This window comes from Paenibacillus sambharensis (genome assembly GCF_003233845.1).
GTDB classification, from domain to species: domain Bacteria; phylum Bacillota; class Bacilli; order Paenibacillales; family Paenibacillaceae; genus Paenibacillus_I; species Paenibacillus_I sambharensis.
The window spans coordinates 57,672-115,342 of sequence record NZ_QKRB01000046.1 but is presented as its reverse complement, the minus strand read 5'-3'; the positions used below and the strand labels follow the sequence as shown (position 1 = coordinate 115,342).

The window sequence follows — 57,671 nt, the reverse complement described above, 5'->3', positions numbered from 1 at the left end:
TCCGGGGACTGAAGCAGAATCCGGGCAAGGGCGAGCCTTGTCTTCTGGCCGCCGCTCAAGGTGGAAATCCGGGTGTCCGGAGGGAAGGAGCCGAAGCCCATTCCATGCAGGACGCTGCGGATCCTGGTGTCAATTTCGAAGCCGCCGCGCTCCCGGAACCATTCGGAGCGTGAGGCGTATCGCGCCAGCACATCCTCGTAGCGCTTCTCATCCTGCTGCACAGCAGGGTCGGCTATCTGCTGCTCTAGCTCACGAAGCTCCTGCTCGGTGCTGAGCAGGTCGCTAAATACCGCTCGCATCTCCGCTTCAATGGTAAGGTCGGAATGAAGCCCGCTGTTCTGGGCCAAGTAGCCGACCTTCGTCTCCTTGAGCTTGTGGATCGTTCCGGAATCGGCTGTCATTTCACCGGCGATGATCTGCAGCAGTGTGGACTTGCCGGCGCCGTTAACACCGACAAGCCCAACCCGTTCGCGCGGCTGTATTTGAAAGGTAATATTAGAGAGCACGGGCTTTACGCCATAGCTCTTGGATAAACCTGAAACCTGCAGAAGCATGAGACCTGACCTCCAAGACTTTCAATCCGTAATTAAATGCACATGCTGTACATGCACAAAAGGTTATACGGATTAAGTTTACCATGTCCCGGAGTGCTCGTGCGACTCTTCTTTTCAGACGCGGGAGTCAGGCTTATTCCTTATCATGGAGCGTTAGCAGATAATGAATCAGCGCGTCCTGCTCCTCTTTGGTAAAGCCGTTCTTCGAATCGACGTAATGGTCATGCCCGACACCTTCAATATTCAGCTTCCGAAGATCCTTGTGGTTATGGTTGGCTTCTACAACCTGTTTGCGCAGATCACGATCGATCATGGCACGCAAACTGTTGACAGGATCGGGTACGATGCCTTGGTACAGTGTACCGGGTATGCCGAGCTGAGTGCCGCCCTTCGGGCCGACGGCAACGCCTCCGTCATGCAGGTAAGGGGCTGACCAATACAGCCCGTTTAGGCTGGGGACCTTATACCCGCCTTTTCCGTCATGGGCAACCGACATCTTAACCTCGTCCTCGCTGAGATAATCAATGCCTATTTTGAAGGTTTTGGGATGTTCGGGAAGCGGTACAGGTGTATCAAATGTATACATTAGCGGGGGGGCGAAGAACTTCTTAGAGCCGCTCAGCGCCTTCGCCCGGGACGGATTGGTGCCGATAATGTGGCTGGCAATAATCCGGTTATTCGTCAGGAATTCACCTGCATGGCAGGAAATGCACCCCGCCCTCTTGAACACATCTTGTCCCTTCCTCGCCAGCTGCCGGTCCAGCTTCCCAAGCCGTGAAGGCGGCGGGACGAGTGCATTCTGATAAGCGGCCATCGCAAGAGTATGGCGGCTGACTGTATGGCCTGGAACACTAGCGATATTGCCCACCAGAGAAACCAGTGAAGAACGGGGGAATGCCGGTGTGGGCACCAAATGATTGACCCCTGTAGCGCCGGGAGTAGGATCGATTTTCTCAAAGAACTTGGACGGCTTGCTGCCCTGGTCCGTGCTGTACCGGTATTTCGGATTGGCGGCATTTTGCAGGATCATGCCGACATACTGCTCTTTATCTATCCCAAATACCGGTTCACTAATTTCAGACTGGTTTAGCGGATCCATGTTTTGGCCATTCGGTATGCCTGACAGGATTGCGAGCCCCTTGAATGGACCGCCGGCGGCTAGGCCGCTCCAGCTGTAAGGATGGTCACCCAGTGTGAAGGAATCGGGAATCTGGACAGGGTTTGACTTGCGGTCGATCATCGTGTCGACATAACCCGGCGGCCATTTTACCAGCTCAGCATCAACCATGGCTTCCAGCTTCTGCGGGTCCGGAAGCTGCTTGCGCTGGCCTTGGCTGTTGATGTAGGTGTGCTTGTAATCATCCAGCCCTTCCGCCAGCTTGCCGATCTGTTCATCGGTGATGCCCGTATGGGTGAAGAAGGCAGCGCTATTGGTTCCGAGCGCCAGGAGTAAGCCAACATTAATATCCGGGTTGGTAACTCCTTCAATGACTTTACCGGTCTCTAGGTCAGAGATGGCATGGCACATAATACAGCCGACACCGACCTTGGTCTTGCCTTCCGAATTGGATAACCGGATGCCGAGAGGCATGTACGCTCCCTTGGCTACATCAAGCCCCGTATCGATCAGCTCGCCTTTATGGATGACACGGTCGCCGAGCTTGACGGTTTTGGCTGCTTCGACCTGAAGATTGGTCGTTCCTTGACCGCGCAGCTTGGCTACCGCCTTGGCGATATTTGGTATGGTGAACGCACCGTCTGTTATACCCAATATATCGGAGAAGAACACCTCATTGCCGAAGGTCTGCTCGTAGAAGGCTTGTCTGCCGAAAGCAATCATGTCGTTATCCACCTGAATGCCGTAAGGATCAGTCTGAAGCTGGCGGATGCCCGAAGCCTCCCTGGCCGGATTCAATACTTTCTCACCGGGCGTAATGTAGGTGTATGAAGGATTAAGCTGGCGCAGAGCCGCGTATAAGCCTGTGCCGGCAAGTAATATAATTGTACTCCACAGCAATGCCTTCCTGAGTCGCATCTGTCGTCCCTCCTAATCTGCAGCATCCGTTACTGGCGTTAACCGTTAGTATCCTGAATTAACAGCTCCTGTATGCGCAGGGTCTGCTGATAAAAGCTGGATGCGGGGGATACGCTATTGCCTATATCCGGCAGTAAATGGGCGGGTTTGCGCACTTAACAGGCATAGCTGCGGATGCAGGCTATGAAAGCCAGGTGCATTGGCGAAACGGGCATACAGTGGTAAACTAGAAGCAGATGAATGGAAATGATTGAAAGGCGGTATTCTCTTGGCCACAGGGAATGAGGAGAAGACCAAGCAGCAGCTCCGCCAGCTCATGGCGGCTAAGCGGGATTCACTGGCGCCGGAAGAGAGGCACCGCAGATCGGAGGAAGCCTGCACCCGGGCAGCGGACTGGCTGTCAGCCGCTGGGGCAGGGAGTGTCATGCTGTACGTAGGATTTCGGTCTGAGCTGGATACAAGGCCTCTTATTGCTACCTGCTGGTCTCTCGGAATTGAGGTGATTGTGCCCCGCAGCAACCCGGCAGACCGTTCCATGGAGCTGTTCCGGCTGCGAAGCTGGGAGGAGCTTGCTGCGGGAGCATACGGCATACTGGAACCGAGTCCGGAACTTGCGGCGCCTTGGCCGGACAGCAGGCTGCCGGACATTGTTGTAACACCGGGCCTCGCTTTCGACCGGTCTGGAGGGAGGCTTGGCTATGGGGGCGGCTATTATGACCGTCTTCGGGCCAGGTTTGATGAAGCGGAACAATCCGGGCGGGCGACGCAGTGGGTAGGACTGTGCTACGAATTCCAGCTGGTCAGCGAGGTTCCGATGGAAGATCATGATGCCAGGCTGCACGGACTGATAACAGAGACTGGCTACTATGCAGCAGAATAAGGAGGGACCTTCGGTGGGGACTGAGCTGACGCATTTTAACGAGCAGGGCAGAGCAAGAATGGTGGATGTATCGGATAAAGAGACGACGGCCCGTACGGCAGCAGCAGCCACGGCAATTAAGATGGCGCCGGATACGCTGGCCCGGATCAAGGCGGGAGGCATCCAGAAGGGAGATGTCCTGGCAGTGGCTCAGGTGGCGGGCATTATGGCCGCCAAGAACACATCGGACTGGATACCGATGTGCCACCCGCTTCCGCTTACCGGCATTGATATTTCCTTCAAGGACAATGGGGCGGACGAGCTTATTATTGAAGCGATTGTGAGAACAACAGGCAAGACAGGGGTTGAGATGGAGGCGCTCACGGCGGTGTCGGCTGCTGCTTTAACCGTCTACGATATGTGCAAGGCGCTCCAGAAAGACATGGTAATTGGCCCAACCCGCCTAATCAGCAAGACCGGCGGCAAGAGCGGGGATTACCGGATAGACGAGTAACCTGATTAGAAGCAGAACGAAGGTCACGGTGGGAGGGATGACGATGCGTTGGAAAGTGGCAATACTGACGGCAAGTGATAAGGGCTCGCGGGGCGAACGGGAGGACACGAGCGCACAGGTCATCAGGGAGCTTGTGGAAGAGGAGATCGGCGGGGAAATAGTCGATTACCGGATCGTGCCGGATGAGCAGGATGAAATCATGGCAGCACTAATCGAGATGACGGATTATTATAAGGCAGACCTGGTGCTGACGACTGGGGGCACAGGCCTTGCGGCCAGGGATTTGACGCCGGAGGCGACCATACGTGTGATCGACCGCCAGGTGCCTGGCATTGCAGAAGCGATGCGCATGGCTTCCCTGCAGAAGACACGCCAAGCCATGCTGTCACGAGGCATTGCCGGGCTTCGGGGTCAATCGCTTATTATCAACCTGCCGGGAAGCCCGAAGGGCGTGCAGGAGAACCTGATGGCGATTATCGACCAGCTGCCGCACGCGCTTGCCATCCTTTCCGGCCGTGTCGGGGAGCATGCGGATGAACGGTAACAAGCGTACAACCGTGCTTCGTGAAGTGCCGTCGGCTGAAGCAGTCGGCATGGCACTGGCGCATGATCTGACCCAGATTATCCCTGGCCAGTTCAAGGGCCGGCTGTTCAAGAGGGGGTACGTGATCACCGAAGCGGACATTCCGAAACTGCTTGATATCGGTAAGGAGCATATCTACGTTATGGAGCTTGGCGAGGACGAGCTGCATGAGGATGAAGCGGCGGAACGGATGGCCCTGGCGCTGGCAGGCGACGGCGTTGCGTGCAGCGGGACGCATGAAGGCAAGGTGACGCTTCGTTCCTCGCTTGACGAGCCCGGCATCGCTGACATTCCCGAGGAGCTGGTGCATCAAATCAACTCACTTGGGGAGATCGCGCTTGCCACTGTCAGGACCCATGCGGTTGTGGGTGCAGGCCAGCCGCTGGCGGCTACGCGTGCCATTCCGCTGGTGGTTAAGCGTGAGAAGGTGGAGGCCGTTGAAGCCCTTGCCAGGCAGTGGCGGGAACAGCACGGCGCTGCCGGTCCAATCCGGATGAGGCCGCTTCGCAAGCTTCGCGCAGGTCTGCTGACCACTGGAGGCGAGGTCTTCAGCGGACGGATTACGGACAAATTCGGCCCGGCTGTGAAGGCGAAGCTGGAGATGCTGGGCTCTGAAGTGGCTGAGCAGCGCTTCGCGCCGGATGATCGACAAGTAATTGTCAACGAAATCCACTATTTGCTAGGCCAAGGGTATGATATGATATTAATTACAGGCGGCATGTCTGTCGATCCGGATGACCGTACACCGGGTGCTATCCAAGCAGCCGGAGCAGAGATCGTCAGCTACGGAACCCCGATGCTACCGGGCTCCATGCTGCTGATGGGCTATCTGCAGGGAGTGCCGATTCTCGGGCTTCCAGGCTGTGTCATGCATGATCCCTATACCTCATTCGACGTGCTTCTGCTGCGCATACTCGCGGGAGACACGATCACGAAGAGGGATATCGTAAGCATGGGCTACGGCGGCCTTCACGGCTGTTGACCCTGCCCATTGTCAAGCCTGACCGGGCATGCGCTGCCATATACAGCGGCGTGAGTTATTTAGATGAAGGAGGTTGGAGAGCATGCCTAGTATCGGACCCACTGGTTTTATCCTGTTGATTCTTGTAGCCCTGCTGTTGTTCGGGCCAAGCAAGCTGCCGGAGCTTGGAAGAGCATTCGGAAGAACGCTTAGGGAATTCAAGAATGGTGCGAAGGACATCATGGAAGATGATGACCGCAGCGACAAGAAGCGCGTGGATGTCAGCCGATCCGAGTCGGATGATCAAACAAACAATAAGCGGCTTCCGGAGTAACCGGGATACGCTTTTTTTTTGAAGGTGCAAGCGGATGGAAGGAAGTGACACGATTGGCAGGTCCGAATCGGGACAAGCTTGGCGGGCTGCTGAGCGATGAACACAAGCTGATGTCGCTGATGGAACACATCGGGGAGCTGCGCAAGCGGCTGCTGGCCGTAGGAGCGGTCCTGGTGCTGGGTCTCATCGGCGGACTGGTGGCAGCTCAGCCTATTTACGAATACTTAACAACAACCGACCAGGCCAAGGATCTGGCGCTGCATGCCTTTTCCTTCTGGGACGGCATTGGATTATATATGAAGTTCGCGCTGGTCACCTCGCTTGTTCTGGTCATCCCGTTCGGCTTCTATCAGCTGTGGGCTTTCATTAAGCCGGCTCTGGAGCCGAGAGAACAGCGGGCTACGCTGCGTTATGTGCCGTTCGCACTGCTTATGTTTCTGGCAGGCCTGGCATTCTCATATTTTGTCGTATTTCCGCTGGCATTCGGCTTCACAAGGCAGATCAATGAACAGCTGGGGCTGGAGGAGACTTACGGCGTTATCCAGTATTTCACCTTTATGTTCAACATCGTCATTCCGATTGCGCTGCTCTTCGAGCTGCCGATTGTCATCATGTTTCTGACAAGGCTCGGCATCCTGAATCCGGTCCGGCTGCGCAAGATGCGCCGTCTGGCCTACTTCCTGCTGGTCTTCATAGGGGTGCTTGTGACACCGCCGGATGTAGTATCCGACCTGCTCGTTATTTTCCCGCTGATCCTGCTGTATGAGTTCAGTGTGTATCTGTCCGTCTCGGTTTATCGCCGGATGGAACGGGATAGAGCGTCCGCTATGAGCGAGCCCGAAGAGGAATAGTGATCAGAGGCAAGTGTTTGAGCTGCGAATCAAATGCAGTGGTGATGAGGCCAGACCGGCAGCCGGTCTGGCTTTTTTGCGCCTGTTACAGCAAGCTGAGCCGAGTGCAAGAAAATTTATCCTTATTTTCGGCCGAAGGACTTGAAATCTGATTACAAGTTGAGTATTATAAAAATGGTTATTAGCACTAGACGACGTCGAGTGCTAACAGACATAGGAACCATTTTAAAAGGAGGCTATTTTTCATGATCAGACCTTTGGGTGAACGCGTATTGATTGAACCGATCGCGAAAGAGGAGACGACTGCCAGCGGAATCGTTCTGCCGGATACGGCGAAGGAAAAGCCGCAGGAAGGTAAAGTTGTCGCTGTAGGAAGCGGGTCGCTGAAAGACGGCGCACGTGTACCGCTTGAAGTAAAAGAAGGCGATCGCGTCCTGTTCTCCAAATACGCAGGCACGGAGATCAAATACGAAGGTAAAGAATATTTGATTATGAAGGAAAGCGACATTCACGCCATCTTCGGATAAGACGCATGCACCTGCTGGTCATGCGACACACATACACACAAGAATGAGGTCCTCTTAAGGGCAGGAATTGAAAGTCCGGGGACGCACATTGTACATGAGCCGGCTGTTATGCCGGCATGAACTGAAATCCAAGGAGGTTATTTACGAATGGCTAAGGAAATTAAATTCAGTGAAGACGCTCGCCGTGCAATGCTCCGTGGTGTTGACGCGCTTGCTAATGCGGTTAAGGTAACACTCGGACCGAAAGGCCGTAACGTAGTACTCGAGAAGAAATTCGGCAGCCCGCTGATCACGAACGATGGTGTATCCATCGCGAAGGAAATCGAGCTGGAAGATGCATTCGAGAACATGGGTGCACAGCTGGTTAAAGAAGTTGCAACGAAGACCAACGACGTAGCAGGTGACGGTACAACGACTGCGACGGTTCTTGCGCAAGCAATGATCCGTGAAGGTCTGAAGAACGTAACGGCTGGCGCGAACCCAATGGTTATCCGCAAGGGTATCGAGAAGGCTGTTAAAGCCGCTGTAGAAGAGCTGAAGCAAATCGCGAAGCCGATCGAAGGCAAGCAGTCCATCGCACAAGTTGCAGCTATCTCCTCCGCTGACGACGAAGTTGGCGAGCTGATTGCTGAAGCCATGGAGAAAGTCGGCAACGACGGCGTTATCACAGTAGAAGAATCCAAAGGCTTCGCTACGGAGCTTGAAGTGGTTGAAGGCATGCAGTTCGACCGCGGATATATCTCTCCATACATGATCACGGATACGGACAAGATGGAAGCTGTTCTTGACAATCCTTACATCCTGATCACCGACAAGAAAATCACGAACATTCAAGAGATCCTGCCGGTTCTCGAGAAGGTTGTTCAATCCGGCAAGCAGCTGGTTATCGTTGCTGAAGACATCGAAGGCGAAGCGCTGGCTACGCTGGTTGTCAACAAGCTGCGCGGCACATTCACATGCGTAGGCGTTAAAGCTCCTGGCTTCGGCGACCGCCGCAAAGCGATGCTGCAGGATATCGCTGCCCTGACTGGCGGCCAGGTGATCACCGAAGAGCTCGGCCTTGAGCTGAAGTCGACTACGGTTGAGCAGCTTGGTTCCGCTCGTCAAGTACGCGTAACGAAAGAGAACACGATCGTGGTTGACGGCAACGGCAACAAGGACGATATCGATTCCCGCGTTAACCAAATCAAGGCTCAGCTCGAAGAAACAACTTCCGAGTTCGACCGTGAGAAGCTGCAGGAGCGTCTGGCTAAGCTGGCTGGCGGCGTAGCGGTAATCAAGGTTGGCGCAGCTACCGAAACTGAGCTGAAAGAGCGCAAGCTCCGCATCGAGGACGCTCTGAACTCCACGCGTGCTGCTGTTGAAGAAGGTATCGTTTCCGGTGGCGGTACAGCGCTGGTTAACGTATACAACGCGGTGTCTGCTGTTCAAGCTGACGGCGACGAGCAAACAGGCGTTAACATCGTGCTCCGCGCTCTCGAAGAGCCAATCCGCACGATTGCTGCGAACGCAGGCCAAGAAGGCTCTGTTATCGTAGAGCGTCTGAAGAACGAGAAGGTTGGCGTAGGCTACAACGCGGCAACCGGCGCATGGGTGAACATGTTCGAAGCAGGTATCGTTGACCCTGCGAAGGTTACCCGTTCCGCACTGCAGAACGCGGCTTCCGTAGCGGCTATGTTCCTGACCACTGAAGCAGTTGTTGCCGACAAGCCTGAAGAGAACAAAGGCGGCGGCGGCATGCCAGACATGGGCGGCATGGGCGGTATGGGCGGCATGATGTAAGAAGGACAACATGTCCTTCGGCCATCTAGGTCCGACAGCCAAATTGCATTTGCATATATTAAAGAAGAAGCTTCCTGCGAGCGAATGCTCGGGGAGGCTTCTTTGCGTTTGCCCGGATGTGAGGTGGACGTATACTCCCAGCAACTAAAAGTTTAGACAAACAAACTAATGGTTGATATCACTCCAGGTGTTTGTTGGTTAAACTTAAAGTCGGGTATTATCTATCTACTGCTTCCTTGCTCCCAAATTAAACACGATTGTATACGCTTTCTCTTGTAAAAAGCGGTCCCGTATACTTGCGGAGACTAGGACTAGGACGGACACCATCATGAATAAACAATGCTTCAACCCTTATTTGCCCAGTTTCGAATATATACCCGACGGGGAGCCTTATGTGTTCGGGGACCGGCTGTACGTTTTCGGCTCCCATGACCGGTTTAACGGAAAGCTGTTCTGCCTGAATGACTATGTCTGCTGGTCAGCGCCGGTCAGCGATCTCAGCGATTGGCGGTACGAAGGCGTCATCTACAGGAAAACGCAGGATCCAATGAACAAGCTGGGGCTCTACCAGCTGTTTGCTCCCGATGTCGCGCAGGGGAGAGATGGCAGATACTACTTGTATTATACGGTTTCATTCAGCAGTGTCATGGGGGTAGCCGTATGCGACACGCCCGCAGGCAGCTATGAGTTTTACGGTTATGTCAGTCTGCCGGATGGCACCAAGCTGTGGGACAAGAAAGGAGACCCGATGCTGTTCGATCCTGGCGTCCTGGTGGATGATGTCGGCAGCGTATATTTGTATTCCGGGTTCGCTCCCAAGAGGGGAGTGCCGGCTTTTCTGACCAGAGGCAGGAAACGATCATTCAATGGCGGGTATGTCATACCGCTGGAGCCGGACATGAAGACGGTCGCCGGTGAACCCAAGCTTCTATTTCCCAAGGCGGGTGAAGCGGAAGGCACCGGGTTTGAAGGGCATGAATTTTTCGAGGCCAGCTCGATACGGAAAATCAGGGACACCTACTACTTTATTTACTCCTCCATCAATGGACATGAGCTGTGCTATGCGACGAGCACAAGCCCCACCGGGGATTTTAAGTACGGAGGAACCATTATCAGTAACGGGGATCTGTACCTGAGCGGCCGAAGCTCAGATCAAGAGGCTTATAACTACATCGGGAACAATCATGGCAGCATTGTCCAGGTGGGAGAGCAGTGGTATGTCTTTTATCACAGGCAGACCAATCGGCACCATTATTCCAGGCAGGGTTGTGCGGAGCCGATCGAGATTCGAGAGGATGGGACGATTGCTCAAGTCGAGATGACCAGCTGCGGGTTAAATAATGGCCCTCTAGCAGGCAGGGGGGAGTATGAGTCCCGCATTGCATGCCATCTTACGTCGGCTAAGGGCGCAGGCAGATACGGCGTTTATTTTGGCAATATTACGTTTCGGGAACATCCGTATTTTACCCAGAGCGGGAAGGACAGGGAGGATAATCCGACGCAGCTGATTGCGAATATGCGAAACGGGGCGGCAGCGGGCTACAAGTATTTCTTAATGGGGGATACGGGGAAAATATCGGTCTGCGTCCGCGGCAGCGCATCCGGGTACATGCTGGTATCGAATGCCCTGCATTCGCACCCTTTCTCAAGGATCCCCATTCATCCCAGCAAGGAATTTGTTTATTACAGCTCGGAGAAGACAAGCATGCCAGAGGGAAAGCAGGCACTTTATTTTACATTCGAAGGCAGTGGGGCATTGGACTTTCGTTCATTTGTTCTGGCATAAATAAAGGGGCGAATCGCAAGTCGCGACTCCCCCTTTGCATGAAACCATTATTCGCCAAACTCAGTTTGGATTGTGGTCAAGGCTTCTCCGATCACCTGATGCATATCGTAATACTTATACGAGGCTAACCTGCCGCCAAATATGACATTCGATTCCTGATCGGCCAGCTCCTTGTACTGCCTGAAGGTATGGGTGTTCTTGTCATCGTTGATCGGATAGTAAGGCTCAAGCCCCGGCTTCCATTCCATTGGATATTCTTCAGTTACAACTGTCTTGGGCTGGGTGCCGTAATCGAAGTGCTTATGTTCAATGATGCGTGTATAGGGCGTGTCCGCGTCTGTAAAGTTGACGACAGCATTGCCTTGGTAATTGTCCATATCCAGAACCCTGGTCTCAAACCTCAAGCTACGGTATTCGAGGACGCCGTACCTGAAGCCGTAGTATTGGTCGATCATTCCTGTGAAGACGGTCTTCGTGGCTAAACCAGTGAGCTGCTCGCGCTCTTCAAAGAAGTCAACGTTCAACCGGACATCAATGCCATCCAGCATGTTCTTAATAATCTCGTGGTAGCCGCCGATGGGAATGCCCTGATAGCGGTCGTTGAAGTAGTTGTTGTCGTAGGTGAACCGGACTGGCAGACGGTTAATGATAAAGCTCGGCAGATCCTTGGCGGACCTTCCCCACTGCTTCTCCGTGTAGCCCTTGATCAGCTTCTCGTAGATATCGGTACCGACCAGGGAGATCGCCTGCTCCTCAAGATTCCGGGGTTTAACGATTCCGGCGGCCTTCTTCTGGTCTTCGATAATCTGCTTTGCTTCTTCGGGCTTAACAGCGCCCCAGAGCTTGTGGAATGTGTTCATATTGAAGGGCAGGTTATAAATTTCGCCTTTATAATTCGCAAGCGGAGAGTTGGTATAACGGTTAAAATCAGCGAAACGATTGACGTACTCCCATATTTTCCTGCTGTTGGTATGGAAAATATGGGCGCCGTATTTGTGGACATGGATCCCTTCCACCTCTTCGGTATATACGTTTCCGCCGATATGGTCTCTCTTGTCAATAACCAGGCAGCGTTTGCCTCTTTGAGTCGCTTCGTAAGCAAAGACGGCTCCGAACAGTCCGGCGCCTACGACCAGGTAATCATACATAGGGGTCTCCTTTATGAATATCCAATAAATATGTCAATTCGTTAATATGGATATATGCTATACTTAACGTTACTATTATGCCCGCAACTATCGAAAGGAAGCAACTATGAATATAGAGGCATTAGAGTATTTCATCAAGGTCTACGAGAAGAAGAGCGTCAGCGCTGCGGCCAAGGACTTATTTATTACACCGCAGGGCATAAGCAAGACGATCAAGCAGCTGGAGATGGAGCTTGAAGCTGAGCTGTTCACCAGGGGGCCGCGGGGGATGGAAGCGACGGAAGCCGGCGAGCTGCTGCATGCCCGTGCGAAGCATATCCGCTATCTGCTTGAGGATATCAAGAAGGAAATCAGCATTCTTAGCGGGAAGAAGGGCGGCCTGCACATCGTCGTTACATATTCCGCGTCCTGGGAGCTGCCGGCCGATTACCTGTACGGCTTCTCAGCAATATATCCCGACATCAAGATCAAGCTGAGGGAATCCTCGGATGAATATCCGGTGGATGAGATGCTGCAGGACGAAGTGGATATTGGCATTGTGCTCGGCCCGGACGAATTCGATAATTGCGATGTGGACTTGATCACGACAGGCGAGATGGTGGCAGTTGTATCGCGAGAACATCCGCTGGCGGCGAGGGATGTGATATCGATCACAGATCTGGAGAACGAGCCGCTGATCGTAAAGGCGACTGACAAGCGAAGAGAGCATGCCTTTGTGGAGAAATGCCTGGAGCAAGGCTTTACGCCGAATGTGATGCATCAATACGGCAGTGTCTTGACGGCTCACAGGCTGTGCGAGATGAGCGGATTCGTTGCAGTGTCTATTGATTTTATCGAACAGGCTGTGCAAAATGACAAGCTGAAGGTCATAAGATTCAGGGAGAATATTCCACAAAATATCTATTTGATGACCAGGAAAAACGGATTTCAGACAACAGCAATTTCCTTATTCAGGAATTATATAAAAGATAAGAGCAAATCGTGATGGTGTGAACTATAATCGCATCATTACGATTTTTTTTATTCACTAAACTAAAAGTTACACCCCCCTAACTTTTCGTTTATTCTTCTTTCGACACAGATACGGTAAGCTTGTTTTTGCAATCGAAAAAGCGCGCACAATTTTTCATTGTCATGCATGAAAGCGATTTTAAAACATTTTAATGGGGGCAAAAAGATATGGCAGGTAAGAGCAGGAAGAAGTTTCGTATCATCATGAGTTCACTGCTGTCCTTGTTGTTGATTGTTGGCGTGGGGGCAAACATTGCGTTGGCTTACTACTCTGACGTCATCACGTCTTACTTCAGCAAGATCGATATCACAACACCGGAGGCGCAGGAGGCTCGTGCCCATTCCGAGAAGATTACCCAGCTTATTACGGACGAAGGGATTGTCGTTCTCCAGAATAATGACAGCATGCTGCCTATGACTGAGAACAAGAAAGTGAACGTGTTCGGCTGGAGCTTTACGGCTCCTGTATACCTCGGCTCCGGATCAGGCGCAGCAGACGCATCGACGGCTGTAACGCCGAAAGCCGGCCTCGAAGCAGCCGGATTTGAAATTAACGAGCAGCTGTATAACGACTATGTTGCTACCGGGATCAAGAGACCGGTATCCGGTATTGAAGGCTATGACTGGACGATTCCAGAGCCTGTGGCCTCGGAGTTCTACACTGAGGAAAGAATGAAGCAGGCGGCGGAGTTCTCCGACACTGCGGTTATCTTCATCGCTCGCGCAGGCGGCGAAGGAAGAGACCTTCCATCCGTTCTGGATGGCCCGGACACCTACGACCCGAACGGCAGCACAATGGGGCCAAGCGGGGAGCGTTTCGGTAATCCGGATGATCTGGACCCGAACAAGCATTACCTGGAGCTGAGCACTCGTGAACTGGGCATGATTGATGCCGTTACGAAGCACTTCAACAAGATTCTTCTCGTTGTAAACAGCTCGAACACCTTCGAACTGGACTGGGTTAGAGACTACAGCCAGATCAAGAGTATTGTAACGGTTGCCGGTCCTGGTCAAACAGGCTTCGCTTCGCTCGGTAAAGTGCTGGCCGGTGAGCTTAACCCGTCCGGTAAGACAGTGGACCTGTTCGCAGCCGATGTGCTTGACGCACCAGCGATGCAGAACTTTGGCGACTACAACTACGTAATCGACAACGGCAACGGTTCCTATTCGTTAGCCGCTGATAAGAATAATGTCCCATTGACGTACGTTAACTATTCCGAGGGTATTTATATCGGCTATCGCTATTATGAAACGGCTGCGGCAGTGGGTGCGATCAATTATGACGAGAAGGTCATGTTCCCATTCGGCCATGGACTTAGCTATACGACGTTTAACCAGGAAGTCGTGCCGGGCAGTCTGACCTGGAACGATACGGATATCTCGGCCCAGGTAAATGTCACAAACACAGGCTCGGTTGCAGGTAAAGAGGTTGTTCAGCTCTATTACTCCGCGCCATACACCGGGAAAATCGAGAAGTCTTCCATTGAACTGGCAGCTTTCGCAAAGACGGGACTGCTTGAGCCAGGCAAATCAGAGACCGTAACACTTACCTTCAAAGTGGAAGACATGGCTTCTTACGATTACAAGGGAGCTTACAGCAGCACAGGATCGTATGTGCTCGAGGCAGGCGAATATCAGCTGCTTCTTATGAAGAACTCGCACGACAAGATCGCTGACGTAGCTTCACAGACACTCGCTGAGGTTGTCTACAATACGGACGGCCGTTCCAGCGATCAGCAGACTGCTGTCAACCAGTTCGACGATTTGGTAACCGGTATGGGAAGTATCGAAAGCTACCTTTCCAGAGAAGACGGCTTTGCCAATATGGACGTGCTTAAGACCAGCGACACGTACACCGTGGCGACTGAAGAGGGCGAGTCCCAGCAGGTCAGAGGAACAATTGTTGACGCTGCGTTCGTCGACTATATCAACAGCAAGCGCTATGACATCCCTGCGGACAAGCAGGAGAATGCGCCGACAACAGGTGCTGATAATGGCAAGAAGCTAAGTGACTATGTTGGTGTTGACTACAATGACGAGAGCTGGAACGACCTGCTTGACCAGATGTCCGTCAGTGACCTGGTATCGCTCGGAACACTGGGCGGCTACCGGACGCTTGAAGTCACATCTGTCGGCAAACCGGCAACAGTCGATTATGACGGTCCAGCAGGCATCAGCGCACTTCTGTCCAAGGATCCGATGTCTGGAGTTGCCTTCCCTTCAGAGACTATGCTTGCTCAAACCTGGAACATCGAGCTTGCCAAGGCGATGGGCGAGGCGGTAGGAGCGGAAGCAGTAGCGTATAACGTTACGGGCTGGTATGCACCGGGAGTTAACATCCATCGTACCGCTTTCAGCGGAAGAAACTTCGAATATTATTCCGAAGATGGTCTGCTGTCCGGTAAATTCGCTGCCGAGGTTACCAAAGGCTATCAAAGCCACGGCGGGATCGCTTATATGAAGCACTTTGCACTTAACGATCAGGAGAATAACCGCGTTAAAGGCGTTCTGACCTGGAGCAACGAGCAGGCAATGCGTGAGATTTACCTGAGAGGCTTCGAGTATGCTGTCAAAGAAGGCGACGCACACGGTGCGATGTCCGGCTTTAATAGCATTGGCAACACCTGGGCGGGTGCAAGCTCCGCTCTGCTGAAGGAAGTACTCCGCAACGAGTGGGGCTTTAAGGGAATCGTCAATACGGACTTCTTCATTCAGCCTAGCTATCCGTATATGATCGCTGATCTGGCCTTCCGCAGCGGCAACGATATTCTCTTGACTGGGGTGGCGCCGTTCGGTGTGCCGACGATCAATGAGAAGAGCAACGATGCGCTGTGGGCGCTTAGAGAAAACGCGCATAACGTGCTTTATACTGTTGCGAACAGCAATGGCATCGAGAACAGAAGCAGTACAGATATGCCTCAGTGGATGGTCATCACCATTATTGTTGACATTGTTGTAGCACTCGGAATTATCGCGGGCTTCTACTTTGTCTTCCGCAAGCGCAAGCCTGCTGCTCCTGCTGCTGCGTAATGACGGAATCTTAATTTCAAAATAACTCTTTGGCGGTACTTCGTAGGAGGGTACCGCCAAAGTTAAAAAGAGGACCATACGATGAAATATAAAGAACTAATCGACAAGATGACGTTGGAGGAAAAGGCATCGTTAATGTCAGGCAAGGATTTCTGGCAAACGCAGGACATTCAGCGCCTTGGCATTAACAGTATCTTCCTTGCAGACGGGCCGCATGGCATCCGGAAGCAGGCGGAAGCTGCGGACCATCTGGGCCTGAACGAAAGCTTGCCTGCGACCTGCTTTCCGACAGCTGCCACATTAGCTAACAGCTGGAACGAACAGCTGGCGGAGACCATCGGTGATTACTTGGGCAGAGAAGCAGTCGCCCAGAAGGTAAACGTGCTGCTTGGTCCCGGTATTAATATGAAGAGAAATCCGTTAGCCGGCCGAAATTTCGAATATTTCAGCGAGGATCCGTATCTGGCGGGCAAATTGGCTGCGGGGATGATCCGGGGAATTCAAGCGCACGGCATTTCAGCATGCGTGAAGCATTTTGCCGTGAACAACCAGGAAGAAAGACGTATGGTTATCGATACCATCGTAGATGAAAGAACGCTTCGTGAAATCTATCTTACCGCCTTCGAGATTGCGGTGAAGGAAGGGGAAACGAAGTCAGTCATGTCCGCCTACAACATGCTGAATGGTGTACACACTAATGAAAACAACCATATTATGCGGGATATCCTGCGTGATGAATGGGATTTCCAGGGTGTTGTCGTAACAGACTGGGGAGGCAGCAACGACCGCGTCGCGGGGCTGATTGCCGGCAATGAGCTTGAGATGCCGGGAACAGCAGGGGAAACAAATCGGGAAATTATTGAGGCCATCAAGAACGGTACGATCAAGGAAGAACTGCTCGATGAAGCCGTAGACCGAATGCTTGATCTAATCTTTACGACAGAAGAAGTATACGCCAAGCCGTACAAGCAAGAGTTTGACATGGAAGAGCATCACAGCGTGGCGCAGAAGGCCGCGGAAGAGTCGATCGTGCTGCTTAAGAATGAAGATCAGATTCTGCCGCTGAAGAAGGGCGTCAAAGCAGCCGTCATTGGCGAATTTGCGGAGAAGTCCCGATATCAGGGCGCCGGCTCCTCGATCGTTAATCCAACGAAGCTGGACCATGCGCTAGCCGGATTTGAAGAATCGGGCATTACGATGATCGGTTACGAGCCCGGCTATGAACGTTATGGCAAACCAAGCAAGAGCAAGATAGCGAAAGCAGTTGAACTGGCCGGACAGGCTGAAGTCGTTCTATTATATATGGGTTTGGATGAAGTAACCGAAGCGGAGGGTCTGGACCGGCAAAACGCGATGATTCCCCAGAATCAAATCGACCTGCTGGATGCGCTGTACCGTGTGAACCCGAACATTGTAGTGGTTCTCTCCTGCGGCTCGGTAGTGGAAATGCCGTGGATCGATAAGGTGAAAGGCCTGCTGCATGCTTATTTAAGCGGTCAGGCGGGCGCAAAGGCTGTCCTGCGGATATTGTCCGGCGAGACGAATCCATCGGGCAAGCTGGCTGAATCGTACCCGATCCGCTATGAGGACACACCATCTTACCGGTATTTCCCCGGCAAGGAGGTCAGCGTGGAGTACAGGGAGGGGCTGTTCATCGGTTACCGGTATTTCGATACTGCAGACGTGAACGTCCGTTTTCCCTTCGGATACGGTCTAAGTTATACAACCTTTGAATACTCCGGCATTGAGATTGGCCAGGATGGCGTCAGCTTTACCTTGACCAATACGGGCGATAGGGACGGTATGGAAATTGCCCAACTGTATGTAGGCTGCCAGTCCGATTCGATCTTCAGGCCAGCCAAGGAATTGAAGGGCTTTGTCAAGGTATTCCTGCGCGCGGGGGAACAGCAGCGTGTAACCATCGCATTTGATGACAAAACGTTCCGTTACTTTAATGTCAAGACCAACAAGTGGGAAGTTGAAGAAGCGAACTACTCGGTTATGATTGGCGCATCGGTCTCGGACATTAGACTGGAGGGTACCCTGTTCGTGGAAGGTACAGGAGCACCGCTGCCTTATAACAAGGAACAGCTGCCGGCCTATTATTCCGGGAAAACCAATTACGTGGAAATCGGTGAATTTGAAGCCCTGCTTGGCCGCAAAGTGCCGGTATCCACCTGGGACCGCACCAGGCCCCTCGGGTATAACGACACGATTGCGCAGTGCCAGTATGCCAAGGGCGGATTGGCGAGACTTGCCTTCCGGCTTCTTTCCTTTGCTTACTGGTTCCTGAGAAAAACCGGCAAACGAGATACGGCAAATCTGATTATGATGTCCGTCTATCATATGCCTTTCAGAGGCGTATCCCGGATGACTGGCGGTATGATCAGCATGCCGATGCTGGACGGGATCTTAATGATTGTTAACGGACATTTCTTCAAGGGTGCCCGTCATTTCATGAAGGAAAGAAAGAAGCTGGCCAGGAGCACGACAGGTAAGAAGTAACACTGGCTCCCGCGGCAGGAGGAGGGTATTATGAGTAATACTACAGGATTCAAGAGATTAATCGATGGTCCGGTCAGTTTCTGGACAAGATATAAAGAGAAGCATCCGAATACCGCGCAATTCATTGTGTTCTTCATGCTGAGCAACGGGATTACCGTTTTACAGCTGGTGTTGATGCCCTTATTCAAGATGATTTTTGCAAAAACCTCGCTGGTCCAGATTAATTTCCAGACCTTGCAGTTCGGGCAGAACTTCGATGGAACGCCTTATTACGTATTCGATTACGCTGCAGGGGCCTTGTCTGCGGGCGGCGGCGGCGGGCTTGCCTATTTTCTCGCCGTACAGGTAACAATCGCGATCGCTCAGGTGATCAACTTCTTTGCCCAGCGGAAGATTACGTTCAAGTCCAACACGAATATCTGGAAGGCTGCCTTCTGGTACCTCGTTGCTTATATTCTGATTACAATTGGTGCTGCTGCGGCCCAGGGCTTCTACAAAGCCCCGATTTACAACTTGTTCATGAACACATGGGGCATGGGCTCTGTTGGTGAAACGACCGCAGACGTTATCACGATGATTATCAACAGCGCAATCTCCTTCTGGATTTTCTACCCGATCCTGAAGATCATCTTTAAGCAAAAATGATTACCAGCAAAGAAGGTTGTATAACATGAAACTCTTGTCAGTAGTAATCCCTTGTTATAATTCTCAAGAGTATATGAGAGTTTGCATTGAGTCTCTCCTGCCAGGCCGGGAAGATGTCGAGCTTCTGATCGTCAACGACGGATCTGCAGACGCAACGGCAGAGATTGCGGACGATTATGCTAGAAGATTTCCGGCTATTGTGAAGGTGATCCATCAGCAGAACGGCGGTCACGGGGAGGCTGTGAATGCCGGCCTTAGGCATGCGACCGGACTGTTCTTCAAGGTTGTGGACAGCGATGACTGGGTGGATATGAGAGCCTATGACAAGGTACTGCGGCTCTTGCGGAGTTTTGCCGAAGAGAACAATCCGGTTGATATGCTGATCAGCAATTTCGTTTATGAGAAGGAAGGCGCGAAGTACAAGAAAGTGATGAAATACGAAAATGTTCTTCCCGAGAACAAGGTATTTCATTGGGATGATACCGAGTATTTCGGCAAAGGCCAGTATCTGATGATGCATTCGATCATCTACCGGACACAGCTGCTCCGGGACTGCGGATTAGAGCTGCCGAAGCACACTTTCTACGTCGATAACCTGTATGTGTACAAACCGCTTGAGCACGTCAAGAGGATCTATTATTTGAACGTTGATTTGTATCGCTATTACATCGGCAGAGAGGATCAGTCGGTGAACGAAAGCGTCATGATCCGCCGAATCGACCAGCAGATAAAAGTTAATAAGCTGATGATCGAGCAGGTGCAGCTTGAGAGGATCGACAATCCCAAGCTGAAGCGTTACTTGCTCCACCATCTGGAAATCGTCACGGTCATTTCCGCCATCTTGTTAATCCGTTCGGGCACGAAGGAAAATCTGCAGAAGAAAAAAGATCTATGGCGGTATCTCAGAGATAGAGATTCAGAGCTGTATCATAAATTAAGGTATGGCTTGCTGGGAAATCTCATCCATCTGCCGGGACGTTTCGGGCGGAGTATTTCGGTCGGCGCCTATAAAGTATCGCAAAAAATTATCGGTTTTAATTAAACCCCATACTCACCGCCTTCGCGCGGCAACCGAAAACAGGAAACGAATGAGTTTCCTGTTTTCTTCACTTTGCAAAGAATCGCTGGATACAAAAGCCTAATTGCATGTTAAGAGAATCGGTTAGTAAATGTATAGAATCTATTGTAGAATACTCTTATGTCTACGATTCTATATAAGGCACACTCTAAAAAAGAGGATCAGCGGATGAAATATAAAGACATCATTGAGAAGATGACACTGCAGGAAAAAGCTTATTTAATGTCGGGTAAAGATATATGGCAAACGAAAGAGATTGAACGCCTAGGCATCAAGAGCATCTTCTTTGCCGATGGTCCGCACGGAATCCGAAAGCAGGCGGCAGCAGCGAGCAAGCTGGGCCTGAATGCAGGGTTTCCGGCTACCTGTTATCCGACCGCAGCAACTGTGGCAAACAGCTGGAATATCGAGCTCGGCGAGAAGGTTGGAGAATATCTTGGCGACGAGGCGTTATCCCATAAGGTAAACGTTCTGCTTGGACCCGGTGTCAACATGAAGCGAAACCCGCTGTGCGGCAGAAATTTCGAGTATTACAGCGAAGACCCTTATCTTGCCGGCAAAATGGCTGCAGGCTATATAAGAGGAATACAATCGCGGGGGATTTCCGCTTGTGTGAAGCATTTTGCCGCTAATAATCAGGAGAAGCGGCGGATGTCCATCGATGCGGTCGTCGATGAGAGAACGCTCAGAGAAATCTATTTGACCGCCTTCGAAATCGCTGTCAAGGAAGGCAAGACGAAGGCGATCATGACCTCCTATAACCGGTTGAACGGTAGCTACACGAATGAGAACATGCATCTCATGCAGGATATCCTCCGGAAGGAATGGGGCTACACAGGTACCGTCGTCACCGACTGGGGCGCAGGCAATGACAGGGTGGCCGGCTTGCTTGCCGGCAACGAGCTGGAGATGCCGACCACAAGAGGCGAAACCAACGAAGAGATTATAGAGGCTGTACGAAGCGGCAGGATTCAGGAGGAACAGCTGAATGAATGTGTCGACCGGCTGCTTGATCTGATTTTCACAACGGAAGAGGCGTTTCAGAAGCCGTATCTGAAGTTTCAAGAGGAACGACATCACCGGGTATCCCAGAAGGTTGCGGAAGAGTCTATCGTGCTGCTCAAGAACAAGGATCAAATCCTGCCGCTCAAATTCGGCCAGAAGGTTGCCGTTATAGGCGACTTTGCCCAGAATGCCCGGTATCAGGGGGCGGGCTCTTCGCTCGTTAATCCGACGATACTCGACCATACCATGGACTGCTTCGAGGAATCCGGCCTGGTTAGTATCGGTTATGAACCCGGCTTTGACCGTTATGGAAAGACCAATAAGGACAAGATAGAAAAGGCTAGCAAGCTCGCCAGCCAAGCTGATGTCGTACTGCTGTATATCGGGCTGGATGAAGTGACGGAGGCCGATGGACTGGACAGGCATAATATGAAGATTCCCGCAAACCAGATTGAACTGCTCCATGCCATTCATGAAGTGAACCCGAACATCGTGGCGATTCTGTCCTGCGGCTCCGCGGTGGAAATGCCTTGGATCGATCAGGTTAAGGGACTGCTGCACGGTTATCTGGGCGGGCAGGCTGGGGCGAGAGCGATTCTTAGAGTGCTGTCGGGAGATGTGAATCCTTCGGGCAAACTAGCCGAAACCTACCCGCTGCGGTATGAGGATACACCTTCCAGCCGTTATTTTCCCGGTGGTGAAACTAGTGTGGAATACAGAGAAGGTCTGTTTATTGGCTACCGTTATTATGATACGGCTAATGTTGAGGTTCTGTTCCCTTTCGGTTACGGGCTCAGCTACACCACATTTGATTACTCGGATATCCGGGTGGATCATCACGGGGTCACATTCTCACTCACTAATACCGGGAAGGTGGCGGGTATGGAGGTCGCCCAGCTGTATGTCGGCTGTGAATCGGATGCGATCTTCAGACCAGCTAAAGAACTGAAAGGCTTCAAGAAGGTATTTATTAATGCCGGGGAAACCAAGACGGTAACCATTCCATTTGATGATAAGACATTCCGTTATTTCAACGTGAAGACGAACGAGTGGGAAATCGAGGAGGCCGATTACCGGATAATGGTCGGCGCCTCAAGCGCAGATATTAGGCTTACCGGCAAGCTCTGGGTCCAAGGGACCGGCGCACCGCTTCCGTATGACAAGCACAAGTACCCGTCGTACTACTCCGGCAGGGTAGCGAATGTTCCGGTAGAGGAATTTGAGCATCTGCTGGGACGGCAGGTGCCGGTGTCCACCTGGGACCGTGAGCAGCCGCTTGGCTATAACGATACCATCGAGCAGTGCCAGTATGCCAAGGGAGTCTTCGGCAGATTCATCTTCCTGGCCGTCGTCTTCGCTTATTGGTTCCTGAAGAAGATCGGCAAGAGAAGCACGGCTAATCTAATTATGATGTCTGTCTATTATCTGCCGTTCAGAGGGATTAACAGGATGACGGCAGGGATCGTAACCATGCCGATGGTTGATGGCTTGCTGCTGATGGTGAACGGACATTTCTTCAAGGGACTCATTCATCTGATAAGAGCATTCAGGAAGAGCAAGAAGCGGCCAGGAACAGGGCTAGAGGTTCCGGCAGTGGAGTAATGAATTCAGGGCACGAGTAATCTTAGCGGATTATTCGTGTCTCTTTTTTGTATGGGGACTGCGGAGGGAGGGACGGCAGCAGCTCTGGACAGGCCAGACAAGCCGTTTCAGGCTTATTGGCGGGCAGTAAAAATATTTTTTTTGTAAGGACAACTTCTAAAATTGGGAAAAGTAACCATAATCAGATGTAAAATGTTATACTAATAAGTAAGTACATAGATGGCTGGCATTGGGCGGTCAGCTATTCTCCCGGAGGGGAGGTGAGAGGTCATGGAGGTACATCAAGCTTTGACGCTGATGATTTCATTTGCGACACTGGTTGTGATGGTACTTTCTTTCGATAAAAAGAAGTAGACCGCCCTCTGCAAAGGTATGCGGTCTACTGTGGATCGTTACCGTGTAAAAGCCAACCGCCCTTAGCAAGCGGCTGTGTACTTGGGGTCGTGGATGCTGCAACATCCGCGATCCTTTGTTAGTTTACCACAGACATTTTTGGCACGCAATCAAACTTATCACAGTTTTGGAAGTCAATGAACATTTTTGTGAAGTGTTATGAAAAAAGGGAAGACCGTCCATGCAACTGGGACGGTCTTCTCTCCAACGGTATCTATGCGCTCGTGCTGTTTGCCACCTCTGCAAGGCGGGATTTCAGCTCCTGCTCCATCGCGGCAAGCTCAGCTGCAGCCTCTTCGCGTTGCTGGCTTCCTTCCTGGTAGATACGCATCGTATCCTCCAGCGCATGGATCAGCTGGTCGTGCACGCTGCGCAGTGTATCGAGCCCAACGAGCCCCTTATCACTGGCTGCTGCAACCTCAGCATTCAGAAGGCGGGTGCGTTCAGCACTGTTTCTTAGACTGCTCTCGATCGCATCCTTGATGCGGTCGTGGAGGGCAAGAGCGCGGGATGCACGCTCCTCTGCAACCCCCGTAATGAGATCCATCTTCCAGACGGGAATCAGCTGGTGAAGCACGGCCTGGATTTTATCTATCATCATTTGGGCACTGTGCTGGAGCAGCCGGATCTTTGGCGCTTGAGCCAGCGACAGATAGCGGGTCCGGCGGAAGTCATCCAGCCGTGCTTCGAGGCGCTTGGCGAAGTTTGCCGTATCGTTCAGCTGTTGGACAGCCCAAGGGTCTTCTGCTTTATCAGCCTTGACCTTAAGGTCTGGCAGCTCTTCATTCGTGATCTCCTGCAGGCGGAACTGGATAGCTGCGATATGCAGCTCAAGCTGCTTGAAGTAGCTGACATTCTTCACAAGCACCTGCTCGAGCATGACGATGTCCTGCTCCAGCGTGTCATGCGCGAGCTCCAGCTTAGCCCGCACGGCCTCCACCTGAGCTTCAAGTGTATTGGATTTCAGAGCGGAACGCTTCACACGGTTGATCAGCTTGCTCACAGCGGGAATGGAGACGAGAAGCCTGCGCTGGCGCTCACGTTCCGTTCCTTGCGTCGGTATCTGCTGAATCTTCGTAATGAGGTCGGTCATCACCTCGCCGATATCGCCCGCGTCCCTTGCACGGATATGATCCAGGACGGTACTCGTAAACTCCGCAATCTCCTCCTGGATGTCCGATCCGAACCGGGAAACAGAGGAAGGGTCGTCGGTTGCAAGGGCTGCTGCAAGCCGCCGGGCTTCCTGGCTGTCTCCCGCCTTAGCATTGTCGGGAAGCCATGCCTGCTGCATTACGTTGGTATCTTCCATCCATGGTTGGGTCTGCTGCATAAGTCAATTCCTCCTGTCAGATGTTTGATTTGGCATATGTGGTTCGGTCTCCGTCCGTATGGAGGGTGTGCTCGATGGTTGACAGCTCAAGATCGAGCCGGATCAAGTCTTGATGGAGCATCCGGTTCAAACGCTTGATGAATCGTCTGTTCATCGCTTCCAGCATGTACTCAATACGCTTGACCATATATTCCATCTCTTGATTGTAGTAGTCGCTATGTATGAGCCTGCTGTAATGGCTGCATAGTCTTGAGGCGGTTGGGAGATCGAACGAATAGAAGCGCTTCGCGACAGGCAGAAGTCCAGGGTAGTCACGTGTTTCGCTAATGATCGTGCCGGCAATCCGGCATAGACGCTCGAGTCTGTCCACAGCAGCGGGCTCAGTTAAGCCGTCCGCCATCCTCCGGATCTCAGCAATCTGGTTCTCTGCTTCCGCCGCAGCCTGCATGGCCTGTCTATACAAGGGATGGTCTGTGCGCCTGTCCTGTTCTTCCTGTGTTTCGGTCCGCTGGAAGGCGGCCGCTCTGGCAGGTATCTTGCTGCTGACTGGCAGGCTTGTCCAGAGCAAGTAAATCAAGAAGCCAGCAGTCAGCAAGAAGACTGCCGACGTTCCAAGTGCTGCCATCACTACGCCTCCTTGGAAACAAGATTCAACCTGAATAAGCTTAGCTGTTATGCTGTTATATAGTTTGACATTAACCTGCTAACTTGCCATTGAATCACACCAATGTAAGCTGCCGGATGATAGGAAAGAACGGCCTGCACAGACAATTGTGCGGCCGTCCCGTTTATAGTCAGACTATGTTCTAGATACGGTAACTCTCACTGGTAGCGGCTGCGTCTCTGCGGACAAGCCCCTTCAGCAGCTCTTCATTCTCAGTCATGAATGCGGATGTACGGGCATAGACTAGCTCATCAGCTCCAAGTACGGTGATATCGCCGTTGGATTCACCTACTATGGCTCCATCTTCAATGACGCTGCCTTCACCGATGATAGCCCGGTATATGGTTACATTACGCCCGATCTTAACATTCGGCATTATAATGCTGTCCTTGATCTCGCTGCCGCGGCCAACCTGAACACCACTGAAGACGAAGGAGCGTTCCACATCGCCTTCAACCGCGGAATGCGGGTGAATGACCGATTCGCGAATATCGGCCAGCGGGTGCAGATAGGACAGCGCCCGGATAGTTGTTTCATTGGTTTGCATCGGCCACTTGGATTCCTCCAGGCTGATTTCGCCGTCGAGAATATCCATATGGGCTTCCCACAAGCTGTCCACAGTACCTACATCCCGCCAGTAGCCCTGGAATGCATAGGCATACACATTGGCCTGCTGCTCCAGTATGGCTGGAATAACGTCTTTACCGAAATCGTGGGACGAAGCATCGTTCGCTGCGTCCATCTGCAGCTGCTCCTTCAGGAAAGACCAGCGGAACAGATAAATACCCATGGAAGCAAGGTTGCTCTCCGGCTTCTCGGGCTTTTCCACGAAAGACGTAACTTTAAGACTGTCGTCCGTATTCATGATACCGAAGCGGTGCGCGTCCTTCCAAGGCACCTGCTTAACTGCAATCGTGGCATCGGCGCCCGACTGTATATGAGATTCAAGCATTTGATTGTAATCCATCTGATAGATATGGTCACCTGACAAAATGAGCACATGCTCAGGTTCGTACTGGTCAACCTGTGCGGTATTTTTATAAATGGCATCTGCCGTTCCTTCAAAGGTCACCCCAGTTTCACTACCCTGCATCAGGAAAATATTAGCAGGCTGATCATTACAGCTCCAGCAGCCTCCGTCAGCAATATGGTTGTGCAGGGACTCGGCTTTGTACTGGGTGAGTACACCAATAGTGGAGATACCGGAATTCATGCAGTTGCTCAGCGGAAAATCGATGATCCGATAACGTCCGCCGAACGGGACCGCAGGTTTGGCCAGCTTTTGTGTCAACGGTGCAAGTCGTTTTCCTTCTCCACCCGCCAATAACATTGCGATACATTTCTGTCTCTTCATTTCTTGTCCCTCCACATTTTCCATTTGGTACTCTGTAAATAAACGATTAGCCGGATTATGAAACCAATGGCAGGTGTTAGTCGGCCCTTTCCCGAATTTTTTTGGTGTAGCACGATTTTATGCGGTTCACACGGCAAAATATGCTTCAAGTACAGGCTTAGCGGGTAAAGTTTTCAAAAAAAGTGAAAAGGGTGTGTGAGGGATTGCAGAACAGCGGACTGACCTCCGAAGAAGTCTACTTGTTTCATGAAGGAACCTACCACCAGAGCTACCGGAAGATGGGGGCTCACCCGGTAACCGAGGATGGAGAAGCAGGTGTACGGTTTACCGTCTGGGCGCCTAACGCGCAGCAGGTCGGCTTGGCATCGGATTATAACGGCTGGGATGGAACCAGCAGCCCGTTGGAGAGAGTGCCTGATTCTGGACTTTGGACATTATTTGTCCCTGGGCTTGGGGAAGGAACTCTATATAAATATGAAATTTTGACAGCTCAGGGTGAGAAGCTGCTAAAGTCAGACCCTTACGCGTTCCACTGTGAGGTGAAGCCTGACACGGCTTCGATTGTAACGGCTCTGGAAGGCTTTAAGTGGACCGACCGGGACTGGATCAAGAAGCGGAAGCCGGCCTACGATCGGCCGCTGCTGATCTATGAGGTTAATCTCTCGAGCTGGAAGAAGCATGAGGACGGCAGCTATTATACATACACGGAATTGGCTGATGAGCTGGTTGATTATGTCGCAGATTTGGGCTACACCCACATTGAGCTGCTGCCGCTGACCGAGCATCCGTACGACAAATCGTGGGGATATCAGGCGACGGGCTATTTTGCGGCGACCAGCAGGTTTGGCAAGCCGCATGAGCTGATGCATCTGATCAATACCTGCCATAACCGGGGGATAGGCGTCATTATGGACTGGGTGCCGGGACATTTTGTCCGTGACGCGCATGGCCTGAGGCAGTTCGACGGTTCGCCGCTGTACGAGCATGCCGATCCGGTGGTGGCTGACCGCCCCGGCTGGGGGACGCTTGGCTTCGACTACGGCAAGCCTGAGGTGCAGACCTTCCTGATCTCGAACGCGCTGTTCTGGATGGACGTGTATCATATTGACGGTCTTCGGGTGGACGCTGTGACGAGCATGATCCGGCATGACTTCGAGAAGCCGCCGGGCAGCTGGAAGCCGAATGTGCATGGCGGTGTGGAAAATGAAGAAGGCATCGCGCTGCTGCGCAAGCTTAATGAGACCGTGTTCCTGCGTTATCCCAACACTCTGATGATGGCGGAAGAATCAAGCGCATGGCCGCTTGTAACGGCACCTATTGAGGACGGCGGGCTGGGCTTTAACTACAAGTGGAACATGGGCTGGATGAACGATACGCTGAAATATGCCGAGACAGATCCGATCGACCGGCAGCACCTCCATAACCTGCTGACCTTCCCGATCTGCTATGCGTTCTCGGAGAACTTCGTGCTGCCTCTCTCCCACGACGAGGTGGTGCATGGCAAGAAGTCGCTCCTGAACAAGATGCCGGGTGACTACAAGATGAAGTTTGCGGGCCTGCGAGCCTTCCTGGGCTACTGGATGAGCTTCCCGGGCAAGAAGCTGCTGTTCATGGGCTCGGAGTTTGGCCAGTTTGACGAATGGAAGGATGAGCAGGAGCTGGACTGGTTCCTGCTGGATGAATACGATACGCATTCCAGTATGCTGCAGTATACCAAGCACCTTAATCAGCTCTACCTTCAGGAGAAGGCGCTATGGCAGCTGGATCACAAGCTGGAGGGCTATGAATGGATTGATCACCACGACAACCAGCAGAATGTCATTGTCTATATGCGCTGTGGCAGGGCGAAGGGTGAGCGGGTCATCATCGTCTGTAACTTCTCACCGGTAGAACGGAAGCAGTACCGGATCGGTCTTCCAGGCCCCGGCACCTACATGGAGATTCTGAACAGCGATGATGTGACATATGGAGGAGAAGGTACCGTAACAGATGGCTTCCACAAGGCCGAGAAGACCGAGTGGCATGGAAGGCCGTACAGTACAGAGCTTACACTGCCTCCGATGAGCGTGATCTGGCTGAAGAAGGCAGGGCGTCAGGAGACGGCCGCGGACCGGAAGAAGACGGCTGCTGTCAGCAGGACCGGTACCAAGACGAGAAAATCGAAGGGACTGAATAACGGATGAATGTATTATTCGCTGCTGCAGAAGGCAGTCCGTTCGTCAAAACAGGCGGGCTTGCCGATGTGATTGGGGCGCTTCCCAAGGCGCTTCGCAAGGAGGGTGTGGACGTTCGGATTGTCCTGCCCAAATATCAGGCGGTATCCGAGACCTACCGGGAGAAGATGAAGCTCGTCGCTGAGTTTCAGGTGCCTGTCGGCTGGCGTATGGTCTACTGCGGCTTATGGGAGCTGACGCATGAAGGCATCACCGTGTACTTCATTGACAACGAGCATTACTTTAAGCGGGAGGGTGTGTACGGCTACGGAGATGACGGGGAGCGCTTCTCGTATTACTGCCGGGCCGTGCTGGAGATGCTTCGTTACGTCGATTATATCCCGGACGTTATTCATACGCATGACTGGCATACCGGCATGGTCGGAGCGCTGCTCGACAAGCATTACCGGCATGATGAGCGGTATGCAGCGATCCGGAACGTATTCACGATTCATAACCTGCAGTTCCAGGGCGTGTTCCCGTATGAGGTGCTGAGCGACCTGCTTGGCCTGGATCATGAGTATTTCTCTCATGGCAAGGTAGAGTTTCATGGCAATGTGAACTTCCTGAAGGCAGGTTTGGTATTCGCGGATCGTGTGACTACCGTTAGCGGCACATATGCGGAGGAAATCCGGACACCGGAATACGGAGAAGGGCTGGACGGAGAACTGCGTTATCTCGGCAGCAAGCTCAGCGGCATTGTGAACGGCATTGATGAGAAGGTCTTCAACCCGGCAACCGATCCGCGTATTTACATGAAATACCGGACTAATCTGGCGAAGAAGCGCGAGAATAAGACTGCACTCCAGCGTATGGTAGGCCTGCCTGAGAGACCGGAGGTGCCGGTCATCGGCATGGTCAGCCGGATCACAGTGCAGAAGGGCTTTGACCTGGTGGCAGATGCCATAGATGGTCTGATGGAGCATGACGATATCCAGATCGTCATCCTCGGAGCGGGAGATTATCACTATGAGCAGCTGCTGCTTCACAAGTCACTGGAACGTCCGGAGAAGCTGGCCGTACAGCTGAAATTTGATGAGCATCTGGCCCACCAAATCTATGCCGGCTCGGATATGTTCCTGATGCCGTCACGGTTTGAGCCCTGCGGAATCAGCCAGCTGCTGGCGATGCGCTACGGCTCGCTGCCGATTGTCCGGGAGACGGGCGGCCTGAAGGATACCGTCCAGTCATACAACGAGTTTACCGGGGAAGGCAACGGCTTCACCTTCGGCCCGTACACAACGCATGACATGGTGTACACGATCCGCCGTGCGCTGCACTTCTACCATATGCCGGATAACTGGAAGGCTGTTGTGAAGAACGCCTTTGCAGGCGACTACAGCTGGAGCCAGTCCGCGCGCAAGTATCTGGAGCTGTACGAGGAAATTGCAGGCGGAAGCCAAAGGGGGGCCGCAGAATCCGAGGCCAGTGAGTCGGCTGCTGGTGAAGAGGAGCCAGTTCCTGAGAACTACGATCCGGCCGAAACGGCCATCGCGATGAAGAGCCTGGATACTGAGCTTCTGCCGAACTAGTGGATGAGGAGCCTGAATACGGAGCTTCTGCCGAACTAATAAGGAAGGGCACGACTCAGCGGCATTGTGCTGCTGGATCGTGCCCTTCTTGCGCTGACTGCGCTTATTCAGGCAGCAGTATAGCTCGGCAGCGCCGTGGCGGCTGGCGCAATCTGGCAGCGCCAGTGCGGCTAGCCGGCGGCAATCTGGGGAGCCGTGCGGCGTCCCGGCAGCGCCAGTGCGGCAAACCTGTCGGCGGCATGGCACCGGCAAGCCGACACCGGCAAGCCGACGGCAACCGGGTGAGCCGTGGCGGCGTCCCGGCAGCGCCTGAGCGGCAAGCCTAGCGGCGGCGGCATGGCAGCGGCAGGCCTGTCGGCAACCTCCCGGCAGCAACTTGTCAACGCATTAACTTCTTCCTGTATCTCTTGCCACAATTCCTGCAAATCTGCAGGCTTTTTAGTGATTAGAGCCATTGGATTACGAAAAACCTGCTAAAGTGCAGGCTTTTCTGTGACCATGTGATCTTTCGGGGGTATTCCCGAAAAATACCTGCACTTTAGCAGGAATTTGGTCAAGTCGGTCTGCACACCGTTGAATAGATGTACTTTTGCAGGAATTTGGTCCGTGAGGGGATGCTGATGGTCCCTGGCAGCAACTGTCCTATCGGGCAGCTTCGTCCATGCGAGAGGTGAGAGGGGGCCGCGTTTTCATCAGAGTTTGGTCCGTAAGGGGATGCTGATGGTCCCTGGCAGCAACTGTCCTATCGGGCAGCTTCGTCCATGCGAGAAGTGAGAGGGGGCCGCGTTTTCATCAGAGTTTGGTCCGTAAGGGGATGCTGATGGTCCCTGGCAGCAACTGTCCTATCGGGCAGCTTCGTCCATGCGAGAGGTGAGAGGGGGCCGCGTTTTCGTCAGAGTTTGGTCCGTACGGGGATGCTGGTGGCACCCTGACAGTTCCTGCTGTCCTACCGGGCAGCTTCACCTCACGAGTAGTGGGATCTGTCAGTAACGTAGCGGGATTCTGTCAGTAACAGCCGTCCCAGCCGTGACCAGCCGTGGCCATACCATCCGCGACCAGCGGCCTGCTGAGGCTAACTGCCAACCGCGCTCAGCCACGGGCCTACCAGCCGTGTCCGAGCAGCCCTGACAGTCCGTGGCGCGCAGCATGTCTGGCAGCGCAACTTTATCATTTTGGGCGCCGTCTTTAAGGGTATGGGGGTGGTTGGTGATGAGGCGAGTCGTACTAATGTGTACTGTATGCGCGATATTCGCTCTAACGCTGGCAGGCTGCGGCAGTAAGACCAAGTCCTTTCAGGGACAGATAGAGGAAATCACAACTGATAAGCTTGTGGTGGACTGCACAGATGAGGTGAACAAGGGCAAGAAGGGTGATATCAACGCTATTGGATACGGCTGCAGTGTTCAACTTACGCCTGTGACCACTTACTCGGATGAAGCGGGGAACAAGCTTGCAGTAAAAGATCTTACCGATGGCGCTATGGTCAACATTACACTCGCGAAACCAGTTAATATCCGCAGCGGATTCGAATCAGATAAACCCCTTGTGCTTACAGCACAGGAGGTGGTGGTCCTGAGCCGCAGCCCTGTCACATCCGTGGATCAGATTATCGCAGCCATTGAGGGGCAGGGGATAACACTTAGCGAGAGGGCAAGCAGGTCAAAAAGTGTGTTCGAACGGACTCTGCAAGGTGTGGAACCTGAAGTTTTTACGATACCGGACGAAGGCGAACTCTATATCTTCGCATTCTCTTCCGAGCAGGAGCAGCTGGAAGGATGGTCAGAATTTCTTGATCAGACAGCAACTGCCGATATGGTGGCTTACAAGAACTACAACATTGATTCTTTTCTAATCTTATTTGCCTATAAGAATCTGGAGACAGACGCGGACCGAAAAATTCAGCATGCGATTGATGAGCTGTCCGAATGGTGACCATAGCGCAAACGCAGCAGCACCCCCGTGGGCATGAAGCCTCGGGGGTGCTGCGTCATGTGCGGCTCAATACAATACACCGCCCTACTTCTTCGCAATATTCCGGTACAGGATCCGGTAGCCGAGCGGTTCAAGCTCGATGTTCATGATGCCGTCCTGCGTTTCAACGGCCTCTTCTGTCAGCGCATCCTTCCAGTCGTTGGTGACCATGGGGTGGCTGAGCGTGGACTGCTCCTCCGTATTGTTGATCCACACCGTGAAATGCTTCTCCTCATCCAGCCGTTCGTAGATGATGCGGCAGTCGCCTGGTTCGGCCATCAGGAAGCGGAAGCGGCCATGGCGGAGCACAGGGTTGTTCTTGCGCAGGGCAATCAGCATTTTGTAGAAATCCAGCAGCTCTGTATCCTGGCGCTCCGGATCCCACTCCATGCACTTGCGGCAGTCCGGGTCACCCTCGCCCTGCAGGCCAATCTCATCTCCGTAGAAAATACACGGCGTGCCGATATACGTCAGCAGGAACACGACTGCTTGCTTAAGCCGTCTCTTGTCTCCTCCAAGCCTGGTCAGCACCCTTGGTGTGTCATGGCTGCACAGCAGGTTGAAGACCACTTCATTGGTCTGCTGCGGATAGCGCATCAGCAGCCGGCTGATCTCGTTGGCAAACGTATAGCCATCCATATAGCAGGACTCAAAATAAGCGAGCGCCTTATCCGAGAACGGGTAGTTCATTACGGAATCGAACTGGTCACCGAGCAGCCACATCGTGGAATCGCTCCAAACCTCGCCGATAATGTAAGCCTCCGGATTGATCGCCTTGACTGCCTGGCGGAACTCCCGCCAGAACATGTGGTCAATCTCATTGGCGACATCCAGCCGCCAGCCATCGAGCTCGTATTCCTCCAGCCAGTGGGTAGCTACTCTAAGCAGGTACTGTTTGACCTGAGGGTTGGCCGTATTAAATTTCGGCATGTGGCCGAAGAAGCCGAAGGTATCGTAGTTGGCTCTGTTCTCCTTGACCTCCACAGGGAAGCTGTGGATATGGAACCAGTCCTTGTACTTTGAATTCTCTCCGTTCTTCACGACATCCTGGAAGGGGCCGAACAGTACGCCGGAGTGGTTGAATACAGCGTCCAGCACCACACGGATGCCCCGCTCATGGCAGGCTTTCACGAGCTTCTTAAGATCTTCCTTCGTCCCGAACTGCGGGTCGATTTCCATATAGTCGATCGTATCGTACTTGTGATTGGACGGTGATTTGAAGATAGGCGTGAAATAGATGGCATTGATCCCTAGCTCCGTCAGATAATCCAGGTGCTCCAGCACACCCTTCAGATCCCCGCCAAAAAAGCCCTCTGTCTGCGGCTGGCCGCCCCATTCGGCTGTTCCCTCCGGATCATTGGACGGATCGCCGTTAGCGAACCGGTCTGGCATGATCTGATAGAAGACGGCATCCTTGGCCCATTCTGGTGCCTGGAATATATCGACTTCATGAATATAAGGGAACTCATAGTAGCCGCCCGGAGGCATCGGCTGCTCGTGATAGATCCCGGATTCCACCATCCATACGGTTTCGTCGCCGGCATGCAGGCGGAACCCGTAGGAGAAACGCTTATGCTCTGGCCGGATGCCGATTTCCCAGTAGTCGAAGAAATGATCGGAAGCGATCTTCTCCATCTCCAGCTCCTTGTAATGGGCGTCCCAGTCATATTTATCGCCCGCCAGCGCATATACCGTTTCGACGTCATCCCGCTTAGTGCGCAGACGCAGATGAATGGTTCTTGAATCGTATGCATAGGCCCATGTACTTCTTGGGCTGTGGTGTAAACATTCGAGCAGCATCGGCTCCAGCTCCTTCCGCTGTATCTGTTTTCTGATTTATTACCCATTGGTTGCTAAATCAATCTGTGGACACAGGTATTTGGGCGCATAAGGTTTTGTTTAAGGGCTGGGACCACCGGGTAAAGCGAAAGTAAAGCGAACGGACGGAAAGGGATGGTGCCTCATGAAAAAAATGCTGACAGCCGTCGTTCTCATGCTTGCGATGTTTAATACGACCTCATCCGTTGGTAATGGCCTCGCGCCTTCTGACAGTGGACAGATTTTACCGGAAGCAGAGACTTCAGCTCCACAACTGGATATTGTTCAACATGCAGACCTGCAGTACCCTGAAGCCGGATATACGGCAGAGCTAAGAGAAGATATTGATCAGGTTAACGGCTTTGATATGAGCTGGACTGAAGAGGAAACGCTGGTGAATGCAGGACCTCCGGACTCGATATCGGAGGACGAGCTGCTGCCTGGTATATATGAATATGAGTATGAGCATGCCACCGTCGGCTTCTATGACGGTGTGGTGGAATATATTGTCGTGCAGCCATCGAAGGACAAGCCGCTGCTCACACTTGGTGAATACGTGATCCCGCTCAAGGCGGAGCTTATCCGCGCAGCGCTGGGCGAACCGGATTATGAAGCGGAAGACGGCGATGTCTATATCAAGGGAGCGACGGCGCTCAAAGTCTTCAAGGACCCTGAAAACGGAAAGATCACATCAGTCGAAGCCTTCTGGGTATACGGTGAATAAAAAGACGAAAATTGTTGTTTCAAGCCTGTTATTACGGGTTAAATCTTTATTAAGCGTCAGTAATTAGAACCCATAAACCGAAGAGGACAAGGAGGAAGCGAACATGAAACCGACTGTACAAGTTGTGGATACACAAATGGCTGCCATGCATGCTGTCCGGGAACTTAACCTTAGAGGGTATGGGCAGGACGATATTCATGTACTGGCTCATGACGGTGACCGTACAGAAGCACTTAATGAGGCAGCGAATACGAAGGAGATTGACCGCTCGGAAGAGGGCGTATTTAATTCCATGGCCAATCTGTTCCGCTCGCGTGGTGATGAGCTGCGTGCCAAGCTGGAAGCGGTAGGGTTGGATGAACAGGAAGCAGCACGCTATGAGCAGGAGCTCGATCGGGGCAAAGTGCTTGTGATTGCAAATGTCCATTAATTCTCTAAGATGAGCTAAAGGGACGATCAACAGGATAGGCTGGACAACTTACTGATATGGAGCTGGAGCAGCAAATGAGCAGAATGTATTCATTAGAAGCGATAAGCGAATATATAGGCGTGTAAGGCAAGCCCGAAGGGGCTTGTCTTCTATTTGTGTTTATATGTTAAACTGTATGGTGGCTGCTAGAGTTAGAAAATATATAGATGACGGGTGAGGATAGGATCCATGAAAATTAAATCAAAGCTGCTGCTGGGCTCCGGCATTCTTATTTCGCTTATCGTTATTTTGTCGGGAGTAGGTATCAATAATCTTAACCGGATTGAAGACGAAATCAGTCATGTGAAGGACCGGCGGTATGACAAACTCGTTAATGCCTATGAGATGCGCGGGAAGGTAAACTCAATTGCCAAGCATCTTGTTAACATATTAACGGTGCCGACTTCTGATAACCTTGCGGATAACCTGCCGGGAATTGAAGAGTCACAGGAAGCGGCTGCGGCTGCGTACAACAACCTGTTGGGATACAAGAACAGCAGTGATGAAGAACTGCGGGTTATACAGCAGATTGCCCAGAAGGGCGAGCTGTTCGTCGCTTACAAAGACCAGGTTGTCAAACTGATTTCGGCAGGCAAAGGTGCGGAGGCTATAGCGCTGCGGGAACGGGAAGGACTGCGGTATCAGAATGAACTGACAGCCGATATTGATTATCTGACCAATTACTACCGCCGACACGTGGATAATTCCTTCGAGGAATTGAGCGGGGTCAGCAGGGATACGATCACTGTGGTCAGTGTGGCGACAGGTGTCGGTCTCGTGCTTGCCTTCATTACCTTGTACTGGAATATGAGCAGTATTAATCAAGGCCTGCAGAGTCTGTCTGTCATGATCCGCGGATTTGCGGATGGTACATCGGAGAACCGCGCCAGAGTCCGTAATCTGCGCAAGGATGAATTTGGCGATGTCGGCAAAGCGTTTAATTCGCTTGCTGACAACCTGGAACGCAAGACAGCCCTGGAACAGAAGTACAGGGAACAGATTGAAGAGGATAATTGGATTAAGGGTAATCTTGCCGAGATTATATCCAAAATCCAGCATGATACGGACATGGGCAATCTCGGAGACACCTTTATCAAGACACTGGCTCCTATAGTCGGCGCCGGGTATGGTGCGCTCTATGTGCGCGAAGGACTTGGCGAGCAGCCAAGATTGAAGCTGCAGGGAGCCTACGCGCTCCGGGAAGAAGCTGATCTGGAGCAGGAGTTCGCTTTAGGCCAGGGATTGGTGGGACAGTGCGCAGTTGATGGTTCTGTCATTGAGATGAATGGCGTGCCGGGTGACTATATCCGCATTCGTTCAGGAACTGGCGAGACAGCGGTGAATTACATCATACTGCAGCCAGTCGTTTATCAAGACCGTGTTATAGCCGTCATTGAGCTTGCTTCTATCCATCCGCTTCAGGATAAGCATAAGGAGCTTCTTGAGGAACTGGCGAATAACCTTTGCAATGTGCTGAATAATTTGTTCGGGCGCATGCGTGTCGAAGAGCTGCTTAAGGAATCCCAGGCGCTCAGTGAGGAGCTGCAGGTGCAATCGGAGGAGCTTATCTCGCAGCAGGAGGAGATGAGGCGTTCGAATGAGCGGCTCGAGGAGCATACGAAGCAGCTGAAGAAGTCGGAAGAGGTTTTGCAGAGCCAGCAGGAAGAGCTGGAACAGACCAATGAAGAGCTGCTTAAGAAGACTCATCTGCTGGAGCTTCAGATGAAGCAGACCGAGCAGAAGAACGAACAGATTGAGAAGACGAAGCTGGCGCTGGAGAAGCAGACCGTCCAGCTTGCGCTATCATCCAAGTATAAATCCGAGTTTCTCACGAATATGTCACATGAGCTGCGTACTCCGCTTAACAGCCTGCTGATTCTTTCCCAGATGCTGATGGATAACAAGGAGGGCAACCTTACGCCGAAGCAGGTGGAGTTTGCAGGAACGATCTACGCCTCGGGAAGTGACCTGTTGAAGCTGATTGACGAGATTCTCGATCTCTCGAAGATCAGTGCTGGCAAGATGGATGTCGTAACTGAGCATATTCCGTTAACAGAGCTTGAAGCGTTCATACAGCGGAGCTTCGGTCCTCTTGGGGAACAGAAGGGGATTAAGTTTCTGACCACGATGGAAGAAGACGTCCCGGAGGAAATTTATACAGATAACCACCGTTTGAAGCAAATTCTTAAGAATCTATTATCCAATGCCTTTAAGTTTACATCGAAAGGCTCTGTTGAGCTGACGATTCGTAAGGCACAGCCGAATGAGTTCCCGCAGGATGATACGGTTAATATGGTCGCCTTCGAAGTGAAGGATACAGGGATAGGCATACCGGAGGATAAACAGCAGCTGATCTTCGAGGCATTCCAGCAGGTAGACGGGACGACAAGCCGCATCTATGGCGGGACCGGACTCGGCCTAGCGATCAGCCGGGAGCTTGCAGGACTGCTTGGAGGCGGCATAACGCTGGAGAGCGAAGAAGGCAAGGGAAGTACGTTCACGCTCTTCATCCCAGAGTTCCATGTTGCCAGTGAGAGCGCGTCGGACCAGGAGGACAGCATACTCTCCGGCATTGCACCGGAGGAATTGGCCGAAACCGCCCTGCAGGCCGCTCCTTCAGCTGAGTCGCAGCGTGTCCGCGAGCCATCTATGCTGAACGCCAAGATAGAAGATGACATCGATAAGATTCAGCCGGACGATAAAGTGGTACTCATTATCGAAGACGATATGACGTTTGCGAGAGTCCTCCTTGATATCGCACGTGAGCGCGGCTTCAAAGGCATTGTCGCCATGCAGGGCGACAAGGGTCTGGCATATGCCCGCAATTACAAGCCGGATGCCATCCTGCTCGATATCCAGCTTCCGGTTATGGACGGCTGGTCGATCCTGAATCAGCTGAAGCATCACTCGGATACGCGTCATATCCCGGTCCATGTGATATCAGTTGTTGATGAAATCCAGCAGGGATTGTCAATGGGTGCGCTCGCTTACGTGAAGAAACCATCCTCGAAGGATAAGCTTGAGGAAGTATTCTCGCAAATTGAATCGTTCATAGAACGGGATATGAAGCGTCTGCTCGTTGTTGAGGATGATCAGGTGCAGCGCAACAGCATAGTCGAGCTGATCGGCCATGATGATGTGCTGATTACCGCCGTCTCAACCGGACAGGAAGCTCTTGAGGAGCTTCGTGCCCAGCATTATGACTGCATGGTACTGGATCTTGGGCTGCCCGACATCTCGGGCTTCGAGCTGCTCGACCAAATCCGCAAGGATGAATCGCTGCATGAGCTGCCTATTATCATCTATACCGGCAAAGAGCTCGACAAGAAGGAAGAGCTCAAGCTCAAGAAGTTCGCAGGTACGATTATTATCAAGGATGTCAAATCACCAGAACGGCTTCTGGATGAAACGACATTGTTCCTGCACCGGGTAGAGGCCAATCTTCCCGACGACAAACGGAATATGCTCAGGAAGCTGCATAGTATTGAAAGTATCTTCGAAGGAAAAAATATACTGATCGTAGATGATGACATCCGGAATGTATTCGCGCTTTCCAGTGTGCTGGAGAGCTATAAGATGAATATCACCTTTGCCGAGAACGGCAGGGAGGCTCTCGATACACTGGAAAAAACACCGGATTTCGATCTTGTACTGATGGATATTATGATGCCGGAGATGGACGGTTATGAGGCGATGAGGGCAATCCGCGAGATGCCTCAGTTTGACAAGCTGCCGATTATTGCGGTCACGGCCAAAGCAATGAAGGATGACCGCGAGAAATGCATTGAGGCAGGGGCTTCAGATTATATCGCCAAGCCGGTTAATACAGAGCAGCTGCTGTCCTTAATGAGGGTGTGGTTATATCAATAAACAACAATTGAATGAGGTGGAAGAGCGCGAGCGCATTGAGATTGAGCTGCTGCTTGAAGCCCTATACCGTATGTATGGATATGACTTTCGGAATTATGCCTTCTCGTCGGTTAGAAGGCGGGTCTGGCATAGGGTCCACTCCGAGAGGCTTGCGACGATTACGGCATTAGCCGAGCGCGTGCTGCATGACCGTTCCTGTATGGAACGGCTGCTTGCGGACATGACGATTCATGTGACCGAAATGTTCCGGGATCCTGATGCATTCCGATCATTCCGTGAGAAGGTTGTACCAATGCTGAAGACGTATCCCTTCATTCGGGTCTGGCATGCGGGGTGTTCCACTGGCGAAGAAGTGTACTCGATGGCTATTCTGCTTCACGAAGAAGGACTGCTGGAGAAAACGCGTATTTACGCCACAGATACCAATGCCGATGTGCTCGACCAGGCGAAGAAAGGTGTATTTCCACTGGAGAGAATGCAGTTGTATACCCGCAACTATATGGAGGCGGGGGGCACACAGTCATTTTCTCATTACTATACAGCAAGATACGATTCTGTCATTTTCCAGTCTTTCTTAAAGTCTAATATCGTCTTTGGCCAGCATAATCTGGTTACGGACGGTTCATTTAACGAGTTTAATGTCATCTTTTGCCGTAATGTTATGATTTACTTCAACAAGTCGCTCCAGGACCATGTGCATGGGCTGCTCTACGACAGCTTGAGCACATTTGGGATTCTGGCCCTGGGGACGAAAGAGTCCATTAACTTCACGAAGCATGCCGACAAATATGAGGAACTCGATACAACCAATCGGCTCTACCGGAAAATTCGTTAACCGGTTGGCGCCTGCCCAGGCTGCTGGTGCCCTGGTCCTGCGGCAGGTTGAATTCGGGAAAGGCAGGTGCACGCCCATGATTCCCTATGAAGGACCAATAAACATATTGCTTGTGGACGATCACCCTGATAACCTGCTCACGCTTGAGGCGGTGCTTGGCGATTTTAATTACAATCTGGTCAAGTGCCTGTCAGGTGAAGAAGCTCTCCGTTGTCTGTTGAAGGACGACTTCGCTGTCATTGTGCTAGATGTCCAAATGCCGGGAATGGATGGCTTTGAAACGGCGCGGTTAATCAAGGCGCGGGAGAAGACGAAGGAAATACCGATCATCTTCATCACCGCAACAAGCAAGGAGAGCGAGCATTTTTATACCGGCTATTCAGTGGGTGCGATCGACTATATGCTGAAGCCCTTCGTGCCGCAGATTCTGCGGACGAAGATCGAGGGCTTCGTTAATTTGTATATAAGCAACAAGAAGCTTCAGCTCCAGACGGAGCTGCTGCATCAGAAGACAAGAGAGCTTGAGAAGATGAATAAGGAGCTTATGCGTACCGCCTACAAGCTAAGCAAAGCGGAAGCACAGGCGAGAATTATCCGTGAAACATCCATCGACACGATGATTACGTTCGATGAGAACGGCGGTATTATGACTGTTAACCCGGCACTTGAGCGGATGTTCGGCTTCAAGGAAGAGGAAGTGCTGGGCAAGCCCATAACGCTGCTGGTTCCCTCTCTGGCGTCCATTGATTATGAAGCGCGCGCCAATGGCTCGGCGGGGGAAAATTCTGAGGGTGAGCTTCTGGAAGTGGTGCCGGTTCGCAAGGATGGAACCTCCTTCTTCGCTGAGATCCAGATTGGCAAGGCCATTGTGGATAACGAGCGGATCTTCGCGTGCACGATAAGCGATGTTACCGAACAGAAGCAGTTTGAAGAGCGGCTGATGACAGCGAAGGAAGCGGCGGAGATTGCGGCCCGCGCGAAGACGGATTTTCTGGCGATGGTAAGCCATGAGATCCGCACGCCCATGAACGGGGTAATCGGCATGACGGCATTAATGCTGGAAACCGAGATGACAGAGGAGCAGCGCGAATACGCAGAGATAATCGGGAAGAGCGGAGAGGCCCTGCTGTCGGTTATTAATGATATTCTCGATTACTCCAAAATTGAATCGGGCAAGATGGAGCTCGAGGAGGTACCGTTCCAGCTGTCTTCCTGTGTAGGCGAGACGTTCGACCTCTTTATGGCAAAATCCAAAAAACGCAATCTGGAAATGACCTATGTGATCGATCCGCAGCTGGAAATTCCGATCGTGAGCGATGTGACTAAGCTTCGGCAGGTGCTTATCAATCTGGTCGGCAATGCCGTGAAATTCACGAGTGAAGGCAGCGTTCATCTGGAGGCTAAGCTGCTAAACGACCATGGGTGCACGTTGGACGTCGAAATATCGGTGCAGGATACCGGTGTCGGAATACCTGAAGAGAAGCTTCCCCTCCTCTTTCAGCCATTCTCCCAGCTGGATTCGTCTATGTCCCGCAAATATGGCGGCACTGGACTCGGCCTTGCCATCTGCAAGAATTTGATTGAACTTATGGGCGGGACGATCCGGGTGGAAACCGAGCAGAATAAGGGCGCGAGCTTCATCTTCACGATCCGGGTAAAGCGGCTGCTCTCTTCGGGAAATGAAGACAGCCAGGAGAACGCCAGCCTGCCCGATGAACCGCTATCCTTCTCTGACTTTCTGGCTGCCATGGAAGAAACCGCGGCAGGTGACCAGCAGACCTACGAAGAGGCGGGGGGAGCTTTGCTGGGAGAGAGCGTGGATCTGCCGTTGAAAACATATCCGCTTCCCGGCTTACCATCGGATTATCTGACAGATGGCTACTATCAGAGCGGGATTGACAGGATTACGGAAGAGCCGGACGCGGATGTGCAGATACTCGTGGCGGAAGATAATGAGGTCAACCAGAAGCTGGCGATCCGCATGCTGGAGAAGCTGGGCTATAAGGCGGATGTAGCTGAGAACGGTCAGGAAGTACTGAACCGTCTGAAGATCAGGCGTTATGGTATTATTCTAATGGATATCCAGATGCCTGTAATGGATGGGCTGGAGGCTACCCGGCACATCTGCGAACAAATTCCGCAAGAACATCGTCCACATATTATTGCCATGACCGCTAATGTCCTGCCGGGTGACAGGGATAAATGTCTGGCTGCAGGCATGGCGGACTTTATCAGCAAGCCGATTCGTCTCGATAAACTCCGTACGCTGCTGAAAGAGCACCTTACTGGGCGGGCAAGAACGGAAGAACACCAGCCTGCCCAGTAGAAGCAGGAGCGCAGGGGGCGGTATATTGGAAGAGGACTGTTAACGGTTGGCGGCTAATGCGGCCAATAACGCTAACAGTCCTCTTGGTTTTCGTCAGAACTGCCCTAGTGGATCAGGGATTCAGCTCCGTCTATATAGATGGAAGAGCCGGTAATATGGTCAGATTCATCGGATGAGAGGAATAGCACCAAGTTTGCTACTTGTTCAGCTGTTCCGGGCTCACGACGGAGAGGATGCTCTCCTTCTGGCGGCATTTCCACAGCTATAGCAATCTCTTCGAGTTCAGGCTTCTTGTTCGTGCTTTCATCAATATTGGTATCAATCGCTCCAGGACATACGGCATTGACCCGGATCTTGTAACGGGCAAGCTCGAGCGCCGCCATCTTCATGAAAGCGACCTGACCGGCCTTCGTTGTGCTATAAGCACTCATCCCGAAGCTGGTGAATACCCGGTTGCCGTTAATCGAGCTGGTAATGATTATGCTGCCGCCGCTGTCCTTCATCGGCGTGATCGCATGCTTCACTGTAAAGAACGTGCCGCTCAGATTAGTCTGCAGCGTCTTGTTCCACTCATCGAATTCGAGTGTTTCGATCGGACCGACCGTGCCGTTGATGCCTGCGTTGGCGAATACGATATCAATCTGCCCCCACTTCTTCAATACCTGGTCGTAAGCCTCCTTGATGTCCTGCTCGTTCGAGACATCCGCCTGAATGGAGACCGCTTCGCCGCCGGCTGCTTGGATGCTTTGCTCGACTTCTTCCAGGTGATCTTCGGTTAGACCGACTAGTGCCACTCTTGCTCCTTCGCGGGCAAGTCTTTCAGCGGCTGCACGGCCTATCCCGGAACCGCCGCCTGTTATAAATGCAACCTTACCTTGTACGCGATCTCCCATGTCTTTTCACTCCTTCTGAACTGTTGTACTGGGTATCTATGCCTTTTGTTTAGCAGTTAAGATTGACATTAATCTAGCCTATTAGTTGTATACCCGCGGAAAGTGAGGCATAACCAGAGCGGCAAGCCCTAAAGCTCAAAAAAATAATGGGACTTTATCCGCCTGCTGGCAGACAGCGCCTGCCTTCCGTTATAATGGGTCAAGCTATTTGTAAGATACGCTTATGGAAAGGCGGACAAGCCGGTGATCATTGGTGTGGGACATGATGTGGTGGAGATAGCCAGGATACGTAAAATTCTTGCGGGAACAGCGGGGGAGCGCTTCATGCACAGAACCTTGACTGATGCGGAATATGAGAGGGCCAAGAGCAAGGGCGAATCACTCGCAGAGTATGTGGCTGGACGGTTTGCAGTCAAGGAGGCTGTTGTGAAAGCCCTTGGGTGCGGGATCGGAACAGCCGTGGGCTTCAAGGATATTGAAGTTCTGCCGGATAAGCTGGGCAAGCCGGTATGCACAATTTGTGATGAAGCGCTGCTGCGGCTTAAGCTCGAATATCCGATTAGGCTGCATGTATCAATCAGCCATGAACGTTCCCTGGCCTCAGCCTTTGCCATTGCCGAACATGCTGACCGGATGGATTAAGGGGATTATTTGGACAAATCTTAATGTGGGTATAGTTGGTAAACTTTATTATAAGATAACGGGTCGTGGAAGGATGATCAGCCGCGTATGGCAGATATTTCTCGCTTTATTAATGGAATCACAAGCTTGTATAATGGGAGCAAGAGATGACAAGCAAGGGTAAGGAGCGGCTATGAAACCACAGTATCTGTCTATTGTTGAGAATATATTGAAGAATCTTCAGGTGGATGTCGTCATGGCAGCTTTTAGTGAAGTAGAGCCCGGTAAAGTGATCAGCGGCATCCAGCCTGACTTTTACAGACTGGTACTGATTATGAGCGGCGAGGGCTATGTTGTATTAAATAATAAACGGTACGAATCCCGGCCTGGCCAGCTCTTCCTGCTGCCAGCAGGCTGCGAGCAGACATTTGGTATCTATGACAAAGAGAAAGTCTCCGTGTACTGGTGCCATTACCGGACTAATCTTGGCGATGCCGGTATGTATGAGAATTTGGAGCTGCCGGCCTATATTGTGCCTCAAGACTTTGATGCAGCAGCTGAATTGTTCCGTAAAATGGTGGACGCGTATTCTTCGCCAACGCTGGCTAAGGGCCTGCTCGTCAAAGCAGCTCTGCTGGAAGTTATTTCGCTCTACTGGGAAGGCTGCGAGATTCTGGATGAGCAGCTTGCTGCAAACGAGCTGGTAACCAAGATGGCAGCAGTGATGCAATACATTGATGATCACCTGGGCGAGAATATTACGCTGGACGATCTGGCGAAGGTAGCTTATCTGCATCCGAATTATTTTATCTCCATGTTTAAGAGTGTTATCGGACAGTCACCCATTCATTATGTGAATCAGCGCCGAATGGAGATGGCACGGGCACTCCTTGTGGCAAGCGATGTGAGTGTGGCGGATATAGCCGGGGCCTTGGGTATGAAGAATCACTACTTGTCCCGTCTGTTCAAGCAGGAGACCGGCATCTCTCCATCGCGGTACAGGCAGATCAACCGGAAGGGGATCGGGCTGCCCGAGCATTCCAGTCTGGATGTCCAAGGCTACATTAAACGGTTGAAAGGTGCTCAGCCGGCAGCAGCTAAAGGGGAAGAGACGCATGGCAATGACGAATAAGCAGCAGGCCGCGCTGGAACAGGCGTCAGCGGGGCCTGGACTATTTTTTGGGATGGAGCTTCTTGGATGGTACCGCTCTGTCAAGCGGGACCTTCCATGGCGTGAGAACCGCGACCCTTACCGGGTCTGGGTATCCGAAATTATGCTGCAGCAGACGCGCGTGGATACCGTGATTCCTTATTATAAGCGCTTCATGGATAAGTTTCCGACAATTCGGCATCTCGCGGAAGCTCCAGAAGAAGAGGTGCTGAAGTGCTGGGAGGGACTCGGTTATTATTCGAGGGCAAGAAACCTGCAGGCAGGCGCACAGCAGGTAGTGAGTGAGTATGGCGGCAGTGTACCGGATGACAAGACAGCAGTTGCTGCGCTCAAAGGGGTTGGCCCCTATACAGCGGGCGCCATAATGAGCATCGCCTTCAACAGGCCTGAACCGGCGGTTGACGGCAACGTGATGCGGGTATTGTCCCGATACTTCTGCCTGGAGGATGATATCGCGAAGCCATCTGTCCGGACAGGGATCGAGCGGATTGCAGCCGCGCTGATTCCGGAAGGGGCTGCGGGCGACTTCAATCAGGGCATTATGGAGCTTGGCGCACTGATCTGCACGCCCAAATCCCCGGGCTGTCTGATCTGCCCGGTGATGGCCGAGTGCGCCGGACGGCTGGCCGGCAGGGAGCTTGAACTGCCGGTGAAGACGAAGGCGAAGCCGCCGCGGCCCGAGCTGCGGCTGGCCGCCCTCGTGGAGGGCGCCGGGCCGCATGCCGGCGCCATCCTTGTGCGCCAGCGGCCGGAGTCCGGCCTGCTCGCGCGCATGTGGGAGCTGCCGCACGTGCTCGCGCCGGGCGGCGGCTCCGCAGGCCCAGTCGCTGCCGGTTCGGCAGCAGCGGCCGGGCCTGTCCGAGGGCGGCGGCGCAGCACAGCCGCCCTGGATGCGCCTGCGGCGGCGGGCGAAGCTGCCGCCTCCCCAGGCGCAAACCGTGAAGCGCGCATGGCCCTGATGGGCCGCGCGCTGGCGGAGGAGGCGCGGCTGCTGATCCGGCCGCGCCGCTGGTGGCGGGACGCCGAGCATGTGTTCAGCCATATCCGGTGGGATCTCCAGGTGTACCTGGCCGATTTCGGATTTGTGCTGAAGGATGCGGCGTCCGCAGGCGGAACCCAAGCCGGCGCTTATACCGGCTTGGCAGCAGAACAGCCCGCCGCCTATATGGCCGGCAGCGGCGAAACCGCAGAAGCGGCGCAGCGTGAGACTGCCGCTTCGTATGACCATGCCGGATTGCCCCTTGCCTCGGCCGCCTTGGTAGACCGGCTGCCGGAAGGCTACCGGTGGATCAGGCAGGATGACATGAAGGAAATGGCCTTTCCGAATGTATTTCTCCGGCTGCTGAATGATTACTGGGAGCAGCGCGAGAGCGGCTGCCTGCCGGATGAAGCTGAAGCTGAATAGATGGACTAAGGAAGCCGGGTGGCGGAAGATCAAGCGAAGAAGAGCTTGATCACCGTTCCCCGGCCTTTTGCTGTCTCCACCGTTATCGTTCCATTCATCGCTTCAACGAGACCCTTCGTAATGGCCATGCCGAGGCCGCTGCCCTCCGAAGGACTGTCTGTGTCTGTCCCCTTGAAGTAGCGGTCAAACAGCCGTGCGGCCACTTCTTCATCCATGCCGCTGCCGTTATCCTCAAACCGGATCACAACACGAGCTGGATCGCCCCTGCCTGTACTTCCGTCCTCCTGAAGGGAGACGGTCAGCGATGTGCCGGGCGGGTTATGCAGGAGCGCATTGGCGGTCAGGTTATCGACAATCCGCTGCAGCCATGGGGTATATGTTTCGATCGTGACAGGCTGCAGTGCAGGAACGAAGCGCACATCACTGTTGTCAAAACGCGGGTGGCTTGCTGCCTGCTTAACGGCATTTTTCAGGAAGGCGTTCAGCTCTACGGGCTCGCTTGCGGGCGGCCGTGCTCCGCTCTTCAGCTGGGAGGTCAGGGACAGGTCGCTGACGAGCCGGTCCATATAAGCCGTCTTCTCAACCATAATAGTTGCGAAGGATCGGACCTCATCAGCCGACCAGTCATACTGCTCCGCCGCCAGCATATGGGAGAAGCCGCTGACCGACGAGAGCGGCGTCTTGAGATCATGCGTTACGCCGGCAATCCATTCCTCACGGATCGCTTCCGTTCGGGCACGCTCCTCATCATTGCGCTTCAAGGTTAGCGATAGAGCGGACAGGGACTGCAGGACATCAGCGTATACCCGGTAGCCGGAACGCCAGCCGCCGCTGGGCCTGCGGCTTCGCGGCTGGCCCCTGCGTCCCTCAGGCTCATCATACCGGCCGCTTCCCAGCGCCTCCAGCCAGCTGAGCATGTGGATCATCGGCAGCCCGAAGTTGCGGGCATTCCAGACGGCCAGCAGCCCGAACAGGATCAGCATGGCAGCAAGCACGATTCCCGCCCCGGTCAGCACGATACGCGCCTCCTCGGGTATAAGCGGCTGTTCACCGGGCTGAGCCGCGCGGTCAAGCGGTACCCGCAGCACAAGCGTCTGGCCGTTCTCTTCGTTATAATGCAGGCTGGCATCAAATCCGTATCGCTCGGGATAGCGGGTCTGAAGGGCAAGCTCCTGGGGCGAAAATCGCTCAGGGGCCTGTATCCGGGAGCCGAATGCGGCTCTCACCACCCCGGTTCTGTCCAGCAGCAGCAGGGAAGCACCAGCCTGCTCCAGCGACTGCTCCAGCTTTGCAGGCAGCATCAGCTTCTCGCCTTCTGCCTCCGGCCCGGCAAGCACGGCCGTCTTAAGCAGCCGGGAGGCGGTATCCGGCACCCCGTACAGCAGCGTAAGCATGACGCCGTCCTTCTCCCTGATCCACAGATAGGTGCGGTATGGGAAGTCGGCGCTGCCGTTCCAGTAAGCAACCAGCTGGCCAGGGTCGTAGGCATCCGGCACGTCCTCTGGTACATGGTAGGATGCAACTACCCTGCCGCTCTCATCCAGGCTCTGCAGCCACCCGCCGCTTGCCTCCACCTGCTTCAGCAGCTCGGGATCAAATTCTGCCAAGCCTTCGGGGGTGATCCGGGAGGTTTCGACCAGGCTCTCAAGCCCGACGGTTGCAAAATCCCTGGTCAGACTAATCTCCGCATACTGAAGCAGCATCCAGTAAATCGCCGTTCCCGCAATAACGAGCACAAGGCCGCCCACGGCAGCCAACTGGAGAATGAACCGCAGAGTCAGTCTGCGTTTGATATTCATGTCGCTTCACTTCCGCTCTGCGCATCCTGTCCAGCGAGGCTGCTCCTTGCAGAGGCTGAATCTGTCTGGCGCTGCCCGCTAGGCGGCGGCACAAGCTTGTAGCCGAGGCCTCTGACATTCACGAGATACAGCGGCGATGAGGGGTTCTCTTCAATCCGCTCCCTGATCCGGTGAATGTGTACCATTACGGTATTGTCGTCACTCCAGCTGTCTTCTCCCCAGACCCGCTCATACAGCTCGCTCTTCGTGAACAGGCGGTTTGGATGCTTGCACAGGAAGAGCAGCAGCTGGAACACGAGAGCCGGACAAGCTACGGCCCTGCCGCCAACCCGCAGCTCGCCAGCATGTTCATCCACCTGGAACCTGCCATAATCGTACACCTTGGCAGGCTGGATCTTGGCTTCCTCGTCTTCCGCCGATATAGCCTGCTGTCTCGAGGCAGTCTCGGCATGCCGGAGATGCCGGCGCAGCTGGGAACGGATGCGGGCCACGACCTCCAGCGGGTTAAACGGCTTGGCAATGTAGTCATCACCGCCCACGGCGAATCCGGTCAGCTTGTCGTAGTCGGAGGTGCGGGCGGAGAGGAACAGGATCGGCGCGTCGGTCTTCTGACGGAGAAAAGGGCAGATCTCCACGCCGCTGCGGCCCGGCAGCATAACATCCAGAATTATTAGAGCATAGGCAGTCCGTCCACAGGCCGCTTCCGCTTCCTCCGCGCTTCCTGCCGTATCAATATGCGTGAACCCTTCCTTGCGAAGGACAGTCACAAGCAGATGAGTTATGGCGCGTTCATCATCGACGATCAAGATAGGCGCATCGTTCATGTCAGACTTCCTCCAGTTGTTCTTTATATCCTGAATTGTAGCACGTCTTGTGTCCCGCGGGGGCATGATGAACCTTAACAGTACCTTAATTATGGGGTTCATGCGATGGTAAGACGGCGAATAATTAAGCTGTCGTTCACACGGGCTTACAGGAGAAATAAGTCTGCGGTGTTAAGCTGGGTGCATGGGAGGGGATAAGAATGATTAACAGCAAGTCAGCTATCCGGACATACTGTCTGACGGCAGGTATGGCGCTCAGCCTGACACTTGCGGGATGTTCATCTGCAGGAAATCCGGGCAATCAAGCGGAGCAGACAGCGGGCAGTCAGGAGATTGGCGCAGAAGAGTCAGGAATGGGTGCCCCGCAGCAGACGGAGAATACGGAAGCAAAGGATAAAGGGCGTACGGTTCAGCCCGAGGACACAGCGGCAGCTCTGCTTGCAGGCCGGTACCAAGAGCTGTATGGGCAGTTCAGCAGCGCGATGCAGGAAGCGGTGAGCTACGAGCAGCTGAAGGAGCTGGCAGACTCTTTTACAGAAGGGGTTGAAGCGTTCGAGCCGGTATCACGGCTTGTGCTGAATGGACTCGATACCCGGGTATGGACGGATTCCTCAGGAAGCAAGGGTGTCATGGCTGCGCATGATGCCGAAGGCGACATAGCGGGCCTGCAGGTGCTGCACCTTAGTTCCTATCCGGAGACAGACGGGCAAACAACGGCCAACACATACGCATATCCCTTCGAGGGAGAGTGGCTCGTCGTATGGGGAGGGCATAATGAACTGTCCAACTATCACTATGCTTATGAGTCTCAGCGGTATGCGGCTGATCTTGTAAAGGCGGTGGACGGCTACAGCTATAAGGGGGACCCGCAGCTTAACGAGAGCTACTATGCATTCGGTGAGCCGGTGCTGGCTCCGGCGGACGGAACGGTTGTTCACGTGACCAATGACATTGCGGATAACGAGCCTGTAGGCGTGATGAACAAGGCCGAGCCGGCGGGGAATGTGGTCGTCATCGATCATGGCGGCGGCGAGTACAGTATACTGGCGCATCTGCAGCAGGGATCAGCCGCCGTCCAGGCGGGAGACCAGGTGAAGCGGGGAGAGCTGATCGGCCGCTGCGGCAATTCAGGCAATTCCAGTGAGCCGCATCTTCACTTGCAGGTATCGAGTGGCGCCGATTTTGCGCAAGCCCGGTCGCTGAACATTGCATGGGAAGAAGGCGGGCTTCTGCACGGGCAGACGGTAACAGGTACTTCTGAGTCCAAGGATCATTAAGCAGCAAATAACGGGCGGGCAGCTGGAAACGTTCTGTTTCTGGAGCTGTTTCCGCCAACAGGTCAATCGCCTGACGCCAGCTCTCAAGCTGATGTCAGGCGATTTGTGCTGGGCAGCACTGCTGCTATTTGACCTCATAGCCCATGAATGCTTCACGCACCCGGTTCCAGAACGGGAACGGGCGGTATCTGGCAAAACAGACCTTCCTGTCCGATACTCTGCATCTGACGGACTGGATATCATTGCGCTGTATGCTGAGATGGTCGACAGTCAGCAGAAGGCGCTGCTCCTTCTTGGAGATAATATCGCAGTGATGATGCTGCGGCAGGACGACGGATGACCCGAGCGTTCGGTAGACCCGGTTATTAATAGAGGCAATTTCGGCGATTTGCAGAGATGAAATGGACGGATGAATAACGGCTCCCCCGACACTCTTGTTATACGCCGTGCTGCCGGAAGGGGTGGAGATGACGATCCCGTCCCCCCGGAACATTTCGAATAGCTCATTATTAATGTCAATCTGGGCGACCAGCGTACCATCGACGCCCTTCAGTGTGAATTCATTCACGGCTGTGTAGTTCGTCTTGCCCATAGGCGTCTCCAGCTCAATATCGACCAGCGGGTAGCGCACGTAACTTGGCTCGGAGGTCGACATGACCTCAACGAGCTCCTCCAGTTCATGCGCCTGCCAGTCGGCGAAGAAGCCCAGATGTCCCGTATGGACCCCCACAAAGCTGATATCACTCACGCGGTCCGTGAACTTGTGGAAAGCATGCAGCATGGTGCCGTCTCCGCCAATCGAAATGACTTTCTCGGGTTCATGGTCGTCCCGTATGAAGCCTTTGTCAGCGGCCAGTTCGTGAAAGCGTTCGACAAGCTCCTTCGAATACGGGTCGCCCCGGTCTATTACGACATATCTCAAGGGTGATGGCTCCTTCCGAATTCATTTCTACCCTGATGATACCCGAAAATAAGGTCGGATTACAATGAAAGTGGGTAATATCCCGGAAGTGCCGCTCAGGTTTATGGGCCAAGCCAGCCCCACAGCAGGTATACCAGGGCACAGGCCAGCACACTGTGAAGGAAGCGGGCCAGAAGCAGGGGCTTGTAGCGGATGTCGGTGCTGCTGACCAGACTGGCAACCTGTGCATGCACGGACAGCCCCGCCCAGGAAAGCACCCATGCTGCAGCTGCTGCCTGGTGGATCAGAGGGGCGCCCGACTCGGATGCCGCCTTGGCGCCAAGCGTGACCTCGAACAGCCCGTTTACAAGCGGGGCGGACAGCTGATGGGGCAGACCGGCAGCATGCAGCAGAGACTGAACGCCTGAAGACAGCAGATCAAGTGTACCTGTGGCGCTCAGCATTTCCATGACAGCGGAGAAAAAAACGACGAGGCCCCCAACGACGATCATTAGACGAAGAGCGGAAGAAATGGCATCCTCGAGCAGTTTTCCAAGCACGCGTCCGTCAGAAATCCGCGCATTATGCATCGCTTCGAGTGCGGCACGAAGCAGCGGCGGACTATCCGCCTCCTGTCTGCGTGGCGTGGAAGGAGCTTTGCGGTCATGGAACCGTGCCAGCAGTCCGATGAGGAAGGCGGCGCCATAGTGCGAGGCTGCAAGGATAAGCGCCAGTTGGGCGTTGTGGAAAAACCCGACCGACACTGCGCCGATCAGGAAGATCGGGTCCGATGTCGTGGTGAAGGCCACCATCCGCTCGCCTTCGGCGCGGGTGACCTGATTTTTCTCCCTGAGCTGTGCGGTAAGTCTTGCCCCTACCGGATAGCCGGAGACGTAGCCCATTGTCACGACGAAGCCTGCAATGCCGGGCAGCCGGAAGAGCGGGCGCATCAGCGGGTCCAGCAGGGTGCCGAAGAAGTGTACGACGCCGAAGCCGAGCATCAGCTCCGAAATAATGAAGAAGGGAAAGAGGGAGGGGAACAGAACATCCCACCAGATTGATAAACCGCGTGAAGAGGCTTGTAGCGACTCCTCAGGGAAGCAGGCCAGCAGCAGAAGGAGTGCTGAGCAGCTCCAGGCCAGCAGGGGCAGCGGCCTTAACAGTGTACGAAGCAATGTAAACGACCTCCCGGCTAACTCATATCCTGGTTCATAATTCATAGGTATGAGAGAGGAGGGACAAACATCCCTACAGGGCATAAATCTTTGCTGCAGAGGTGTTCAAAAAAAGTTAGAAAACGCTTGCAAAAAAGACTGAAAAATCGACAGCAGTATGGTACAATAGCATTACATCGAAATGCATGGGGTGATCCTAATGAGTGTAATCGCCGGCATCCTCGTTTGCGCATTTGTTTATGTTATCCGCCAATCCCTTGTTCCCGGAGAGGAAGACTGGGAGGGCTATTAAGACGGAAGGACAGGGTCTGTCCGGCCGCAATAGCTGCTACATACGCCAAAAAAAGCCCGCCAAGCGGGCTTTTTTTGGCGTTTTGCAACATCGAAAATCTACTTAGTCAGCTTGGAGTCCTGCTGTACTGTATGCGTCGGCAGACCTACCGAGTCAATACCGGAAGCGGGATCCTTGTCGGAGGCGCTCTCCCGCAGCATTTTAAGCGTATCCAGCATCAATTGGTATTCCTTATCGTCCATTGTTCCGATCCGGTCGACCCAGTTCTTCACCTGGCTCTTCAGATCCCTCTCGGCATCCGGCTTCTCAGCCTTGCTCATCTGGCTGTACTCAATCCAGTGGTTGGCAAGATTGGCGGTAATGGTTCCGATCATCCCGATCCCGGTAATCATCAGGAATACTGCGATAATCCTTCCGCCGTTGGACACTGGGGAGATATCGCCATAGCCGACGGTCGTCGTTGTCACGATGGACCACCAGACGGCATCCCCGAAGCTCTGTATATTGTCGTTGATACCTGTTTCAAGCAGGAACACACCGACAGAGCTCCACAGGATAACGACTAACGTGAAACAGAGTATCTGCAGAATCGTTCCCGAGCGGAGCAGATGCCACATCAGCGGCGTTGAGCGGATCAGAGCGATGAGCCGGATCAGCCGGAGCAGCCGGACGAGCCGGAAGGACGGGTCGAATGGAATAAGCGCGATTATTTCCCACCAGCTGCGAAGAACAAACTTCCCCCGTTTCTCCGCCTTGATAAACCTCCAGACAAACTCGATGAACAGAATGCCGAGGACAATCCAGTCGATGACCGCCAGATGGGCATCTGTTAGATAGGGATGGTCGTCCGGGGGGGCGACAATGATGATACCGTAAGTCAATATAAACAAGATCATGATCGTTTCGTAGAGCACTTTGAAGGACAACCGTATTCCCCTCTTTCGATAGGTAAGTATGCTATAATGGTTGTACGGTGAGTCGGATGACTTTCCGCTTACTATATTCTAAGATGGAGATGAGCACTTGCATGAGCGCTTCTCATACTCTTTTCGACGCGATCGGCGGAGAACCTGCCGTGAGAGCGATTGTTGAAGCTTTTTACCCAAAAGTACAGGAGCACGAACTGCTTTCTCCGCTATTTCCCGAAGACATTACACCTGTGATGGAGAAGCAGTTTTTGTTTTTGACCCAATTTTTCGGGGGGCCCCAGCTGTATTCTGATCAGTACGGCCATCCGATGATGCGGGCAAGACATATGCCTTTCCCAATTGACAAGCAGCGGGCTGAAGCCTGGCTGGATTGCATGCGGAGAGCGCTGCAGGAGACGGACATACCGCCGGAGCTGCAGGCGATGCTGCTCGAAAGATTGTCAGGCCCCGCCCATCACTTTATCAACACAGACCAACATGAGGAGGCTTGAGGTGTTAGAGCCATTATTTCAAGTCAAGATTAAATGTCCTTGCTGCGAGAATGAATTCATGAGCTCCCGCGTTCGACCTAGCTTCAAGAAATCGATTAAGACGGATACAGACTTCTGCCATTACTACAAGGAAGAAGTTAATCCCGACTACTATGTGGTTCGTGTCTGCCCAATGTGCGGCTTCGCCTCTACAGAGAACGCCAAGCAGGAGCTGAACGACCGCCAGAGGAAATTATACTATGAGAAGATCGGCGTTAACTGGGTTTCCCGGGACTATGGCGGACCGCGCAGCTGGGAAGAGGCATTAGCCACGTACAAGCTGTCCCTTATTTGCGCCCAGATTATCGGGGAGAAGGACCGGGTTGTCGCGGGGCTGCTCCACCATATAGCATGGCTCTACCGTTACAAGTCCAACAAGGAGCAGGAGCAGCGGTTCCTGAAATTTGCCCTGGATGCTTATATCAAGGTGTATGAGGTTGAAGGCGTGTCGGTAAACAATGCCAAGCTGATGTATCTGATCGGTGAGCTTCACCGCAGGGTGGATGAACCGTATGCAGCTGTCAAGTGGTTCGGCCGGGTCATTAACGATAAGAGCATTGTGGATGCTGCCATGATCCGTGCCTCTAGAGAGCAGTGGCAGCTTCTGAGGGAAGAGATGAAGGCGAAGGAGATGGAGCTTCCCGAGGAGATGGAAGAGGCTTAGGGGGCAGCAGACGGCAGGGCTACCGTCTGCGTGGCAAATCCTGGTCGCTGAGCAGATAGTCACGATCTGCGTCGATGATGGTAAGCCTGCTGCGGCAGCAGGGGAAGACAAGCAGCCTTTTCTTGCCGGAGCGGATATCGTCAAGCTCAGCAGGCTTGACTGGTATCAGCACGTTGGAGCTGTGGCAATAGGGACATTCCGGGATATACAGGTCATTCATGACCAGGTCGTAAGGAAGCGCGCGCTCGAATGGGATCATGAGGGTTCATCCTGATCACTCTGGCGCGGCGCTTCCTTGCTTGCGCTGCTGTCCGTGCTGCCTGGACCGTCTCCGGCGGCCGAGGCGCCGGCAGCTTGTTCAGTAGCGGCAAGTTCGGCGAGCTTCTGCAGAAGAATATGTCTTGGCATATGCATTAGGTGCTCAAGCGGTACGCCCAGCTGTTTGGAAAGCTTGATCGCGGTATCGGGTGATATTTGCAGTGGTCCTGCCATCTGAAGTTCCTCCTGTAGCCGAAATCGCAGGCCCGCAAGATGAAGCGGACGGGCGATTTGCTTGTCATATTTTTTGAAACGAATAGGGCTGTTTGGTCGTCTTATCACATACTAAAGTTATACACTGCCGGCCTGATTTCCGCAAATCGGCAGGCTGGCAGGCGTTAGCTCGTTCATGCTGTACATACATATTGAAGGATTGCGAGAGGAGAGAGTGGTATGGATAAATTACCGGTACGCTGGGATTTGGACAGTCTCTATGAAGGAGGCTCGGAGTCACCAGCCTTCGCACGGATGCTGGAGCAGCTGCAGTCGGACATTCGTGCTTTGGCGGATTCACTGAATGAGGCAGGTCAGGAGGTAACAGCCTCACAGCTTACGGGCTGGACGAATCAGGCGCAGAGCATTATGGCTCGCCTGCGTGAAGCGGATTCGTTTACGGGCTGCCTGATGGCAGAGAATGTGACCGACCGCAGAGCGATCGGTCTGAACGACAGAATCCGGAATCTGGTCGCTGCTTTTGAAGGGCTGATGACGCGGTATGATGAAGCGCTGGGCAAGGCGGACGATGCCTTGTGGACACGCTGGCTGGCTGAAGAACCGGCTTCCCGCGTGGCCTTTTATTTGAATGAGAGGCGGGAGCTGGCCAAGGAGAAGCTCTCTCCCGAGCAGGAGGCGCTCGCTGGAGACCTGGCGGTGAACGGATACCATGGTTGGGGCGAGCTGTACAACACGATTGTCAGTCTGGCCAGATTTGAAGCCGCCGATGAAACGGGTGAGAAGCGTGTGTACTCTGCCGGTCAGCTGGATAATCTTCTGTCCCATGCAGACAGGACTGTCCGTGCGGCTGCTTTCAATGTATGGGAGAAGGAATGGACGCGCCAGGAGGATCTGTGTGCCGATGCCTTGAACCGGCTGGCGGGATTTCGGCTGAAGCTGTACGAGCACAGGGGCTGGGATTCTGTACTGAAGGAGCCGCTGCAGATGAACCGCATGAGCGAAGCAACTCTGCAGGCGATGTGGCAGGCGGTAGAGGAAGGCAAGCCTGCGCTGGTTGAATACTTGAAACGCAAGGCCAAGCTGCTCGGCCTTGAGCAGCTGGACTGGCATGACGTGGAAGCTCCTCTTGGCAAGAGTGTCCGCAAGGTTGGCTATGAAGAAGCGGCTTCATTCATTGAAGAGCAGTTTGCAGGCTTCAGCCCCGACCTTGCCGAGTTTACGAAGATGGCCTTCGAGAAGGGCTGGATCGAAGCCGAGGACCGCAGCGGCAAACGTCCGGGCGGCTTCTGTACCTCTCTTCCGGTCAGCGGCGAGACGAGAATATTCATGACTTATTCGGGAACGGCATCGAATGTGTCGACGCTCGCGCATGAGCTTGGCCACGCCTATCATCAGCATGTGATGAACGATCTGCCGCCGTTTGCACAGGAATATGCGATGAATGTGGCAGAGACGGCATCCACATTTGCCGAGATGATCGTGTCCGACTCAGCTGTACGGGCGGCACAGGACCGGGAAGAGAAGCTGTCGCTGATCGAGGATAAGATTCAGCGTTCGGTCGCATTTTTCATGAATATTCATGCCCGGTTCCTATTTGAAACCCGCTTCTACGACCGCCGTCGCCAGGGTCTTGTCAGTGCGGATGAGCTGTCGGAGCTTATGGAGAAGGCGCAGCGGGAAGCGTTCGGCGGTGTGCTGGGCGAAGTGCATCCGCATTTTTGGGCTTCGAAGCTTCACTTCTACCTGACAGAAGTGCCATTCTATAACTTCCCGTATACGTTTGGATTCCTGTTCAGCAGCGGCATCTATGCAAGAGCGGCGGCGGAAGGTCCCGCCTTTGCGGAACGTTACGTTAATCTGCTTCGTGATACAGGCAGCCTTACGGTAGAAGAGCTGGCCGAGAAGCATCTGGGTGTCCGTCTTGACGATGTGTCCTTCTGGAGAGAAGCGGTTGCACTCTCTGTTAGGGATGTCGAGCAGTTTCTGGAGATGACAGCTGATCAGGCGTAGGGATGAAGCGACAGCTGCTCATCGCCCCCTTAGCGGCGGAAAGATTAATACATCATATATGCCGCGAATTTGAACATAAAGTGAACCCGGTTCGGTTAACGAACCGGGTTTCTTTGTGATATATGTCATTGTGGAGGGAAATATTGTGTATTATATTTAACTATGCTACATTATATATCGAATAATTGATTTTATATATACAGGTGGGGATGGGAATCGAACTCACGGCGCGTCAATTGGAATTAATCAGTCTGGTCAAGCAGCATGCGCCTGTCACAGGCGACCAGCTGGCTGAGATGCTGGGAGTAAGCCGTCCGACTCTGAGGTCGGATCTTTCCCTGCTGGTGATGCTGGGCATGCTTGACGCCAAGCCCAAGGT

The 57,671-nt window shown here is 53.3% G+C and carries 48 protein-coding genes and 1 pseudogene (2 of these 49 cut by a window edge); 34 read left to right on the top strand and 15 right to left on the bottom strand.

Annotated elements, in window-relative coordinates; translation table 11 throughout:
- A protein-coding gene (locus DNH61_RS15265; protein WP_111147546.1) for an ABC-F family ATP-binding cassette domain-containing protein crosses the window boundary here: on the bottom strand, positions 1 to 554 show its start. 1,381 nt of this gene lie to the left of the window's left edge; only the first 554 of its 1,935 coding nucleotides appear in the window; it begins with the start codon at positions 552 to 554; its stop codon lies off the left edge, out of view.
- 133 nt (positions 555 to 687) lie between these two features.
- Positions 688 to 2,589, bottom strand: coding sequence for an electron transport protein (locus DNH61_RS15260; RefSeq protein WP_111147545.1), 1,902 nt, complete (start codon positions 2,587 to 2,589; stop codon positions 688 to 690).
- Between the two features lie 268 nt (positions 2,590 to 2,857).
- Between DNH61_RS15260 and DNH61_RS15255 the strand changes: the two genes are divergently transcribed.
- The 9 genes from DNH61_RS15255 to DNH61_RS15215 all read left to right on the top strand — a co-directional run bounded on the left by DNH61_RS15255 (position 2,858) and on the right by DNH61_RS15215 (position 10,786).
- The gene (locus tag DNH61_RS15255) at positions 2,858 to 3,469 is read left to right on the top strand and encodes a 5-formyltetrahydrofolate cyclo-ligase (protein ID WP_245948196.1); all 612 of its coding nucleotides are present in this window, start codon (positions 2,858 to 2,860) and stop codon (positions 3,467 to 3,469) included.
- Positions 3,456 to 3,962: a cyclic pyranopterin monophosphate synthase MoaC gene (gene moaC / locus DNH61_RS15250; RefSeq protein WP_111147544.1), complete on the top strand. Its 507-nt coding sequence runs from the start codon at positions 3,456 to 3,458 to the stop codon at positions 3,960 to 3,962. Before DNH61_RS15255 ends, moaC begins: the two co-directional genes overlap by 14 nt.
- A 43-nt stretch (positions 3,963 to 4,005) precedes the next feature.
- A complete protein-coding gene (locus tag DNH61_RS15245) occupies positions 4,006 to 4,506 on the top strand; it encodes a MogA/MoaB family molybdenum cofactor biosynthesis protein (RefSeq protein WP_111147543.1) in 501 nt (166 codons plus the stop codon).
- The gene (locus DNH61_RS15240; protein WP_425452253.1) at positions 4,496 to 5,527 is read left to right on the top strand and encodes a molybdopterin-binding protein; all 1,032 of its coding nucleotides are present in this window, start codon (positions 4,496 to 4,498) and stop codon (positions 5,525 to 5,527) included. The genes DNH61_RS15245 and DNH61_RS15240 overlap by 11 nt, the downstream gene beginning before the upstream one ends.
- Positions 5,528 to 5,609: 82 nt before the next feature.
- Positions 5,610 to 5,840 carry a twin-arginine translocase TatA/TatE family subunit gene (locus DNH61_RS15235; protein WP_111147541.1) on the top strand — a complete coding sequence of 77 codons (231 nt, stop codon included), beginning with the start codon at positions 5,610 to 5,612 and terminating at the stop codon, positions 5,838 to 5,840.
- A gap of 53 nt (positions 5,841 to 5,893) precedes the next feature.
- Positions 5,894 to 6,691 (top strand): twin-arginine translocase subunit TatC, encoded by a 798-nt coding sequence (gene tatC, locus DNH61_RS15230; RefSeq protein WP_342771446.1) that lies wholly within the window; start codon positions 5,894 to 5,896, stop codon positions 6,689 to 6,691.
- A 245-nt stretch (positions 6,692 to 6,936) separates the two neighbouring features.
- Complete coding sequence (groES, locus tag DNH61_RS15225) at positions 6,937 to 7,218, top strand: co-chaperone GroES (RefSeq protein WP_111147540.1); 282 nt, start codon at positions 6,937 to 6,939, stop codon at positions 7,216 to 7,218.
- 147 nt (positions 7,219 to 7,365) lie between these two features.
- The gene (groL, locus tag DNH61_RS15220; RefSeq protein ID WP_111147539.1) at positions 7,366 to 9,000 is read left to right on the top strand and encodes a chaperonin GroEL; all 1,635 of its coding nucleotides are present in this window, start codon (positions 7,366 to 7,368) and stop codon (positions 8,998 to 9,000) included.
- Positions 9,001 to 9,328: 328 nt separating this feature from the next.
- Positions 9,329 to 10,786 carry a family 43 glycosylhydrolase gene (locus DNH61_RS15215; RefSeq protein ID WP_111147538.1) on the top strand — a complete coding sequence of 486 codons (1,458 nt, stop codon included), beginning with the start codon at positions 9,329 to 9,331 and terminating at the stop codon, positions 10,784 to 10,786.
- A gap of 47 nt (positions 10,787 to 10,833) precedes the next feature.
- On the opposite strand, the gene glf is transcribed toward DNH61_RS15215, so the two are convergent.
- On the bottom strand, positions 10,834 to 11,934 hold the full coding sequence (gene glf / locus DNH61_RS15210) for a UDP-galactopyranose mutase (RefSeq protein ID WP_111147537.1): 1,101 nt from the start codon (positions 11,932 to 11,934) through the stop codon (positions 10,834 to 10,836).
- A gap of 106 nt (positions 11,935 to 12,040) precedes the next feature.
- Between glf and DNH61_RS15205 the strand changes: the two genes are divergently transcribed.
- From DNH61_RS15205 to DNH61_RS27270, 7 genes are all read left to right on the top strand, one after another.
- Complete coding sequence (locus DNH61_RS15205) at positions 12,041 to 12,919, top strand: LysR family transcriptional regulator (RefSeq protein ID WP_111147536.1); 879 nt, start codon at positions 12,041 to 12,043, stop codon at positions 12,917 to 12,919.
- A gap of 194 nt (positions 12,920 to 13,113) precedes the next feature.
- Complete coding sequence (locus tag DNH61_RS15200; protein ID WP_111147535.1) at positions 13,114 to 15,975, top strand: glycoside hydrolase family 3 protein; 2,862 nt, start codon at positions 13,114 to 13,116, stop codon at positions 15,973 to 15,975.
- An 81-nt stretch (positions 15,976 to 16,056) separates the two neighbouring features.
- Positions 16,057 to 18,480, top strand: coding sequence for a beta-glucosidase (locus DNH61_RS15195; RefSeq protein WP_111147534.1), 2,424 nt, complete (start codon positions 16,057 to 16,059; stop codon positions 18,478 to 18,480).
- Positions 18,481 to 18,510: 30 nt separating this feature from the next.
- Positions 18,511 to 19,125: a hypothetical protein gene (locus tag DNH61_RS15190; protein ID WP_111147533.1), complete on the top strand. Its 615-nt coding sequence runs from the start codon at positions 18,511 to 18,513 to the stop codon at positions 19,123 to 19,125.
- 25 nt (positions 19,126 to 19,150) lie between these two features.
- Entirely contained in the window at positions 19,151 to 20,167 is a 1,017-nt protein-coding gene (locus DNH61_RS15185; protein ID WP_111147532.1) for a glycosyltransferase family 2 protein, read from the top strand.
- Positions 20,168 to 20,371: 204 nt separating this feature from the next.
- The gene (locus DNH61_RS15180; RefSeq protein ID WP_111147531.1) at positions 20,372 to 22,810 is read left to right on the top strand and encodes a beta-glucosidase family protein; all 2,439 of its coding nucleotides are present in this window, start codon (positions 20,372 to 20,374) and stop codon (positions 22,808 to 22,810) included.
- Between the two features lie 270 nt (positions 22,811 to 23,080).
- Positions 23,081 to 23,164: a putative holin-like toxin gene (locus DNH61_RS27270; protein WP_220036946.1), complete on the top strand. Its 84-nt coding sequence runs from the start codon at positions 23,081 to 23,083 to the stop codon at positions 23,162 to 23,164.
- 253 nt (positions 23,165 to 23,417) lie between these two features.
- Here DNH61_RS27270 and DNH61_RS15175 read toward each other — a convergent pair whose 3' ends face one another.
- The 3 genes from DNH61_RS15175 to DNH61_RS15165 all read right to left on the bottom strand — a co-directional run bounded on the left by DNH61_RS15175 (position 23,418) and on the right by DNH61_RS15165 (position 26,551).
- Positions 23,418 to 24,533 (bottom strand): toxic anion resistance protein, encoded by a 1,116-nt coding sequence (locus tag DNH61_RS15175; protein ID WP_111147530.1) that lies wholly within the window; start codon positions 24,531 to 24,533, stop codon positions 23,418 to 23,420.
- A gap of 16 nt (positions 24,534 to 24,549) precedes the next feature.
- Positions 24,550 to 25,158 (bottom strand): 5-bromo-4-chloroindolyl phosphate hydrolysis family protein, encoded by a 609-nt coding sequence (locus DNH61_RS15170; protein WP_111147529.1) that lies wholly within the window; start codon positions 25,156 to 25,158, stop codon positions 24,550 to 24,552.
- A 181-nt stretch (positions 25,159 to 25,339) separates the two neighbouring features.
- Positions 25,340 to 26,551: a glucose-1-phosphate adenylyltransferase gene (locus DNH61_RS15165; protein WP_111147528.1), complete on the bottom strand. Its 1,212-nt coding sequence runs from the start codon at positions 26,549 to 26,551 to the stop codon at positions 25,340 to 25,342.
- A 203-nt stretch (positions 26,552 to 26,754) separates the two neighbouring features.
- On the opposite strand from DNH61_RS15165, the gene glgB reads away from it, so the two are divergent.
- The 4 genes from glgB (at position 26,755) to DNH61_RS15145 (ending at position 32,228) form a co-directional block, all read left to right on the top strand.
- A complete protein-coding gene (gene glgB, locus DNH61_RS15160; RefSeq protein WP_281272412.1) occupies positions 26,755 to 28,734 on the top strand; it encodes a 1,4-alpha-glucan branching protein GlgB in 1,980 nt (659 codons plus the stop codon).
- A complete protein-coding gene (glgA, locus tag DNH61_RS15155; RefSeq protein WP_111147527.1) occupies positions 28,731 to 30,296 on the top strand; it encodes a glycogen synthase GlgA in 1,566 nt (521 codons plus the stop codon). Before glgB ends, glgA begins: the two co-directional genes overlap by 4 nt.
- The gene (locus DNH61_RS26105) at positions 30,296 to 30,622 is read left to right on the top strand and encodes a hypothetical protein (protein WP_146241036.1); all 327 of its coding nucleotides are present in this window, start codon (positions 30,296 to 30,298) and stop codon (positions 30,620 to 30,622) included. Before glgA ends, DNH61_RS26105 begins: the two co-directional genes overlap by 1 nt.
- Positions 30,623 to 31,505: 883 nt before the next feature.
- Positions 31,506 to 32,228 (top strand): hypothetical protein, encoded by a 723-nt coding sequence (locus DNH61_RS15145; RefSeq protein WP_146241034.1) that lies wholly within the window; start codon positions 31,506 to 31,508, stop codon positions 32,226 to 32,228.
- Between the two features lie 84 nt (positions 32,229 to 32,312).
- Here DNH61_RS15145 and DNH61_RS15140 read toward each other — a convergent pair whose 3' ends face one another.
- Positions 32,313 to 34,067: an alpha-glycosidase gene (locus tag DNH61_RS15140; RefSeq protein WP_111147524.1), complete on the bottom strand. Its 1,755-nt coding sequence runs from the start codon at positions 34,065 to 34,067 to the stop codon at positions 32,313 to 32,315.
- Between the two features lie 163 nt (positions 34,068 to 34,230).
- Here DNH61_RS15140 and DNH61_RS15135 point away from each other — a divergent pair, with 163 nt between their 5' ends.
- From DNH61_RS15135 to DNH61_RS27260, 6 genes and pseudogenes are all read left to right on the top strand, one after another.
- Entirely contained in the window at positions 34,231 to 34,809 is a 579-nt protein-coding gene (locus DNH61_RS15135) for a hypothetical protein (protein ID WP_111147523.1), read from the top strand.
- A gap of 103 nt (positions 34,810 to 34,912) precedes the next feature.
- A complete protein-coding gene (locus DNH61_RS15130; protein WP_111147522.1) occupies positions 34,913 to 35,239 on the top strand; it encodes a YflT domain-containing protein in 327 nt (108 codons plus the stop codon).
- A gap of 228 nt (positions 35,240 to 35,467) precedes the next feature.
- Positions 35,468 to 39,148 carry a response regulator gene (locus DNH61_RS15125; protein WP_111147521.1) on the top strand — a complete coding sequence of 1,227 codons (3,681 nt, stop codon included), beginning with the start codon at positions 35,468 to 35,470 and terminating at the stop codon, positions 39,146 to 39,148.
- Between the two features lie 7 nt (positions 39,149 to 39,155).
- Entirely contained in the window at positions 39,156 to 39,983 is an 828-nt protein-coding gene (locus DNH61_RS15120; protein WP_181438726.1) for a CheR family methyltransferase, read from the top strand.
- 76 nt (positions 39,984 to 40,059) lie between these two features.
- Positions 40,060 to 40,911, top strand: a pseudogene (locus DNH61_RS27265) (response regulator); the annotation flags it as partial.
- Positions 40,912 to 40,923: 12 nt separating this feature from the next.
- Positions 40,924 to 42,309: an ATP-binding protein gene (locus DNH61_RS27260; protein ID WP_425452256.1), complete on the top strand. Its 1,386-nt coding sequence runs from the start codon at positions 40,924 to 40,926 to the stop codon at positions 42,307 to 42,309.
- 104 nt (positions 42,310 to 42,413) lie between these two features.
- Here the strand turns inward: DNH61_RS27260 and DNH61_RS15110 are convergent, their stop codons facing one another.
- A complete protein-coding gene (locus tag DNH61_RS15110) occupies positions 42,414 to 43,202 on the bottom strand; it encodes an SDR family oxidoreductase (RefSeq protein ID WP_111147518.1) in 789 nt (262 codons plus the stop codon).
- A gap of 243 nt (positions 43,203 to 43,445) precedes the next feature.
- On the opposite strand from DNH61_RS15110, the gene acpS reads away from it, so the two are divergent.
- From acpS to mutY, 3 genes are all read left to right on the top strand, one after another.
- Positions 43,446 to 43,844 (top strand): holo-ACP synthase, encoded by a 399-nt coding sequence (gene acpS / locus DNH61_RS15105; RefSeq protein ID WP_111147517.1) that lies wholly within the window; start codon positions 43,446 to 43,448, stop codon positions 43,842 to 43,844.
- A 172-nt stretch (positions 43,845 to 44,016) separates the two neighbouring features.
- On the top strand, positions 44,017 to 44,955 hold the full coding sequence (locus DNH61_RS15100) for an AraC family transcriptional regulator (RefSeq protein ID WP_111147516.1): 939 nt from the start codon (positions 44,017 to 44,019) through the stop codon (positions 44,953 to 44,955).
- Positions 44,939 to 46,399, top strand: a complete 1,461-nt coding sequence (gene mutY, locus DNH61_RS15095) for an A/G-specific adenine glycosylase (RefSeq protein ID WP_425452251.1) — start codon at positions 44,939 to 44,941, stop codon at positions 46,397 to 46,399. The genes DNH61_RS15100 and mutY overlap by 17 nt, the downstream gene beginning before the upstream one ends.
- 29 nt (positions 46,400 to 46,428) lie before the next feature.
- Here the strand turns inward: mutY and DNH61_RS15090 are convergent, their stop codons facing one another.
- Together DNH61_RS15090 and DNH61_RS15085 are read right to left on the bottom strand one after the other, a co-directional pair.
- Positions 46,429 to 48,198 (bottom strand): sensor histidine kinase, encoded by a 1,770-nt coding sequence (locus DNH61_RS15090; protein WP_111147515.1) that lies wholly within the window; start codon positions 48,196 to 48,198, stop codon positions 46,429 to 46,431.
- Positions 48,195 to 49,022 (bottom strand): response regulator transcription factor, encoded by an 828-nt coding sequence (locus DNH61_RS15085; protein ID WP_111147514.1) that lies wholly within the window; start codon positions 49,020 to 49,022, stop codon positions 48,195 to 48,197. Before DNH61_RS15085 ends, DNH61_RS15090 begins: the two co-directional genes overlap by 4 nt.
- A gap of 200 nt (positions 49,023 to 49,222) precedes the next feature.
- Here DNH61_RS15085 and DNH61_RS15080 point away from each other — a divergent pair, with 200 nt between their 5' ends.
- The gene (locus tag DNH61_RS15080; RefSeq protein ID WP_245948194.1) at positions 49,223 to 50,299 is read left to right on the top strand and encodes a M23 family metallopeptidase; all 1,077 of its coding nucleotides are present in this window, start codon (positions 49,223 to 49,225) and stop codon (positions 50,297 to 50,299) included.
- A 124-nt stretch (positions 50,300 to 50,423) separates the two neighbouring features.
- Here the strand turns inward: DNH61_RS15080 and DNH61_RS15075 are convergent, their stop codons facing one another.
- The 3 genes from DNH61_RS15075 to DNH61_RS15065 form a co-directional block, all read right to left on the bottom strand.
- Positions 50,424 to 51,221, bottom strand: coding sequence for an NAD kinase (locus DNH61_RS15075; RefSeq protein WP_111147513.1), 798 nt, complete (start codon positions 51,219 to 51,221; stop codon positions 50,424 to 50,426).
- Between the two features lie 101 nt (positions 51,222 to 51,322).
- Positions 51,323 to 52,375 carry a sporulation integral membrane protein YlbJ gene (gene ylbJ, locus DNH61_RS15070; protein ID WP_245948193.1) on the bottom strand — a complete coding sequence of 351 codons (1,053 nt, stop codon included), beginning with the start codon at positions 52,373 to 52,375 and terminating at the stop codon, positions 51,323 to 51,325.
- Between the two features lie 390 nt (positions 52,376 to 52,765).
- Positions 52,766 to 53,593: a potassium channel family protein gene (locus tag DNH61_RS15065; protein WP_111147511.1), complete on the bottom strand. Its 828-nt coding sequence runs from the start codon at positions 53,591 to 53,593 to the stop codon at positions 52,766 to 52,768.
- A 101-nt stretch (positions 53,594 to 53,694) separates the two neighbouring features.
- Here DNH61_RS15065 and DNH61_RS15060 point away from each other — a divergent pair, with 101 nt between their 5' ends.
- The gene (locus tag DNH61_RS15060) at positions 53,695 to 54,087 is read left to right on the top strand and encodes a globin domain-containing protein (protein ID WP_111147510.1); all 393 of its coding nucleotides are present in this window, start codon (positions 53,695 to 53,697) and stop codon (positions 54,085 to 54,087) included.
- A gap of 1 nt (position 54,088) precedes the next feature.
- Entirely contained in the window at positions 54,089 to 54,790 is a 702-nt protein-coding gene (locus DNH61_RS15055) for a DUF2225 domain-containing protein (RefSeq protein WP_425452250.1), read from the top strand.
- 19 nt (positions 54,791 to 54,809) lie between these two features.
- Here the strand turns inward: DNH61_RS15055 and DNH61_RS15050 are convergent, their stop codons facing one another.
- The gene (locus tag DNH61_RS15050) at positions 54,810 to 55,049 is read right to left on the bottom strand and encodes a hypothetical protein (RefSeq protein ID WP_111147508.1); all 240 of its coding nucleotides are present in this window, start codon (positions 55,047 to 55,049) and stop codon (positions 54,810 to 54,812) included.
- A complete protein-coding gene (locus tag DNH61_RS15045; protein WP_111147507.1) occupies positions 55,046 to 55,282 on the bottom strand; it encodes a YycC family protein in 237 nt (78 codons plus the stop codon). Before DNH61_RS15045 ends, DNH61_RS15050 begins: the two co-directional genes overlap by 4 nt.
- A 219-nt stretch (positions 55,283 to 55,501) precedes the next feature.
- On the opposite strand from DNH61_RS15045, the gene DNH61_RS15040 reads away from it, so the two are divergent.
- Complete coding sequence (locus DNH61_RS15040) at positions 55,502 to 57,292, top strand: M3 family oligoendopeptidase (RefSeq protein WP_111147506.1); 1,791 nt, start codon at positions 55,502 to 55,504, stop codon at positions 57,290 to 57,292.
- 209 nt (positions 57,293 to 57,501) lie between these two features.
- Positions 57,502 to 57,671, top strand: the 5' end (the start) of a protein-coding gene (locus tag DNH61_RS15035) for a helix-turn-helix transcriptional regulator (RefSeq protein WP_111147505.1). The gene runs 490 nt beyond the window's last position; only the first 170 of its 660 coding nucleotides appear in the window; the start codon lies at positions 57,502 to 57,504; its stop codon lies off the right edge, out of view.

Bases quoted from the DNA above. Each gene is read 5' to 3' on its own strand.
- DNH61_RS15260 (WP_111147545.1), bottom strand. From the start codon at position 2,589: ATGCGACTCAGGAAGGCATTGCTGTGGAGTACAATTATATTACTTGCC.
- moaC (WP_111147544.1), top strand. From the start codon at position 3,456: ATGCAGCAGAATAAGGAGGGACCTTCGGTGGGGACTGAGCTGACGCAT.
- DNH61_RS15245 (WP_111147543.1), top strand. From the start codon at position 4,006: ATGCGTTGGAAAGTGGCAATACTGACGGCAAGTGATAAGGGCTCGCGG.
- DNH61_RS15240 (WP_425452253.1), top strand. From the start codon at position 4,496: ATGAACGGTAACAAGCGTACAACCGTGCTTCGTGAAGTGCCGTCGGCT.
- DNH61_RS15235 (WP_111147541.1), top strand. From the start codon at position 5,610: ATGCCTAGTATCGGACCCACTGGTTTTATCCTGTTGATTCTTGTAGCC.
- groES (WP_111147540.1), top strand. From the start codon at position 6,937: ATGATCAGACCTTTGGGTGAACGCGTATTGATTGAACCGATCGCGAAA.
- groL (WP_111147539.1), top strand. From the start codon at position 7,366: ATGGCTAAGGAAATTAAATTCAGTGAAGACGCTCGCCGTGCAATGCTC.
- DNH61_RS15215 (WP_111147538.1), top strand. From the start codon at position 9,329: ATGAATAAACAATGCTTCAACCCTTATTTGCCCAGTTTCGAATATATA.
- glf (WP_111147537.1), bottom strand. From the start codon at position 11,934: ATGTATGATTACCTGGTCGTAGGCGCCGGACTGTTCGGAGCCGTCTTT.
- DNH61_RS15205 (WP_111147536.1), top strand. From the start codon at position 12,041: ATGAATATAGAGGCATTAGAGTATTTCATCAAGGTCTACGAGAAGAAG.
- DNH61_RS15200 (WP_111147535.1), top strand. From the start codon at position 13,114: ATGGCAGGTAAGAGCAGGAAGAAGTTTCGTATCATCATGAGTTCACTG.
- DNH61_RS15195 (WP_111147534.1), top strand. From the start codon at position 16,057: ATGAAATATAAAGAACTAATCGACAAGATGACGTTGGAGGAAAAGGCA.
- DNH61_RS15190 (WP_111147533.1), top strand. From the start codon at position 18,511: ATGAGTAATACTACAGGATTCAAGAGATTAATCGATGGTCCGGTCAGT.
- DNH61_RS15185 (WP_111147532.1), top strand. From the start codon at position 19,151: ATGAAACTCTTGTCAGTAGTAATCCCTTGTTATAATTCTCAAGAGTAT.
- DNH61_RS15180 (WP_111147531.1), top strand. From the start codon at position 20,372: ATGAAATATAAAGACATCATTGAGAAGATGACACTGCAGGAAAAAGCT.
- DNH61_RS27270 (WP_220036946.1), top strand. From the start codon at position 23,081: ATGGAGGTACATCAAGCTTTGACGCTGATGATTTCATTTGCGACACTG.
- DNH61_RS15175 (WP_111147530.1), bottom strand. From the start codon at position 24,533: ATGCAGCAGACCCAACCATGGATGGAAGATACCAACGTAATGCAGCAG.
- DNH61_RS15170 (WP_111147529.1), bottom strand. From the start codon at position 25,158: ATGGCAGCACTTGGAACGTCGGCAGTCTTCTTGCTGACTGCTGGCTTC.
- DNH61_RS15165 (WP_111147528.1), bottom strand. From the start codon at position 26,551: ATGAAGAGACAGAAATGTATCGCAATGTTATTGGCGGGTGGAGAAGGA.
- glgA (WP_111147527.1), top strand. From the start codon at position 28,731: ATGAATGTATTATTCGCTGCTGCAGAAGGCAGTCCGTTCGTCAAAACA.
- DNH61_RS15145 (WP_146241034.1), top strand. From the start codon at position 31,506: ATGAGGCGAGTCGTACTAATGTGTACTGTATGCGCGATATTCGCTCTA.
- DNH61_RS15140 (WP_111147524.1), bottom strand. From the start codon at position 34,067: ATGCTGCTCGAATGTTTACACCACAGCCCAAGAAGTACATGGGCCTAT.
- DNH61_RS15135 (WP_111147523.1), top strand. From the start codon at position 34,231: ATGAAAAAAATGCTGACAGCCGTCGTTCTCATGCTTGCGATGTTTAAT.
- DNH61_RS15130 (WP_111147522.1), top strand. From the start codon at position 34,913: ATGAAACCGACTGTACAAGTTGTGGATACACAAATGGCTGCCATGCAT.
- DNH61_RS15125 (WP_111147521.1), top strand. From the start codon at position 35,468: ATGAAAATTAAATCAAAGCTGCTGCTGGGCTCCGGCATTCTTATTTCG.
- DNH61_RS27260 (WP_425452256.1), top strand. From the start codon at position 40,924: ATGACAGCGAAGGAAGCGGCGGAGATTGCGGCCCGCGCGAAGACGGAT.
- DNH61_RS15110 (WP_111147518.1), bottom strand. From the start codon at position 43,202: ATGGGAGATCGCGTACAAGGTAAGGTTGCATTTATAACAGGCGGCGGT.
- DNH61_RS15100 (WP_111147516.1), top strand. From the start codon at position 44,017: ATGAAACCACAGTATCTGTCTATTGTTGAGAATATATTGAAGAATCTT.
- mutY (WP_425452251.1), top strand. From the start codon at position 44,939: ATGGCAATGACGAATAAGCAGCAGGCCGCGCTGGAACAGGCGTCAGCG.
- DNH61_RS15090 (WP_111147515.1), bottom strand. From the start codon at position 48,198: ATGAATATCAAACGCAGACTGACTCTGCGGTTCATTCTCCAGTTGGCT.
- DNH61_RS15085 (WP_111147514.1), bottom strand. From the start codon at position 49,022: ATGAACGATGCGCCTATCTTGATCGTCGATGATGAACGCGCCATAACT.
- DNH61_RS15080 (WP_245948194.1), top strand. From the start codon at position 49,223: ATGATTAACAGCAAGTCAGCTATCCGGACATACTGTCTGACGGCAGGT.
- DNH61_RS15060 (WP_111147510.1), top strand. From the start codon at position 53,695: ATGAGCGCTTCTCATACTCTTTTCGACGCGATCGGCGGAGAACCTGCC.
- DNH61_RS15050 (WP_111147508.1), bottom strand. From the start codon at position 55,049: ATGATCCCATTCGAGCGCGCGCTTCCTTACGACCTGGTCATGAATGAC.
- DNH61_RS15045 (WP_111147507.1), bottom strand. From the start codon at position 55,282: ATGGCAGGACCACTGCAAATATCACCCGATACCGCGATCAAGCTTTCC.
- DNH61_RS15040 (WP_111147506.1), top strand. From the start codon at position 55,502: ATGGATAAATTACCGGTACGCTGGGATTTGGACAGTCTCTATGAAGGA.